Genomic DNA, 57671 nt, shown 5'->3' with positions numbered 1-57671 from the left:
GCTTAAATTTACTGGAAAATTATGCTATAACTAGACTTTTAATACAAAATAATATACAAAAATTAAAAAAAATTTCAAAAAATGAAAAAAATTTAAAAGTTCTCATTTTTCTTTAATGTTTATGTGGTACTATTAACTTGTCAGAAAGAATGGTACTTTAGCTCAACATTAGTGCCAAACTGTTACTCGAGTAAAAATGGGCATTTTACAAAAATTGCCTATGTGAAAAATGAAAAAATTATATTTAGAAGAAAGGAGAGATTTATTAGGTAATTGTATATTATTAAAATTATTGAAGAAAAAAGTCGAATTATAGATAACAATAAACATAATTATAAGGAAAGGGATGATAAGCTATGAAGAGGAAATTTTTAAAGATGACATTATTCGGAATGTTAATCATCAGTTCGTTAGTTTTTTCAGGTAATAAGGAAAGGAAAAAAATAACAGCAATTAAAGCAAAGCAAATAGCCTTAGCTAAAGTCCCTGGAGCAACATTTGCGAATGTTCTTGAGTTTGATTCAGAGAATGCTAATCTTTATAAAGGGCAAATTAGTTATAGAGGTGTTGCTTATAACTTTGAAATTGATGTTTATACTGGAAAAATAATTAATTGGAGTGAAGAAAATAAATAAAAATTTAAAGATGGGTTATGGAGAAAAAATTATGATAAATAAAATTAAAAAAAGAGGATTTAATAATACAATTACTTTAATAATATTTCTTCTTTCTGTCAATTTGATGGCAAAAGAAATTAACAATACCGTTAAACTAGTACCAATGGTAAGCATAAAAACTTCTGACGCACAAATAACGCCAAATAAAGCAAAGGAAATTGCACTGGCACACGCTGGTGTCGCAGAATCGGCTGCCAATTTTAAACAGATAAAGTTGGATAATAAAAATGGAAAATCTGTTTACGTGATAGAGTTTATTGCAAACAAACTTAGATATGAATTTGATATTGACGCAAGCAGCGGTTCAATTATAAAATTTGAAAAGAGATAAAAATAAAAAATTAAAGACTATATAAGAAATTGGCAATCTATATAGTCTTTTTTTGTAAATTCCATTTGATTAAAAAATTAAATCATTCCAAGATAAGCGGCTCCTAAAATTCCTGCATCATTTCCAAGAGTTGCTGTAACAATTTTTAGATTTTCCAAAATTGATGGGAATGCCACATCTTTTAATTTTTCTTTCACACGGTCAAATAGGAAATCTCCAGCAAGAGCAACTCCTCCACCTACAACAACAATTTCAGGATCTAGTATGCTAAGCAGATTTCCAATTCCTAATGCTAATTTTTCCGCTTCATAATCCACAATATCAAGTGAGAATTCATCACCTTTTTTAGCGGCGTCAAACACATCCTTTGCTTCTAAATCTCTACCGTTTGTCATTTCGTAAAGCAAGTTTTGCTTATTTACTGCAAGACGGCTGTTTGCTTCACGAATTATTCCAGTAGCAGAAGCATAGGCTTCCCAGCACCCTTTCTGTCCGCATCCGCATAATTTACCGTTTGGTTCAATTTTAATATGTCCAACTTCTCCGCCTGCACCATGTTCTCCGCTTACAAGTTTTCCATCAACAATGATTCCGCCACCGATTCCAGTTCCTATTGCAAGTCCTAATACATTTTTATATCCCTGTGCGGCACCTTTCCACATTTCTCCAAGTGTAATTACATTTACATCATTATCAACCTTTACTGGTTTTCCTAAATTTTTCTCAAATTCCAATGCCAAATCCACTCCATTTTTCCAAGGAAAATTCGCCCAAAACTTAACAACTCTTGAATTTAACACAGGCCCTGGCACTCCAACACCAACTGATACAACATTATCAAAATTAACATTACTTCCTTCAATTTGAGTAATCAGAATTTTTGATAATCTTTGAATTGTTTCAGAAAAACCTTCCATTGAATCAGTTTTTACAATAGTTGTAAAAATAATATTCCCTTTTTCATCCACAAGTCCAATCTTTGTATTAGTTCCTCCCAAATCAATTCCTACATAATATTTCATATTTCCTCCTAATTATAATTTTTTATTTTATTTCCATAACACATAGTAAAACATCTTTAAAATTAATTTTTATATCAATATTAGTTTACCTTATTTCTTCTACTTTTTCAATATTTTACAAAATTTTTTTTTAATGATATAATGAAAATATATTTTTTAAAGAAAAAGAATCTGTTTAATAATCTAATTTTAAAATCTATCCTTAAGTATTCAATTTAATAATTTTTATTTTGGATTATTTTGATTAATAATTATTTTTTTCTAAATTTATATATTTTTTCTTTTTTATAGAGCAAGGGGAATCAATCGCCATTCCCCTTTATTTCGCAATAACAGTTATTTTAAAATATTTAAATAATGCCATACTCAAGATAATAGCGAAAGTATTACGCACTATCCCCAGTTTGTCTAAGCATTTTTTGAAAACAAAAATTAAACTCGCTACATAAAACTTCGCTCAGACAGTAATTTTTATTTCCCAAAAATCACGACATTTTCGATTTAACTATAATATTCTATTATGATAAAAAAATTTTCAAGCAAAATTTTGTTAGGAGAAATTAAAAATATAAATGAAAAAACAAATATTAACCAAAATATCCTAAAATAAAAATAAAAAAATATTAATTTAAATACTTGTGGATAGGTAGTGGTATTTTAAAAAATTATAGAATAAAAATTAAGTTATTGGACAAATTTAATAATAAAATTATGGAGGTTTTTATGAGAAGTTTATCAGGAATACAGCCCAGCGGAATTTTACATATTGGGAATTATTTTGGGGCTATTAAGCAGTTTGTGGAATTGCAGGATGAATATGAAGGTTTTTATTTTTTGGCAAATTATCATGCTTTGACGTCTTCGCCGAAAGGGGAGGATTTGAAGGCTAATACGATTAATGTGATTTTGGATTATTTGGCTTTGGGATTGGATCCTGAGAAGTCAACGTTGTTTTTGCAGTCGGATGTACCTGAGCATGCCGAATTGTCTTGGATTTTATCAAATATTTCTCCAATGGGGCTACTGGAAAGGGCTCATTCATACAAGGACAAAATTGCAAAAGGGATTAAGCCAAATGTGGGGCTGTTTACTTATCCGATACTTATGGCGGCTGATATTTTGATGTACTCGCCAGATATTGTGCCTGTTGGGAAGGATCAGAAGCAACATGTGGAAATGACTCGTGATATTGCGATTAAATTTAACGAAACTTACGGTAAGGAAGTATTCAAGCTTCCAAAAGAAAAAATTGTTGAAAATGTAGCAACTGTGCCAGGAACAGATGGAGACAAAATGAGCAAGTCTTATGGAAATGTAATAAATATGTTTGGTTCAAAAAAAGCACTGAAAAAACAGATAATGAGCATTGTAACAGATTCAACGCCTTTAGAGGAGCCAAAAAATCCTGACAACAACATCACAAAATTATATGCTCTTTTTGCAACAGAAGCAGAAGTAGAAGCATTAAAGGAAAAATTCAGAGCTGGAAACTTTGGATATGGACATGCCAAAAATGAATTGTTTGACAAATTCATGGATTATTTTTCTCCATTCCAGAAAAAACGTGAAGAACTGGAAAACAATATGGATTATGTATATGGAATTTTGCGTAAAGGTGCAAACAAGGCTAGAAGCATTGCAACTGAGAAGATGGATGAAGTTAGGGATGTAGTGGGGCTTTTGAAGAAAAATTATTAAAAAATTAGTGATTTTTATTTGAATAGTTTTATTTTAATTGTAAAGAAAAGGCACATTTAAGTGTCTTTTTTGGCTTTAAAAATTTTACTATGATATTTATAAAAATAAGAGGTAGGATCAAATGAAGAGAATAACAAATTTAGAGGATAACACAAAAAAAGATATTTTTCTAATTTTATTTATAATTTATATATTTCACCTTCTATTTATGATTCCTTTACACAACGATACAGTATTTACCGAGAATAAAATATTTAAATATGTGTATATGTTTAGAATACATAGATGGATACTTAGTTTTCCAATAATTTATTATTTTGTAAAAACTTATAAAAAATATGAATATTTTAAAACGAATGAAAAATTAAAGGCGAAAGACTTTAGTATTTATTTTGCATTAGCCTTTTGGGTAGGTAATTTTTTTAGTTTTTTAATTGTATTAATGAGCAGTCATAAGGGACGAACACCTGTGGTAGCGATATACGAACCTCTGTATACAGATGTAATAATGATAGTTTGTGTGGCACCAATACTAGAAGAAATAGTATTTCGGGGAGTTATAATGAATAATTTAAAAAAATATGGAATAAAAACAGCAATAGTTATTAATTCAGTCTTTTTTGCATTATCTCATTATAATATAGATATGATTATCCCGGCATTCTTTACAGGAATTATTTTTTCCTATGTTGCATATAAGTATTCAACAAAATATTCTATTTTAATACATTTTTTTATAAATGCAATAACGAAAACATCTCAGGTTTTAATTCTTTTAAGAATTGAGATACTTCTAATTCTAGTTGGTTTGTTTTCTGCCTTTTTGATTATCTTTTTATTAGTATTTTTTATAATTGGATTGTTGGAAGGGAAGTACAAAGAAGTACTTTCGATTTTTGAATTAAATGTTGAAGATAGGGAAAATATGATTGCGTTTTTAAAAAATAATGTTTTATATTTGCTGGTAATATTTGCAATCGTAGTTTCTAATTTAGTGTTTAACTATAGGATAGTTTGACGAAATGGGGAGTTTCTTTTCAGGGAAACTCCTTTTAAAATTTAAATTATATTATTTAATAAAGTCATTTTTATTTTTTATTTACTTTTTAAATACTTCTTATAAACCTTCTTAAATTCCAAATCTTCATCAATATTTTCCAGCTTTTTCTCAAATAAGTCCATTCTATTTTTCATAGTTTTTTCAATTGAATGAAACTGCCTGTATTCATCAATTTTAGCGTGATTTCCACTTCGCAGGACTTCTGGAACGGTGTAGCCGTCAATTTCTACGGGCCTTGTGTATTGTGGAAAGCCTAAAAGTCCGTTATAAAAAGAGTCGGTTTCAAAGGATTCCTTTTTTATTACGCCTTCCTTTATACGAATTACAGAGTCCATAATTACAAGGGAAGGCAAGTCGCCACTGCTTAGGACGTAATCACCAATGGAAATTTCTTCATCTACAAATTTATCAATTACTCTTTGATCCAGCCCTTCGTAACGTCCTGAAATAAGTACGATTTCATCTTTTTCTGAAAGTTCTGTAACTTTGTTGTGGGTTAGCTGTTTTCCTTGTGGGGATAAAAAAATTACGTAAGGTTTTTTTGAATTTTCGTTATTTTCGTTATTGTAAAATTCGTAGTTTTCATAAAAGAAGTTCCAGTAGGCTTCTGGCTTTAAAACCATTCCAGCACCGCCTCCAAAAGGGATGTCGTCCATCTGGCTGTGCTTATTTCTGGCGTAATCTCTTATGTTTACGATGTTAAAGTCGATAATATCCTTGTCGCTTGCTCTTTTTAGGATAGTTTGTGATAAATACTGCTCAAATAATTCTGGGAATAGTGTGAGTACGTTAAATTTCATTGATTTTACCTCTTGCATTTATTTTTAAATTCTATTTATTTATTCTCGCATTCCATCAATCAGGATTACTTCGATTCTGTTGTTTGGAAAATCGATTTTTGCTACAAATTCATCAATTAATGGAACCATTATTTCTTTTTTTGTATCGATATCTTCAATAATTAGGATATTGTGGGCTGCGGTTTCCATTACATCTACAACTTCTCCAATTTTCTCATTTTCAGAAAACACTTCTATTCCAAATAAATCTTTTACGTAAAAATCATCTTCGTCTCTTTTAGGCAGTAAATCACGGCGGATTTTGACTTTATAGCCATTCAGCTCCTTTGCAGCGTCAATATTGTCAATTTTTTCAAAGTTCAAAATTGCTTTTTTGTCATTCAGCCTTTTTATATTTTTTACAACAAGTAATTTCTTTTTGTCGTTTTTTTCAAGAAGAACACGTTCATTTTTGATAAGTTCAATATTTTCAAAAATTGAGTTGATTTTGACACTTCCACGTAAATGGTGTGTTCCAACGATTGTTCCTATATTTACTAAGTTTTCCATTATTTATTATTATTTCTCTCTTTCTTAAATCTTTTTCTAAATTTCTTTTTTTAATTTTGTAAATTTTCTGCTATCTTCGGCAATCATTTTTAAGTCATCCAAGTCGATTCCATCAAAGTTGGCTGCAACTGCTGAAATTACCCCTTCCACTAATGGAGCGTCCGCAATTTTTGCCTCAACTTGTCCTTCCAATTCCTTTATTGCCTTAGCTGCATTAAAGACAGAACTTCCCATATCTACGAAAACAAGCACCCCAGCACCGTTATCTGCACGGATTATCGCTTTTTTCACATTTTCGGCATTTGTTCCATAAACTTCCCTACTTGCATTTCCCCCATTTTCCAATGCAAATTCTTCCTGCTTGAACACTTTCACAAAATTAATAATTTCCTGTGCAAGTGTATTACTGTGGCTAACTACCACGATTCCTACTAATTTATGATTATTTTCCTTCATTTTTTTATTTTTGTCCTTTCATATTATGTTTGTGTTTTTATTTTTTGTTATTTTGATTTTTAATTTTCTCCCAATAATCTGTCTAAAATTATTGAAACGGCACTTCTGACACATAAATGATTGTATTTAGTCTTTCCCCGGATTGGTTCCAAAATTTTATAGGATAAATCCATAATTTCATTTGTAAGCCCCCAGCCTGTTCCAAACAAAATTAGATATGGCGAATCATCTTCAACCATTTCCTTGCCTAAATCAGCATATCCGACAGTATTTGGAAAAATTTTTGCCGAAGTCGTTATAATTTTTGGTTTTTTCCCTTCAATTTTTTCAATTGTTTCTATCGCACTTTGGACAGAATCTTCAAGTTCTGTATTTTCAAAGGCTTCATTTCGGTTTTTGTTAAATTCTATTCCGTTTCCCTCAGTCCAGTAGCCAATAATTCTGCCAGTCAGCTCTTTCTGGGCATCAACTGGAGTTATGATGAAATATTTTTTTATATCATAAGTCCTGCAAGTTCTGGAAATATCGTGTATGTCAAAGTTTGTGACAGAAGTTGCCACAATAGCGTTATTTCTATTGTATACAGGATAGTGGACAAGCCCCACATATATGTTATCTCTCATTTTTTGTATTCCTCTCAGATTTTTTTAATTTATTTATTTCGTTTCTGTCTGTAGCCACGTATCTGTTCGTTTTGCTCCCTGTAAGCTAAAGCCATAATAAACAGCAGTACAGTTTGTACCCAGAAAATTGCAAAATCAGTAAAATTATGAATTACAATTCCAGCAATCAGAGCAATTTTTAACACATTATTTCTGTCATTTCTCAAAATATCGTATAGGTAGCGTAAAAATACGGTAAGTAAAGCTATTGTTCCGATTAGTCCGTAACTTAAAAGCAGTTCTACAAGCGCATTATGCGAATGCGGATATACGTAATTTGTAAATTTGTAGTAAAAAAAGTTTCCGTGTCCGTACAGAATGTTTGTTTTCTTGAAAATTCTGAATGCCATATCAATAATTTCCACCCTTAGCCAGAAATATTCTATTAATGTGCTTTCCCGCAAGAATGGGAAAATTCCTGACACTACCCCTAGAATATATGACAGAAGTGCTAAAATGCACCCAGCAAAATATCTTCTTCGTAAAAAGTAGAAAAATAATACAAATATTCCAAGAACTGCAGCAATTAGTGAGGATCTTGAGCCAGTCAGCAGTATTGTCAGAATATTCATTAAAAATATGGCAAAATTAATTTTTGATTTTTTTTCAAAAGTAAAATATAAATTTATAATTGCTGACATCATCATAATGCTTCCCAAATAATTTGGATTAAGATACCCAAAATAGCCAATTCTACTGTGTGTGAATAAAAATTCTCCAATTCCGACAAAAAGCGATATTCCAGAAAATTTTGCCATCCATTCCAAATTATTTTTTTTAAAATTCACATCCACAATTAACGTATAGTAACGCCCAACTACAATGCACAAAAATATTGGAATTGCGATTAACCCTAAAATATTTTTATAAAAGGCGGAAGTTATAAGTGAAAATCCTAAAACAATTCCCACCGTAATAAGCGACTTGTCCTTAAATATTTTTTTGTATTCTCCAGTTGTAAAAATATTTACCAATATTAAAATGCTAAATAAAATAACTAAAACATAATGTATAAAAATTGATGCACCCAAAAGTAAATACAATTTTTCCAAATATTTCTGATTTTTTGTTTCCAAGTTTCCTCCTTATAGTTATAATAAGATAGTAAAACATCTTTAAAATTATAGCCAATCCATTTAAAAATTGGAGTAAAAATATGTAAAAAACAATGGACTATAGATATAGCCAACTTTCTGCTCTCGTTTTAAACTAGAATTGCTATATATTCAAAATTTTTTATAAAACTCCCTGCTCAAAGGCATAAGGAGTGTATTTTCCACTTTTTGTATCAATACTTTTAATAATCTTTTTCACTTCATCTGCCTTTTCAAACGTAAAGTCCAGTCTTAATTCATCCAAATTCAGCTCATAAATATCATCCAGCCTTGGTATCAGATTCATCGGCTTATCCAAATAAAGTTCAATATTATCAAGTTCATTTCTTACAATCTTGTACTTATCATAAAATTCTCCTTCCAGCTCCTTGTATTCCTTATCAAAAATTTTATGCTCGATGTACATTCCTTTTAGATGGCCATAAATTACAAGCCCTTTTTTCAACTTGTCAGATTTTATGTTTTTTAGTTGCCGATAACTTAATTCTGGCGATAAAAATACAGTTTCAAGATTTTTAAAGCTGGAAAACATCTCAATTGCATGATTGTTGAAAACATTTAAGTTCCAGTCCAGCGTTTGCCCTTTTACTCCAGTTTTTTCTCCCATAATTGCCTGATAAAGATTGGAGGCTAAATTTGTACCTATTTTTATTTTATTTGTTTTAGACAAATTCTTTTCCTTTGCAACGTCAAACTGTTTTCTGTAAACTTTTGTTATCCCCATTTCACGACAGACATTTTCCTGTTCGTCATTTGTAACAAGTGCAGAAATGATAGGCTTTTTGCTATTTTTATCTTTCCCACTTTCCATATTTTCAGAATTTTTATTTGTTTCAAAATCGTATTTTTTTCGCTCAATAGCCGTTCTTTTGTAAGATTCAAGCAATTTTTCCAAAAGTTCCGAAACACATTCCCTTTTCAGAGTTTTCAGCTCACTAAACGGAATAAATGAAGTCCCATCATAATCAATCTGAATTTTCCCAAGCTCAAATGTCGTATCTCCAAGTTCCCCAATTTTTTCAGCAATTTGCTCTTTTGTAATCAATTTTTTTGCATCTTGCTCAATAATATTTCTTTTTTTTGTAACAGAAATTATTTCATTTTTCAAATTTTCAATTTCCAGCGTAAGCTCGAATTTCTGCCCTTTTTTTGCAAGTAATGTCGCATTAACAGCCGCATATCTTTTGGAAACTTTTATATTATGGATAATTCTGTCATTAATTTCTTTGGAATAATTTTTGTAAATATATCTTGTCCCTTTTGGTAATTTTCCAATGAAAACAATATCGAATCTGTCAGCTTTTGAGATTTTTTCCTTATTATTACGTTTTTCATTCTGTTTTTTATTTTTCTTTTCAGAATTTCCATTTTCTACAGCTTCAATAATCCGAATTTTATTTACATATTCTCCGCCAATTTGCTCAAAATTTTCATCCACAAATTGAACTCCATCTCCTAAAATAAGTTCATCATCAATTTTAAAATTATTCGATTCACCAATTCTCGCTCCAAGAAAATATCCAAAATTTGAGGAATATTTAAAGTTCATAAGTTTGTTATCCAAATAAAAATATCCTTTTGAATATCCACGGTTAAATAACTTATAACTTTCTGTCGGACGTGGAGTACCTTTTAAAATATTGTCATAATAGCTTACAGTTTCATAAACATACTCGCTCGATTTTTTTCGTCCCTCAACTTTTATCGCATCAATTCCAATATTCTTCAACATATTGATTTCCTTTTCCTGCAATAACTGATCGTTTGGGCTTAAAAAATAAGCACTTTCCCCATTTTCATCTGTAAACTTCTTACGGCAGGAATAGGCACAAAGTCCACGGTTTCCACTTCTTCCGCCAATAAAGCTGCTTATATAGCAGTTTCCAGAATAGGAAATACAAAGTGAGCCTGAAACAAATATTTCCAGTTCAATGTCAGTTTTTTCACGAATGCTTTTTATTTCTTCAAAGGAAAGTTCTCTTGCAAGGCAGACACGGGTAAGTCCTAATTCCTTTAGTTTATTGGCTTCTACGTGATTTGCCACAGTCATCTGGGTACTTCCATGAATCTTTAAATCTGGAAAATTTTCCTTCAAAAACTTCACAAATCCCAAATCCTGTACAATAACAGCATCAATCCCGTGTTCATAAACTCTTTTGACATTATTATACATGCTGTTAATCTCGCTGTCCTTCAAAATTGTATTCAAAGTTATAAGCGTCTTTACCCCACGTGAATGAGCATAGTCAATCCCGTTAAACACTTCCTGCATAGCCAAATTTTCGTTATTCCTTCTCGCTCCAAACCCTTTCAGCCCGAAAAATACCTCATTAGCCCCAGCTTTCACAGCTGCAACCAGCTTTTCATAATTACCGGCTGGTGCCAAAATATTCATTTTTCTTTTTTTATCAAAATCTATTGCTTCTTCCAATTTAAATTTCTCTCCATTTTATCCAAATTTTTCATCTTTGTATATTATATCAAATTTGTTATTTTTTTCCAATTTATTTTTTAAAATAAAATTCTATAACAATTAATTTGATAGCCTTATAAAAAAAATAAAATCTAATTTTTAAGTATCCATATAAGGGATTCTTATTCAGAATTTGAAAAACTGCTTATTAGTAATAAATGTTTTTCATATATTCTATGTTTTTTCTTTTTATACAAGCAAGGGAAATCAGTCGCCATTTCCCTTGCATCCCTGGCTCGTCTAAGCATTTTTTGAAATAAAAACGAAACTCGCTGACGCTCAGACAGTCGTTTTCATTCCAAAAAAATTGAATAAAAAATAGAAAAAACTATTATTAATCATAACTTATTAAATAAAATTATAAAAGTCCTTAAGATGGATACTTAATGATTAAATTTAATTAAAGTATATTTCGAAATTTAAATTATTTTTTTATAAAAACCTTTATTTTATGAGAAAAAGATGATATTATTATGATAAATAAATTATGGAGAAAGGAGAGAATGTTAAAAATATGGAATTTTATAATTTTATTTATTTAGAGAATAAAAAGCTTGTAATTGATAAGTTTTTTCTTGTTATAATTATTTTTGTGATTGCATTTGTATTATTTACATTCTGGAAATGGTTTAAAGGGAGCATTTCTTTGAGAGATAAACAGCTTAGTATGCTTGGTTTGATGATGATTTTTTTATTTAGCTTGTATCATTTTGAAAATTATAGAGCTAAAAATAATCAGGAAAAAGTTTATAAAAATTCGGCAAGCGTTATTAAAAAATTGGCTGAAAAATTTAAAGTTGGAGAAAATGAGATTTTTATAAATACTCCTGAAATAACAGAACATACAGTTTATAAAATAAGGGATAAGTTTTATCAGATTCATTGGGTTGACAATAATATTCTGGTTGAACAAATGACGGTTCCTTATGTAGATGAAATTAAAACGTTTAAAGAATAGTGAAACTTTTTATTTTTAAAAGCGAAAGATAATAAAGAAAGCGAGATGATGTAATTTGGATTTTATAATTCCTGTGGCGATAAAACTTACGATCGGATTTATTGCCTTGGTAGTATTTATGAATTTAAACGGACGAAGCCAGCTGGCACCAACTTCAACAGAAGATCAGATAGGTAACTATGTTCTTGGGGGAATCATTGGTGGTGTAATTTACAATCCGAGTATAACAATAGTCCAATTCCTAATAGTTCTTTTAATATGGGGACTGTTAATGACAACGATAGATTTTCTAAAAAATTCAAACAAGAATGTAAAAAAAATGATAGACGGACAAATCGTATACTTAATAAAAGGTGGAAAAATGATAACAGAAAATTTTGCTCAGGCAACTCTTTCTATTCCTGATTTTTACACAAAATTAAGGACAAAAGGAATTTTTAAAATATCAGATATTGAAGATGCATTTATGGAATCAAATGGACAGTTAATTGTTATACAAAAAAATGATGAAAATTATTCAAACCTGTTAATTTCAGAAGGAAAAATCTTGGAAGAAAACTTGGAACATATTGGAAAAGATGACAAGTGGCTGCGGGAAGAGCTGGAAAAATATAATATTTCTGATATTGATGACGTTTTTCTAGTTGAATACAGTAATGATGATAAACTTTTCATTGTGAAGAAGTAGAAAAAGTTTAATTAAAAAGAATGCTCGAATAGTAGTGCAAATTATTGTTTGAGTATTTTTTATTGTAAATATGTTTTTTTGTGTTTGAGAAAAAAGTTAATGAAATTTAATAATGAATATGCTATAATTAAGACAATTATTAAATATATTCTTAGTTTTAAACTATTGGAAATATTAATATATAAATAAATTTTACCGTAATCTTTAAATATTATTGAATTTTCACCTCGATAAAGTAAAGTTTAGAAAATATTTGAACTGCTGAGAAAGGATGAAAAATTGTGGAAAAGGAAGAGATGGAAGAAAAAGGGAAAGCTGACTTGGAAGTTAAGAATAGTGACGATAAAATTGATGAAATATTAGAAAATGTTGGAAGTATTAGTGATAAACTGAACGGAATGAATGAATTATTTCTGAAAAAAATCCAGAGTACAAGTTTTGAAAAGGAAATCGCAGATAAACTTCACGAGGAGATTCAGAAATATAGGAATGATTTGCATTTTCAGCTTGTAAAACCGCTTATATTGGATCTGATAAATATGAGGGAAAGCATGAAAAAAGGTGTGGGAAATTTTTGTAAAAAGACAGATGAGGAAAAGTTGAAACTGCTTCAAAGCTATATTGAGGAAATTGAGATTATTCTTGAAAATAATGATATAGAAATTTATGAAACAGGGAATAGAGAAAATATCGATTTTGATGCAAAAAGGCAAAAAATAATAAAAAAAATTGAAACTTCAGATGAAGAGCTGCATGGGAAAATTTATAATATTTCAAGCAGTGGGTATATGCACAAAGGAAGGGTGATTTTGCCTGAAAAAGTGGAAGTTTATATTCATAATAAAGATGAAGAAAAGGATAAGATGAAGGGAGAATAAAAATGTCAAAATATGTTTTTGGAATTGATTTGGGAACAACGTATTCATGTATAGCACGTGTAGATGATACGGCGAGGGCTGAAGTAATAAAAAATAATGACGGGGACAATATAACTCCATCTGTAGTTGCATTTGAAGGGGATAATGTTATCGTCGGCGCTGATGCAAAGGCTGAGGCGGTATTAAATCCCGAAACCACAGTTATGCTCGTAAAGACGCTGATGGGGAAAACTGATTTTGCGATTAATTATGAGGGGGAAGATAAAACTCCTGAGGAAATATCTGCATTCATCTTGAGAAAATTGACTCAGGACGCTTCTGAGCAGCTCGGAGTGGAAGTCAGGGATGTTGTAATAACTTGTCCAGCCTATTTTGGAACAGCAGAACGTACGGCCACAAAAAATGCAGGTAAAATAGCAGGACTGAATGTACTGGAAATTATAAGTGAACCGACAGCTGCGGCACTGTATTACGGATGTGCAAAGGAACAGGATGAGAAGATAATTTTAGTATATGATCTTGGTGGTGGAACATTCGATGTGACGATTATGCGGATAAGTGCTGATAAAATTGAGGTTATCTGTTCTGATGGAGATCATGATTTAGGCGGGAAAAACTGGGATGAGGTACTTATAGGGTATCTGGCTGACCAGTTTGTTGAAAAAATAGGTTATGATATTGAATTTGACGAATATGCAAAACAGGATCTGCGATTGAAGGCGGAAAAGATAAAAAAACAATTAACTTCAAGAAGTCAGGCTGGAGATATGCTGGAAGTCATGGGAAACAGGGAAAAAGTGACTGTAACTAGAGATGAGTTTGATAAAATAACGTCTGCCTTGTTAAATGAAACTTTGAAAAAGACAAAGGAAGCCATTGAAGTTGCGAAAAATAAAGGTTATGATGTGATTGATGAGATTCTTTTAGTTGGTGGTTCTACGAGAATGCCTCAAGTTAAGAAGGCACTTGCCAAAAATTTTGGAGAAATTGAAATCAAGATTCTTGAGCCGGATGAGGCTGTGGCAAAAGGGGCGGCAATTCACGCCGTGAATGTTTATGTGAATAATCAGAAAAGCCTTACAGCAAAGGACTTTGAGTCAAACGAGGAAGTAAAAGTTACAGTCAATGGCAATGAAAAGGAACTGAAGGCACAGGATTACAAGGAAAATTTAACATTTTCTCCTGAAATGATGAGCATTGGTGGAAATACAAGAGAGATTGTAATAGCAACTACAAAAAGTTTTGCGGTAAAGGTGGAAAACAGGGAAGGCATCAAAAGCTGTTTTAATATGATTATAAAAAATGAGGCGATGCCTAGCGGGTTTTTGGAAGTGTCAGGGAATTTCAGCACTCTTTATGACAATCAGGCGACAGTTGATATTGAAATATACGAAAATGACTATATGGATAAATATTTTGAAGTGGATGAGGATTTGAAAATAGGGAATGCGATATTGGAATTACCAAAAAATACGCCTGCCGGCTCACCAGTTGAAATCACGCTTAAATTAAACAAGGAAGGAATTTTGGAAGTTAAGGGGCTGGATAAGACTGGGAATAAGCAAGTTAATGTAACATTTGAAACAAAAGGCGTGATGACGAAGGAAGAACTGGAAAGATTGACACAAAAATCACAGGGAATAGCCGTGCTGTAATAAAATTTATACAAAAGTAATACTCAAATTTTCTAGAATTAAATTAGCAGAAAATTAAATAAATTTAAAGTCTGGATAACATAATTCTAATTTTATAATTTTGATTTTAAAATATTTTTACTATGAAAGGAGGCGTATCTTAAAAAATGGCAGAAGAGAGTAAAGAATTGGCAAAAATACAAAATAACTGGTATGAAATACTTGAATTGGAATATTATCCAGTTCCCGAAGAAAATGAAAAAAGGATAGAAGCCAGAATTGAAGAAAAAAAGCGGCATTGGCTGGCAAAAGAGAGCGATCCTTTTGATGGGAAAAAATATAAAAAATATAATAATTTGGCAAAAAGTGGAATTATACGGGAAGAAATGCTAAATGAAGCTAGAAGGAAAGAACTTATAAAAGATGCTCAGCAAAGACTGTTTAAACCGATAGACGATTTTCTGAAATATCTTAACGGGGTTGCAATTACTGAAGAAATAGTGACGGAAATTGCAAAAAAAACTCGACGTAAAGAGAATCTTGTACGGGAACGGATAGAAAAAATAGAGCGAAAAATAGAGCCAAAAGAATATGATGAAAAAATATATCAGAAATTTTTGAAATATGTTCATATAAAATTTAATGAATTTTACGAATTTTCAGCGTTTGGAAAATACCTAGAAATACTGAGCAAAGATAATTTGTATGATTTTCTGATTTCTGAGGGGCTGGATATAAAAACTTTGACACAAAAGGAAATAGACGATAATCGGAAAAAACTGATTAAATTTGATAATGAAACTTCTGCCAAAAAGAAGCTGTTCAGCGCCTGTGAATTAATATTAAAGCATAAAGATAAAATAAAGAAATATGATGATTATCTGGAACATTTAAAATATTTGAAAGTGCATAAGGAATTAGAAAAAATAGAGCAAGTTTATAATTTGACGAAAAATAAGGTTCCTGTTGATAAATTTACTGGAGAAATCGAAAAAATAGTAAAAAATAAGAATGAAGCGCAAAGCCTTGTAATTGGATTCTGTAAAGAAAATAAGATACCATATATGGCTGAGAATAATCTTATCCTGCCAGACAAAAATGATAATCCTGAAAGAGCGGCAAAGCAAAACAGATATGCTGAAAAATCGGAAGATTTATGTATTGAGGCTTTGAGGGCTATAAAAAAATCAAAATTTGCAGAAGCGCAGAAATATCTGAATGATGCGAAGCTGTACTGGGCTGAAAATTCTTCAATTACTGTATTGCAGGAAAAACTGGACGAAGTGAGGCGGGAAAGGCGACAGGAAAATAAAGATAATAATACAGTAAAACAAGCAAAGAAAAATTCAAGAAATGCCAAAAGAAATGAGGCGGGGACATATGTGCAAAATAATAGTAAAAATAGTATAAATGCTATTTTTTTAATAATTTCAGGAATATTAATTTGCATTTTAGTTTATTTGGCGGCAACATCGCTATCTTCTTCTGAAACTCAGCAAAATCAGGAAAATGCAGTATCAAATAACGGAAATGTAGTTTCAACTGAGGGAGAAGAAAAAACAATATCTTTAAATCCGTCCGCTAATTTTTCTGTCACGACAAATAATCTCTATTATAGCGGAAAGACAGACACATATTTGGGACAGACGGCAGTAACAGGAAACAGCAGTATAGGAAATTATACTTCATTAGTCATACAGAAATTTCCTAGAAAAAGATACGATATGTTGCTGGAAAATGGAGTGAAGGACAGAGTTTTTAAATTTAAGTGCGGAGTAAAGTTAAAAGCTAAAGGCACGACATTATTTGTTCAGAATGCTGAAGATGTTGTAAGCTTTAAAAATAAAAACAGTGCGGACGAAGATGTGCATATTAAAGAAAATAAAGGATGCTTTACTGATTTTACAAAAATTAATGAAAATAAGTAAAACGAAAGATCATTAAATTTATATATGAATAAAAAAGGATTATCTTATAGTATTCCATATTTTTTTATGGTATAATATTTACAGAAGCAGTATGGTAATGCCACTTTAAAACTGAATGCAAAAGTTATAATTATTTTACTGGAACCGTAAGTTTAATTAATTTTAGCAGTTTGATTTTGAAAAGGTTCGAGTATGATCAGAAAAAGGAAGTGAAAAAATGAAGCTAGGGGATAATGTAGATATAATAGCACCATTAAATGTAAAAACAGCTGATTCAAAAACTGGCTATCTTTTATTAAATCCAACGCTTGTAAATAATGGAAAGATAGAAAGTTTTGAAAATGCGGAAGTTCCAGAAAGATACCGGAATGGAAAAAATAAAATAAATGAAAAATATTTTGTAAGAAAGAACGATGTGCTGTTTCAGGCAAAGGGGAGCAAAATAGAAGTCGTATATGTGGACAGGGATTATGAAAATGTCCTGCCAGCCACGCTTTACTTCATTTTAAGGGCAAATGAAAAGATAAATCCAAAATATTTGCAATGGCTTTTGAAAACAGAGCTGCTGCTGCTTTACTTTGAAAAAAAATATAAGACGATGAGCGCTGTAAGGGCAGTTAATAAGACAGATATAGTGGAACTTGACATAGACTTGCCTGAAAGGGAAGTGCAAGATGAAATGGTGGAAATAATAAACAATTTTGAAATGGAAGAAGAAAGCACAATAGAATATTTACAGCTAAAAAAGAAATATATCGAGGAAAAAATTCTGGCAGAAAATAAGGTGATAATAAATGAAGAATAAATTTTTTAAACTTGTAATAGAAGAGCTGGAAAATAATAAACATCATCAAAAATTAGAAATTTTTAAAATGTCGCTTCTTTTATATACGATTTCTGTAAGTAAGGTTGTGAGCGAAGAATTGGAAAATTTACGTGATGACAACTATTTATTTTTGGAATATTTAAATAATTTGGGATTTGAATACGCTGCCAAAAGTACATATTTAGAAAATATAGAAAAATTATCAGCTAAAATAGACATGTTTGCTGGAATATATGACTTTATAGTTAATTTTCCTGATATGGAAGAATTTATTGAAACTTTGAAGCAGTCGGAAATGGACTTAAAACTGGATATTTTAAGGGGAAGATACGTAAAAATAGTCAAAAATTACACAGATGGCGTAATCAATATGTCCATTATGCACGACGAAAGTATTAACCAGTTATCTGCAGAGTTTTTAAATATTCAGAAAAATGAAATTTTATATAACAATGATTTTTTTGATAATAATAACTTTTATGGTGAAAAGATAAATAAAAACGAAAAAAATGCAATTATTGAAATTTTAAACGCAATGGCAAATCTGGAAAATTCAAAAGACGTAGTAAAAATTTTGACAAAGGAAGAAAATACTGAAAAAATAGTGTATGACTTTTTGATAAATAACAAAAAGGGAATGATTGAAAAAGATGCTTTTTATTTAATGAAAATCAAAAAAATAGAAGAAATTATAAAAATGGATAAAATAAAATGCGTTGTTTCTATGCCTTTTAACAAGACATTAAAAAATCAGGTAATAATTTTTAATGATGATAAGTCAAATAGAAATAACATATTGTTTATTCAGGCACAAAATTTCTTTGAAAAGGGCAGTGAAAAAATAAAACCTGAAAATTATAGGCAGTTAGTGGAAATCTTTAGAAATAAACAGGAAATAAATGGTATTTCAAGATTAATCTCAAATGAAACTGTATTAAAAAAAGATTGCAATTTGGATATATTAAGTTATGTTTTTAAGACAAAGGAATATGTCGATCTGGAAGAATTGAAATCTGAAAAGGACAATGTCTATAACTTGATGATTGAGAATAGAGAAAAATGTGATAATCTTATAAAAAAATATTTAGAACAAAAATAAAATTTATAAACTTAAAATAAATATATAAGGAGTGCAGTTATGAAATTATTAACAATTAATGTCCACGGATGGCTGGAAGAAAATCAAATGGAAAAAATTGATATTTTGGCAAGAGATATTGCGGAAAAGCAGTATGATGTGATAGCAATGCAGGAAGTGAACCAGCTTATGAATAATCCTGTAATCTTTGACGATATAAGACAGGGGAATTATGGATGGGTACTTTTGGAAACATTACAGAAATATACAGACACAGACTATTATTATCACTGGAGCAACTCACACATAGGATTTGGAAAATATAATGAAGGTGTGGCAATAATAACAAGGCATAAAATTAAGGCTGAAGACGAGTTTTACTGTACTTTTGCACAATCGGTGCGAACAATATCGGCAAGAAGGATTGTAAGCATTACAATTGACTACAAAGGGCAGGATATTGAATTTTACAGTTGCCATATGAATTTGCCAACTTGTGAAACAGAAGATATGGGAGAAAATTTACAAAGTATTTTAAAAAGATCTAGAACTGATAATTTAAAAATATTAATGGGGGATTTTAACACAGATGCCAATGGAAATCCAGAAGACTATCAGAATATTGTGAATCAAGGGTTATATGACACATATGTCATGGCTGAGAAAAAAGACAGCGGAATAACTGTTGATAAGGGAATTGACGGATGGGATCAAGATAAATCCAAAAAGAGAATAGACTATATGTTTAGTAATAAGCAAATAAAAGTAAAAGAAAGTGAAGTTATTTTTAATGGTAAAAATAAAGGCGTAGTATCAGATCATTTTGGAATAAAAGTGGAAATAGAAATTTAATTTTTAGTTAAAGAATAATAATTTTAAAATGAAACCATAATTTTTAAATAACTAAAAACCTAGTAATAATCGCTGTTTTTTAATATAGCGATTATTTTTTTGAAAAAATTTTTGAAAAAAGATATACGTAAATGTCTTGACAATTTGAAAAAGTGTGGTATCCTTAAAATAAGGAAAAAATAAATCAAATATATAAAATTTTTTAGGAGGTATTCAACTATGATGAAAAAGGTTCAACGATTTGGTGGAGCGATGATGGCACCGGTTCTGTTATTTGCGTTCACAGGGATAGTCGTAGGATTGGCTTCTGTATTTACTAATACACAAGTTGTAGGAAAAATTGCTGAAGAAGGTACAGTGTGGTATAATTTCTGGTATGTGATATCAGAAGGAGGTTGGACTGTATTTAGACAAATGCCGTTATTGTTTGCAATAGGATTACCAATAAGTTTGGCAACAAAGACAAATGCAAGGGCATGTTTGGAAACATTTGCTTTGTACACAACATTTAATTATTTTGTAGCCGCAATATTAAAAGTATTCTATGGTCTAGATACAGAAAAATTAGTAGAACAAGGGGTAACAGGATATGCCAGAATAGGTGGAGTTTCAACATTAGATACAAGTTTATTTGGTGGTATTCTAATTGCAGCGTTAGTAGTGTATTTACATAACAAATACTTTGATAAAAAATTACCTGATTTCTTGGGAGTGTTCCAAGGTTCGGTATTTGTATATATAGTAGGGTTTGTAGTTATGCTTCCTTGTGCATTTTTAACAGTATTAATTTGGCCTAAAGTTCAAATGGGAATCGGTGCAATGCAAGGATTTATGAAAGCTTCAGGAGTATTCGGAGTATGGATTTACACATTCCTGGAAAGAATATTGATTCCAACAGGATTACATCACTTTGTTTATACACCGTTTGTGTTCGGTCCAGCAGCAGTTCCTGATGGAATTCAAGTTTACTGGGTTCAACATATAAAAGAATTTGCTCAAAGTACTCAGCCACTAAAATCTTTATTCCCGCAAGGTGGATTTGCATTACACGGAAATTCAAAAATATTTGGTGCACCAGGGATAGCGCTTGCTATGTATGCTACTGCAAAATCTGATAAGAAGAAAGCTGTAGCTGCATTATTAATACCAATAGTATTTACAGCGGTAGTTTCAGGTATAACTGAACCGTTAGAATTTACTTTCTTATTTATAGCTCCTGCATTATTTGCAGTTCATGCTTTCCTGGCAGCAACAATGGCAGCAACAATGTATACTTTCGGAGTAGTTGGAAATATGGGTGGAGGATTATTAGACTTCCTATTCCTGAACTGGATACCAATGTTTAAAAATCACTCTGGAACAGTAATTGCTCAGATAGTGATAGGGTTGATATTTACAGCAATATATTTCTTTGTATTTAGATTCTTAATTCAAAAAATGGATTTAAAGACTCCAGGTAGAGAAGATGAAGATGAAGAAATGAAACTTTACACAAAAGCTGATTATAGAGCTAAACATGGTGAAGGTGGAGCAGCTTCTGGTTCTTCAAATGACCAATATATGGATCAGGCAATAATAATTCTTGAAGCATTAGGTGGAAAAGAAAATATTGAAGAATTAAATAACTGTGCAACTAGACTTAGAGTAAGTGTAAAAGATGAAACAAAATTAGCAAAAGATGCTGCATTTAAAGCAGGCGGAGCTCATGGTGTAGTTAGAAAAGGTACAGCTATTCAAGTAATCATAGGTTTAACAGTACCACAAGTAAGAGAAAGAATTGAAAACTTAATCAAATAGAACATAAAAATAAGAAAGAATTTTCAAGAGTCAAAAATTTTAAAGTTTTAAAATACAGGACTTGAGAAAGTTCTTTCTTTTTATATAAAATTTAATACTATTTTCCATTTGGATAGTAGGTTAGTTATGAATTTTTTTAGCAAGGGTTCAAGGCCCCTTGTTAGCAAATAAAATATAATATAATTTCTGTTTTTTAAATAGGGTTTAGTATAAATTATCTTTTAGCAATAGCCGTGAAAGTAAATTTTTCGGGATGATGAATAATGGTTTCATATTGGAAAAGAGTGCCGTTGGAGAGGTAGGCGTGAGTTTCAATAACAACAACCATATTAATATCCTTCAATTTAAAATATTCCTGTTCTTCAGGGGTGATTTTTCTAAACTTTATATCTCTTCGTGAATAGGATATTTTTAGTTTAAGTTCTTTTTCCAGATATTCATATATTGATTTCTTGGCTATCTCTTCGTTTAGAAAAGGCACGATTCTTCTATCAAAAAAACTGGTAGAATAATTTAAGACTTCCCCGTTTAACGAATTAGTACGGACAACTTTGTAAAAATCGGCACTTTCAGAAACTTGAAATTCTTTCATCAATTTTTTATCTCCTTGAACAATATATAAGCTGATTAAGTCAGTTTCAAGATTAATATTTTGAAGTTTATTGAGTTCCTGCACAGTTTGAATGGAAGTCAGAGAAATATTTTCCAGATTTTTTTTCTCAAGTATAATGGATTTTTTCCCTTTTATTTTTTGAATATAGCCTTCTGCTTCTAGCATGGAAAGAGCTTTTCTCACAGTAAGTTTTGAAAAATTATAATCTAGTGCCAAATCATCTTCTTTTTTTAAGAAATCTCCAGGCTTCAGCTTACCATTTTTAATTTTCTCTTTTATATCGTGGTATATTTTTTCATATTTGTTCATTCGTTTATATAAACCTTTCGTATAATTTTTAAGTTTAATTTTAAGTATTATAACTTAATTATACACTAAACAGAAGAAAATAGCAATAAAGATAAAAGGTTTATATAATACATTTAAATTTTAAAAAAAGATTTATATAAAAGTATTGACTTTTTAAAAAAACTGTGTTATTATAGCAATGTAAATAGGAAATAAAAATTAATAAAATATAGAAATGGAGATGATCATTTATGAAGAAATTTTCAATTGCAGTAGCTGGTGGAGGGAGTACATTTACTCCAGGAATTGTGTTGATGTTACTTGAAAATTTAGATAAATTTCCGATTAGACAGATAAAATTTTACGATAATGATGCCCAAAGACAGGAAGTTATAGCAAAGGCTTGTGATATTATTATAAAGGAAAAAGCGCCTGATATTAACTTTGTTTATACAACAGATCCTGAAACTGCATTTACTGACATAGACTTTGTTATGGCGCATATAAGAGTTGGTAAGTATGCAATGCGTGAAAAAGATGAAAAAATACCTTTAAGACACGGAGTATTAGGACAAGAAACTTGTGGACCTGGAGGAATTGCTTATGGAATGCGTTCAATTGGTGGAGTTATCGAGTTAGTTGATTATATGGAAAAATATTCGCCAAATGCTTGGATGTTAAATTATTCAAATCCTGCGGCAATTGTGGCAGAAGCAACTAGAAGATTACGTCCAAACTCTAAGATATTAAATATTTGTGATATGCCAATCGGAATTGAAATAAGAATGGCTGAAATGCTTGGACTTAAATCAAGAAAAGATATGGTAATCAGATACTTTGGATTAAATCACTTTGGATGGTGGACAGACATTAGAGATAAAAAAGGAAATGACTTAATGCCTGCATTGAGAGAAAAAGTTGCAAAAGTTGGATATAATGTGGAAATTGAAGGAGAAAATACAGAAGCAAGCTGGAGTGATACATTTACAAAAGCAAGAGATGTATTTGCAATTGATCCTACAACAATGCCAAATACTTACCTGAAATATTATTTCTTCCCTGATTACGTAGTGAAACATTCAGATCCTAATCACACAAGAGCAAATGAAGTAATGGAAGGAAGAGAAAAATTTGTATTTGGAGAATGTAGAGCAATTGCTGAAAAAGGAACTGCAAAAGACAGTAAACTTCACGTGGATGATCATGCTTCATACATAGTTGACTTGGCAAGAGCAATCGCTTATAACACAAAAGAAAGAATGCTGTTAATCGTAGAAAATGACGGAGCAATCTCAAACTTTGATCCAACTGCAATGGTTGAAGTACCTTGTATAGTAGGTTCAAATGGACCTGAAAAAATTGTTCAAGGTAAAATCCCTCAATTCCAAAAAGGATTGATGGAACAACAAGTATCAGTTGAAAAATTGACAGTAGAAGCATGGATAGAAGGTTCATACCAAAAACTTTGGCAAGCAATCACATTGTCAAGAACTGTACCGAGTGCATCTGTTGCAAAAGCAATATTAGATGATTTAATTGAAGCTAATAAAGATTTCTGGCCAGTATTGAAATAGATTACATTTGAATAATTTTAAAATGGAAATAAATTTTTAGTGCTTGAAATATTATTTGATTTATGATATAATTATTTAGTAAAATAACCATTCAGCGTGGTACGGTAAAATAAATTGCAAAAATAAAGGCACTGCTATTGAAGTAGTGTCTTTTTTTGTGATATAATATTATATTGTCAAGAATGCAAACTTGACAATGAATCCACGCTGAATGGAGGTGGTAAAAATGAATTGGGATTTTACTATTTTGATAGCTATAGTCATTTTGTTTTTGATTATTAGTAAAAAATAGTTAAAATTCATCATCGGCATCACCTTAATGCCTGTCAATCTGCATATTTAGATTGGCAGGTTTAAAAAAATGACTTTGTTGAATATGAAGGAGAAAAATATGGATACAAAAAAGTTAGATAAAAAATGGTGGAAAAAAGAAGTTGGGTATCAAATTTATCCAAGAAGTTTTTATGATAGTAATAACGATGGAATTGGGGATTTGAATGGGATTACAGAAAAATTGGATTATTTGAAAGAATTGGGGATAACACTTATTTGGATTTGTCCGATATTTAAGTCGCCAATGGATGATAATGGATATGATATTTCAGATTATTACGATGTGAATCCTGAATTTGGGACAAAGGAAGATTTGGAAAAATTGATTACAGAGGCTGAAAAAAGAGGAATAAAAATAATTCTAGATTTGGTAATTAATCATACTTCTGATGAGCACGAGTGGTTTTTGGATGCATTGAAAAATCCTGAAAGTAAATATAGAGATTACTATATTTTCAAAAGAGGAGAAAACGGATTGCCACCGACAAACTGGAGAAGCCATTTTGGAGGTTCTGCCTGGGAAAAAGTTGAAGGTGAAGCTGATGAAAATGGGAATGAAATGTATTATTTGCATTTATTCTCAAAAAAACAGCCTGACTTAAACTGGGAAAATCCTGAAGTTAGGGAAGAGCTTTACAAAATGGTAAATTATTGGCTGGAAAAAGGGATAGCTGGATTTAGAGTGGATGCCATAAATTCAATAAAAAAAGATAAGGATTACTTAGATTTACCTGTTGATGGAGCAGATGGACTTGCAGATAATATAAAGTACACATTGAATCAGCCAGGAATTGAAGAATTTTTGGAAGAATTGGCAAAAGAAACTTTTAAAAAATATAACTGCATGACTGTAGCTGAAACTCCGAAGCTTGAGTATGAAAGATATAATGATTTCATTGGAGAAGATGGATTTTTCACAATGATTTTTGATTTTAGCTATGCAGATTTAAATATGGCAAAAGATGGATTTTATTATTCATTGCGAGATATCCCGACTGTAGAATTGAGAGATAAAATTTTTAAAAGTCAATTGACGCAACAAAAATATGGATGGGGAGCACCATTTTTGGAAAATCATGATTCACCAAGAAGTTTGAATAAATTTTTTGGAAAAAAAGCAAATATTTTGAATGCTAAACTACTAGCAAATTTATTTTTCTTTTTGCGTGGAACTCCATTTATCTATCAGGGACAGGAAATAGGAATGGATAATTTTGTGAGAAATGATATTTCTGAATTTGACGACATTGCAAGTAAAGATCAATATCAACGGGCTTTAGGAGAAGGTTTTTCATCTGAAGAAGCTTTGCATTTTGTAAATAAACGAAGTCGTGATAATTCAAGAACGCCTATGCAATGGGACAACAGTAAAAATGCTGGATTTTCAAAAGATAAAGATTCAAAATCGTGGATAAAATTAACAGGAAGCCAAGCTGCAACAAATGTAGCAGACCAAATAAATGACAAAAATTCAATTTTTTCACACTACAAAAAAATGATAGATTTGCGACAAAATGGGAAATATTCAGATTGCTTGACTTTTGGTGATTTTATTTCTGTTCCGTTGGAGAATGAAAAAATTATTGCTTATGTGAGAAAATATGGAAATCAGAAAGTTCTTTGTATTAATAATTTTTCTGAATTGAAACAAGAAGTTAAATTGAGTGAAATTGCAAGAAGCATTAATGAAGTTGAAATTAAGTTGGGAGATGTTCTGATTAATAATTATGAGAATGTTGAAAATGATGGCAAAGTGTTAGTTCTGGAAGGGTATCAAAGTTTATTGGTTCAAATTTAACAGTAAAGGTTACTTGTAGTAAGGAAAAGGACTTTTTGTCAGAAATTTGAGGAAAATAAAAAAATGAAAATAATCAATATTTTTTGATTATTAGGAGGAAAAATGAAAATAAAGGGAGTATTATTTGATTTTAATGGGACGATGCTTTTTGACAGTGAATTACAGGAAAATGTATGGAGAAAATTTCTGAAAAATAAGATAAATAGGGAAATTTCAAATGAAGAAATTCATAAGTACATTCATGGTGGAAATAATAAAACTGTACTTTCATACTTTTTTAACAGAGATTTTTCAGATGGAGAAGCTGAAAAATTGGGAGAAGAAAAGGAAAGCATGTATCGAGATATGTGCCTGAAAAATAAAAAAATGTTCAAATTAGTAAAAGGATTGCCAGAATTTCTTGATAAGTTAAAAGAAGACGGTATTCCAGTTACGATAGCAACGGGTGCTCCTCTAAGCAATGTAAAATTTTATTTTGAGTATCTTGATTTGGGAAAATGGTTTGACATAAATAAAGTTGTTTATACTGACGGGAGCTTTAAAGGGAAGCCTGAGCCTGATATTTTTCTGAAAGCCGCAAAAAATATAAATGTGGATATTGAGAACTGTGCAGTATTTGAAGATGCGATACTTGGAATAGAGGCGGCAAAAAGGGCAAATGCTGCAAAAATTATAGCTGTTTCCTCGACTCTTGAGAACAATAAGTTATTATCAATTGACAGGCTTTCGTATGTTATAAAAGATTTTACGGAAATATCAATAGATAATTTGTAATTTGAGAAACAAATAAAAAAACTGTCTTTTATTGCTAAAATAGGAATATTGGACAGTTTTTCTGAATATGGTTTAATGACATTAAATTTCATTTTCCAGTTTCATTTTTTCAATAATGTTGCTTGGAAGATATATTTCAATAATGGACTTTTTATCAGAATAGTATTTTACAAAAATTCTGATATATTCGTTTGAAAATTCAAAAGAGTCGTTATTTTTAAAATAGCTGATGGAATCAATATTTCTTAATTTGAAGTTATGCATAAATTCTTCAATTTTTGGATAATGTCTTTTAATTTTGTTAAGTTTTCTTGTAAGAGTGTAAAATAGAACTATCGGAGATTTAACTGTTTTTAGTTCGTTTACATAAAGTTTTAGGCTGTTTGAGGCTAAGTTAAGCATAAGAGCTTTTTTTAAATTTTTTTCAAAATCTTCAGTAAAAGAATTTTTTGCATAATTTATATTGTCATAGACATATTTATATCCTCTCTTTGCCACATAAAGCATAAATAAATGGTAAATTTCCTCAGGATTGGAAATTTTTTCCCTGATAAGTTCCAGCATTTTATAAATTTTGTTGTCATAAGGCTTGTAAGATTGTCTTGATTTATTTATGGAAAAATTTATTGAGATAATTTTGTTTGTTGCTTTTTTGCACTCTTTTATCTTTTTGTATTCAACTGAGAAATCTGTAAAAGTGTTTATATCTAGTACAGCTTTTTTTAAAATATGCTTTTCAAAATCAAAGAACCTTTCGTATTTATCATTTGCATTGAGGTATGTCTTTACTAATGAAACAGGTAAAGAAACTTCTTTTTTATCTTTAAAATTTTTAATAATATTGTTATAAAAACTGAATGAGAAGGAATCTGTCATGAAAATAAATTTTTCAATCTCAAGAAGTGAGAAAAAGTTTTTTTTGAGAGAAAAGCAGTTTTTAAATTCTTCAGTGAAAAATATTTGGCAATAATCAGAATACAAAATAAAAGATGAAATAATTCCAAAGGAACCTGAAAGTTGGGTATCTGTAGAAAAAAGTATATGTTTTTCTGACAAAGTATTAAAAAATGGTGTAAAATCATTAATTGAGGAAAATTCAAGTGTGGAAAGCAGTTCTTCAAATCTGATTTCAGCTTTTTCTAAAAATAAGGAATCTGAAACAATTCTAAAGAATAGCAATTTGAGAAATATTTTTTCATTTTTTGTTATTTTTTTTGAAAATTCAAGTTTAATATTGCTCTGAAAATTTGTAAATTTTTCTGAAAAATAGATATTCATTTTTGTTCTCCTGACTAACGAAAAAAAAATTAGAAGTTTCGTTTAATTTTTATATTAAATTTTATTATTTATAAATTATGTTAAGAACCACGAAAAAATAATATAAATTTTCGTCTTTCTGTAATTATACTTTAAATAAAGGAAAAAATCAACTAAAATAAAAATAAATGATATAAAAAATATTAAATTAATAATTAAAAAATTTTTTTGACAAAATGAAAAATGTGGGGTATAACGATAGTGAAAAATAAAAATATTTAAAGATAGATTTAAAATTGGAGGAAGACAAAGATGGGAAAAAGGTTATTAAGTTGTTTTACTAGTGATTTTAATAAAATGACGGGACAGGATTTAAAGAATGCAATTAAAGCAAGTGAAGGAAGAACAGTATTGTCAGAAAATGTTGCAGGAAGAAGAAGTGTTACGGGGGACGTTACAAATAGTGAATTGGCAAAAGCGTTTGGGGCAGATCTTATACTGCTGAATGGGCTGGATGTTTATAATCCAGTTATAGCGGCTTTGCCTGAAAGCGATGAGCCGATAAAACTTTTGAAAAAACTTACAGGTAGACCAGTAGGGCTAAATCTTGAACCTGTGGACTTGAATGCAGATATGATGGAGGAAATAGAGATTATTCCTGAGGGAAGAATGTGTTCTGAGGCAACATTGAAAAAAATAGAAGAAATGGGATTTGACTTTGTATGTTTGACAGGCAATCCTGGGACAGGAGTTACAAATAGTCGAATTTCAGAAGGGATAAAACAGGCTAAAAAATATTTTAGTGGAATGGTAATAGCGGGGAAAATGCACTCGGCAGGAGTAGATGAGCCTGTTGCAGATTTGAAAGCTGTAAAAGAGTTTATAGAAAGCGGGGCAGATGTAATTATGCTTCCAGCTGTGGGAACAGTGCCTGGATTTACTCAGGGTGAAATGATAAAGGCTGTGAAATTTATTAAGGAAAACGGAGCATTGTCAATGTCAGCGATAGGAACGAGTCAGGAAAGTTCTACAAGGGAAACTATAAGGGAAATAGCGATAATGAATAAAATTGCAGGAGTTGATATTCAGCATATTGGAGATGCGGGATATTCAGGAGTTGCAAATTATGAGAATATAATGGAACTGTCAATAGCCATAAGAGGTGTAAGACACACGATTAGAATGATTGCCGCTTCAAATGACAGATAAAAATAAAAAAATATAATAAAATATACATAATTTAGAGGAGGATTTTATGAAAAGAATATACTTATTTTGCAGTGCTGGGATGTCTACAAGCTTAGTTGCCAAAAAAATGCAGGAAGTGGCAGATAAGCATAGCCTTCCAGTTGAAGTTAAGGCTTTTCCTGACAATAAGATTGATGTTATTGTTGAGGAAGTTCATCCTGATGTAATTCTATTGGGACCACAGGTAAAATTTAAACTTGAACAGACAGCTTCAAAATACGAACCAAAGGGGATTCCAGTAGCAGTAATTGATCTTGAAGATTATGGGAGAGTCGATGGGGAACGTATTTTAAAGAGAGCAATAAAAATATTGAAGGAAAAGGCAGGGAAGTAGAATGTTTGATAAGTTGGAAAAAGTGTTAGGGCCTTTGGCATCTAAATTGAGCAGCAATAAAGTTTTGACGGCAATCCGTGATGGATTTTTAGTAGGTACACCATTAATTATAGTGGCTTCAATATTTCTAGTTATCGGAAATTTTCCAATTCCTGGATATTCAGAATTTGTAGCTAATTTTTTTGGAAAAGGATGGGAAGAATATCTTGATGCGGTTATTAATTCCACGTTTGGTATAATAGCTCTTCTTGGAGTCATCGGTATTGGGTATTATTATGGAAAAGCGAAGGGAATAGAAGGAATAGCGGGAGCAGCAGTTTCATTAGTTGCATTCCTGATTATAAGCCCTCAGACACACCCGCTTTTTGTGGATAAGGAAGGTAAGGCTTTTAGCGGATTTGCATCAGGAAATTTAGGAACAAAAGGATTATTTTTGGCAATGATTACAGCATTAATCTCTGTAACAATATTTACTGCAATTAAAAATAAGGGATGGACGATAAAATTACCGGATGGAGTGCCGCCTGCAGTAATGAATTCATTTGCGGCATTGATTCCAAGTATGTTTGTTATGTTTACCTTTTTTATAATAAGACTTGGATTCCTGTTTTTAACTAAGGAAGGATATGCACATGATTTTATTTATAAAATATTACAGGCACCTTTAATGGGATTTGGACAAAGCCTCATATTTGAGCCTATTTATCAGTTCCTGTCGACATTATTCTGGTTTTTTGGTATAAATGGTCCAGCAGTTACAAATACTATTTTCAACCCTATACACTTGGCATTAACTGCTGAAAATCTGACTGCATTTAATACGCATCAGCCTCTGCCTAATATATTTACAGGGTCATTTGGCGATTTCTTCTGTAACTTCGGTGGAGGAGGAAGTACGTTATCTCTAGTGTTACTGATGATATTTAAAGGCAAGTCGGAACGTATGAAAAAATTAGGAAAATTATCTATAGTGCCTGGAATTTTTGGTATAAATGAAATGGTTATTTTCGGACTTCCAGTTGTATTAAATCCGATTATTGCAATACCATTCCTGTTAGTACCTCTTGTTAATACAATTTTGGCAACAGCTGCTACTTTATTACATATTATACCCCGTACAACAGGAGTATTACTGCCTTGGACAACACCTATGTTCTTTTCAGGATGGCTGGCTACAGGAAGTATAATTGCAGGTATTTTCCAAATAATACTGGTGATAATTGGATGCCTTATTTACTATCCATTTTTCAAAGTATTGGACAATCAATATCTGGAAGAAGAAACAAAACCTATAGAAAAAAATGAAAAAGATGATTTAGAAGACATTTCACTTGATGATATATCTTTCTAAAAAATATAATTTGTATTGAATAAGGCTGTTTCAAAATTATTTATAAATTTTAATTTTGGGACAGTTTTGTTCATTATGGAGATTACTTCAATATGGAAATTTTATTTAATAAGAAAGTGTTTAAAAAATTATAAAAATAACAGAGCAGCTAATGACAGAACATTTAAGTAAAATTTTTAGCAGTAAAGGAGACAGACAATGAGAATAGTTTTATTTTTTGATCAGATTCAATCTGGAACAGGTGGAAAAGAAGGTGCTAATGTAGAACTTGCACTTGAAAAGGGTGGAATAGGTTCATACATGATGTTTTCAGAATATATAAAAAATATAGGTGGAACAGTGCTTGCAACAACATACTGCAGCGACAGCTATTTTAAGAAAAATCAGGAACTTGTCCTTGAAAAGATGACAGGTCTTCTAAATAAGGTAAAAGCGGATATTCTTTTGTGTGGACCATGTTTCAACTATTACAACTATGCAGAAATGTCCTCCATTTTAGCAGAACATGTAAAAAAGGAAACAAATTGTAAACCTGTAGTTGTATGTTCAGAAGAAAATAAAGAAATAATAGATAAATATAAAAATAATCTGGTAATGATAAAAATGCCAAAAAAAGGTGGAGTAGGATTACGTGAATCACTGCAGAATATGGCAAAAGTAATTAAGAAGGTTTATGATGGGGATAATTTATCCGAAGTAAGCGATTATATATATAAATAGCTAGGAAAAAATTATCATAAAAATTTAAATAAAATATATGAGAAGCATAAATTTTTACATTATTTTTGAATACTTTGAGAATAGTTTTGTCTATTAATTTATCTGTATTGTCAAATAAAAGAAATGGAGTAAATATGAGACTAAAAGAATTATGTCAGTTAAATGGAGTTTCAGGGGATGAAAAGGAAGTGCATGATTTTTTATATGATGAATACAAAAAAAGAAAACTTTCAATAATAAAAGATAGACTAGGGTCTGTTTTTGGTCTTAAAAAAGGAAATGATTCGTCATATAAAATAATGATAAGTTCAAACATGGATGAAAGTGGAGGAATGGTTTCAGACATCAGGGAAGACGGACTGATGGAATTTTTAACAATAGGAGTTTATGAAAAGAATCTGTTTGAGCAGAGAACAGTAAAAGTACTTAACAGAAGACATGAAGAATATACAGGGTTTATAGTAAAAAATGAAAATGAACTTTTACTTGATACAGGATATGGAAGTAAAGAGGAAGTTTTAAAGGCAGGAATTCAGATTGGAGATATTTTTTTACTTGATGTTCCAACTTTATGCCTTCCGGAAGGAGAAATACTTTCTAAAAATCTTTCTAACAGGGCAGGGCTTGAGGTTGGTCTTACAGTTCTGGATAAACTGGAAGAAGGGAACGAAAATCTTCCATTTGATGTAGCAGTAGGCGGAATATCTCATTCGGTAACAGGTCAGCGTGGTGCAATAACGGCAACGACTGCTGTAAAACCTGATATAGCAATTGTCATTGATACAGCATATGTAAAAGAACCCAAAGAAAATGCCATATATATTCGTAGTTTTGATAAGTCAATGCTTCCAAATCAAATGTTAAAACAGGAATTTTATGAAGTTGCACAGAAAAAAGGATATATTCCTAAAGGGCATGTTCAGCTGGAAGCAACAGACGGGTCATTTATCCATAAGTCATTGGAGGGAACTCCGACAGTTGTACTTGTACTGCCTTTAAAACATAGACAGGCTCTTTTAAATTCGTTAAAAGTAAAGCACATAAATAATCTTAGTGATGTAATCATAGAGTTTATTAAGGGACTGACTGCTGAAAAAATAGAAAAATTCGGATTTAAAGGGTGAGAAAAATGAATTTTGATATAAAATGGGAAGTTTTGAAGGAGCTGACAGAAACTTATGCAATTTCAGGATTTGAAGAGAATATTGTCGATATATTGAAAAAGCATATAAATCTTCCATTTTCTCAGGATGGTCTTGGATCCTGCCTTTTTACAAAAGAAGGCAATGGTATTTCTATAATGATAGCCACTCATATGGACGAAGTAGGATTTGTAGTAAAGGAAATAGATGAGCAGGGGTACCTGTATTTTCAGAATGTAGGAAATATGTGGTCGCATGTTCTGCTTAACCAGAAGGTGACAGTTATAAATGAAAAAAAGAATATATATTATGGTGTTATTGGTGGACCTGCAGTCCATTCAATAAAGGAAAAGGAAAGAGAAAAGGTATTGCCAATTGATAAACTATATATTGATATGGGAGTCAGCAGTAAAAAACGGATTGAAGAACTGGGAATAAAAGTAGGAGATATGATATGTCCGTATGGAGAAATGATAGATCTGAATGAAGAAGGATACCTTGCAGGAAAAGCTTTTGACAATCGTGTAAGTGTAGCAGCAGGAATATGGCTTATGAATATGCTGAAAAATGAAAATACAGGTAACAAAGTCACACTAGCAGCAACAGTTCAGGAGGAGGTTGGGCTAAGAGGTGCAAGAACAACAGCACATAAAGTATTTCCTGACCTGGCAATAGCTGTAGATACTACTTTGGCAGGGGATACTCCCTTGAATAAAAACAATATAAAGCTTGGAAAAGGGGTAGCTATTAATGTTATTGATTCAATGACCATAATGAACAGAGGACTGCTTATTTATATTGAAAATCTATGCAGAAAGAATGAAATTCCTTATCAGCTGAGCTGTTTTACAGATGGGGGGACTGATGCAGGGAATATTCATAAGTCAGGAACTGGAATACCTGCAACAACTTTATCTATACCTATGAGATACATGCATACTCATCTTGGAGTTGTACATAAGGATGATATTATTGCGACATTGAAACTGCTGAAACTGATAGTAGAAGATCTGACTCCTGAAAAGTATGACAGAATATTGAAGGAAAACTATAATTACAGTGAATAAGATGAAAAAACTTGAGGAGGTAAGAAGATGTGGGGAATAATTGCAACATGGTGCATGGCACATGATGGTGTCAAAGAAGCTGCAAAAATACTGAAAAATGATGGAAAAGCGGGAGAAGCAATAGAAACAGCAATAAAAAATGTTGAAGATTTTCCTTTTTATAAATCTGTAGGTTACGGTGGACTTCCAAATGAAGAAATGGAAGTGGAACTGGATGCGGCATACATGGATGGAAGCAGCTTTGATTTTGGTGCAGTATGTGCCATTAAGGATTTTGCCAATCCTATATCTGTTGCCAGAGATTTGAGTCATTTAAATGAAAATAGCATGTTAGTAAGTGAAGGCGCAGAAAAATATGCGCATAAAAAAGGTTTTGAAAGAAAAAATATGCTTACAGAAAGGGCAAAAATACATTACAGAAACAGATTGAAGGATATGGCACATATAAAAGAAATAGAAATAAAGCCCTATTCAGGACATGATACGGTTGGTATGGTGTGCCTTGATAAAGAAGAAAATATAGTTGCAGGAACTTCTACAAGTGGACTTTTCATGAAAAAGAAAGGAAGAGTGGGAGATTCGCCTGTAATTGGTTCAGGACTCTATGCTGACAGTGAGATTGGAGGAGCAAGTGCAACAGGGCTTGGAGAAGATATAATGAAGGGAATAATTTCATATGAGATAGTAAAACTTATGGAAAGTGGTCTTTCTCCTCAGAAAGCATGTGAAAAGGCTGTCTTCACTTTTGAAAAGAAATTGATAAGAAAAAGAGGAAAAGCAGGAGATATTTCTGTAGTTGCCATGAATAATAAAGGAGAATGGGGAGTAGCTACAAATATTGAGAATTTTTCCTTTGTTGCAGGAAATGAAAAGACTCCTGTAAAAGTATACAGGACAAAAAGAAAAGACGGTGAAATGGTACATGAAGAAGCGACTGAAGAGTGGCTACAGGAGTATATCAATGAAAGAACTAAACCTCTTATAGAAAAATAAGGCAGGTAGAAAAAGGATAATAATATGGATGATAATAAAAAATATGATAAAAACAGGAATATTTCCGATGAGGAAATAATATTGAAAATAAAAGAAGAAGTGAAAAAAATACAGCCTGAATTAATAGGGAAAATACGTGAATTAGTTTCAATTTACAGCATTCAGACGGAAGCTGAAGAAAATGCCCCATTTGGGAAAGGGCCTGCTGAGGCACTGGATAAAGCTCTGGAAATATCAGAAAAACTGGGATTTAATACAGCGAATATAGATAATAAAATAGGTTATGCAGAATATGTACCGGAAGAAATAAGGGATTATGAGGAATATATAGGGATTTTTGGACATGTAGATGTTGTTCCTCTTGGTGAAGGGTGGAAATACCCTCCATTAGGTGGGAAAATAGAAAATAATCGCATATATGGAAGGGGTGTTCTGGATAATAAAGGTCCCATTCTGTCAAATCTTTTTGCACTCCATATTCTGAAAAAATTAGGAATAAAATTTGATGTTCCTGTAAGAATAGTTTTCGGAACAAATGAAGAAACAGGATTTGCATGTGTAAAACATTATCTGACAAAGGAAAAAGTTCCTATTTTTGGTTGGACTCCTGACTGTAAATGGCCAGTTGTGTACGGAGAAAGGGGAAGGCTTAAGGTAAGAATATATTCTGAAATGAAAGATTTAGAGAAATTATATGAATTTGTAAATGGATATATTTTATCAGCACCTAGTAACGGTGTAAAATTAAAAATAAACTTTGCGGATGATGATTTCGGAGAAATGATATTAAGAGGGTACAGATTTGGAATTGCTGGAAACAGACATTTTTTTGAATTTGTAATGAGTTATCCTGCAATATGTAAAAAAGAGCAGCTTATGGATTTAATCAGAAGTAATTTGACAGAGGGAACGGAGCTGGAAGAAATTTCCAACTGGAATCCAGTTCTATATGATAAAAGTTCTGAATATGTGCAGACTTTACAGAAAGTATATAATTATGTTACAGGGTTTAATGCAGAACCTGTCACAACTACAGGAGGAACTTATGCAAAGATAATTCCTAATATTATTGCATATGGACCAAGTTTTCCAGGTCAGAAGGATATAGCACATTTACCTGATGAGTGGCTTGATCTGTCAGATTTAGAGAAAATAACAGAGATTTATGCACTTTCATTATATGAAATAAGTAAATTGAAAAATAGAAAATAATAAAGTAAAAAAACTGCCTTTTATTCTTAAAAATAGAGTATCAGACAGTTTTTATCATTTTCAATTCTCAATTAACCTAATAAATTTAGAAATAATTCTAAATATAAATTTTATCCCTTTTATCTATTTGAACAATTAAAATGACTAATTCATCCTTTTCAATTTTTGCAATAATCCTATAATTTTCAACTCTATATCTCCAAAATCCTTTCAGATTGTATCTTAATGCTTTACCAAATTTTTTTGGATTATTTGTATTATTAAGATTTTGTTTAATATAACGCATAATTTTTAGTTTTACAGAATTATCTAGTTTATTTAATTGTTTTTCAGCCTTTTGTCTGATGATGACTTTATATTTCATTTTCCAATCCCATTTTTTTTACTAAATCTTCAAATGAAATTGCCTTTTCTTTGTTTGCCTTATACTCTTCATAAGCTTCAACAGCCAATTTGTAGTCCTCTTCATCTTCGATTTTTTCAAGAATTAAATCTAACATTACTTGGTTTAAATTGATATTGTTTTCCTTAACATAGTTATTGATTTTATTTTCTATGTCAGGGTTAGCATTTATAGAAACGGTTATCATAAAGTTCACACCCTTTCTTGTTAATTTTGTTAATAAAATTTTAACATAAAAAATAATAAAAAGCAATGAAAATATTTTATTAAGCTACTTTATTTCAATGCCTTCCAGTTCTAATAAAAACTCCTTTATATGAAGTCCGCCACCATATCCAACTAATTTTCCATTCGCACCAATTACACGATGGCAAGGAATAAAAATTGAGATTTTATTTCGATTATTTGCCATTCCAACCGCACGGACTGCTTTTTCGTTTTTGATTGCAACTGCTATGTCCTTGTAGGAACGGGTTTCGCCGTAAGGGATTGTTTCAAGAGCGTTCCAGACAGAAATTTGAAAAGGAGTTCCTTCTTTTAGAAGTGGCAAGTCAAAATTTTTTCGTTTTTTGGAAAAATACTCAAATAACTGATTTCTTGCCTTTTTTATTAACTTGGTTTCTTTAATTTGAAAATTATCATCATTTTTAAATTTTTCAATTTCATAATTCCAGATTACATCAGTAATATGAGAATCATTTTCTGTTGTAGCAAGTCCAATTTTTCCAATTGGAGTATTGGTTTCATAAAAATAGATATTTTTTTTCATTGTTATTAGCCTTTCAATTTTTGAATATTTTATATTTAAGGTTTATTGATAAAATTAGTTTTGATTATAATAAACTATTAAATTTTTTTATTATAGAAATATTATAGTATGATTGCATATAAAAGTAAATATAGCATAATAAATTTTATTATAATTTTTTAATTGCTTCTAGTTTTTTTGAATAATATGTGGTATAATAATAACGTAAAAAGAATTAATTTTATTTTTTACAGATTTTATAAAACTGTTATTTTATAGCTACATTAAATATAACAAAGAAAAAATACAGTTAATAAAAAATGTTAAAGGAGTTGAAACTTATGAGAAAGTGTAGAAAGTTAATGTTAAAGGCTATATTTTTGGCATTTTGCAGTTTAGGATTTTCTAAAACCTATTTTGAAGCATATTTAAATGATGCAACATTAGCTAATCTTAGGGAAAAACCCTCAAGCAGTTCAAAAATATTAGCTGGATTGGATATGTTTGAGGGAGGCGAATTAATTAGAAGGGAAGGTAACTGGTATTACATAAAATATAGAACAGAATCGGGAAAAATTCTATACGGGTATATCCATAAAAGTCAAGGCTACCTGATGGAGACTTATGTCGTTTCTTCAAAGGACGGATATGCAAATATAAGATGGGAACCTTCTTCAAGTGCAAAAATAGCTGGAAAAGAAAAAAATGGAAAAGTATTAGAAGTTTATGAAGAAAAAGGAGATTGGCTGTATATTACATACGGAGATTCTCCACATATACCAGTGGCATACGTGCATAGAAGTCAAGTTAAGAAAGAGAAATAGTATATTATAAAATTTAAGATAGGATGATTTGAAATGAGAATATTGAAAAAATTATTAACAATAATAGGAGCATTAATTTTAGTTGCAGTCGTAACAGTAGCGGCAGAGAATAATATGATGAAAAAGACTACAAAAAAGATAGTGGCAGAAGATACTATGAAAAAAGAGTCGTTGGAAAAAATGGAAGAAAAATTCAACAATTACGCAAGATATGAAAAATATGAAGAACTTTTTGACTATTTTTTTGAAACATTTTATCCTGAAATGAAAAAACAAAATTATTCTAAATTACAACATTTTATAGAAGTAACTTTTTTTATAAACGATCAGTTGAAGGATGATAATGAAAAACTGTATAGTAAAAATGTAAAGAGATTTAAAAAAGCAGGACTAGATTATGAATATTCTTCAAAATATAAAGAAATGAAGGACTAAGGAGTGTTGAATTTAAGATTTAACTAGAAAAATTTTTAATTTGAGCATTGAACAGAAATTTTTAAACATAATTTTGAAGCAATAAATTATAAAAATAAAGAGAGGAAGATTAAAATGAAAATATCAAAAAGATTATTAATGGTAACGGTAATATCAATTTTTACTGGAATTGCAGGAAATGCTATGGCAAATGGAAGAATATGTTCCGGAATTCTTTCAAATGGAGATTATTCAGGAAGATTCAGAGTGACTGCAAATGGGGATTTAAGTTATTATACTGAATATTTGGAAATAGAGAATGGAGAAATAAGAATTTACCCAACTTTCAACTTTCAGACAAGGGAACTGTCTTTTAATATAAGGGATGATAACGTAAGAGTTTCCTGTGAGTAGTAAAAACAGCACTAAAGAAGAAAATTTGAAATGAGAACTTTGATATTTTCAGAGTTCTTTTTTTGTGATATAATGAAAAATAAATTAGTCGAGGTTTTGTTATGCTTGATAAATTGTTGTGGGGAAATAAAATATTTAAGGATAGTTTTCTTTTAAAAAAATTTATGAGTAAAAAATTGAAATTGTGGTTGTATAATCAGTATAAAAAAGAAGAAACAAATAGTGAAGAAGAAGAAGAGGTAATAATTAAGGAAAATTTAAGTTATGAATTACTTTGTGACATTTTAAACAATACAGAAAAATATGTAAAAGTCAAAAATGGGAATTTTGAAAATAAATTTTTGATTTATAATGAAGAAGCAAAGGATGGAGAGCCATTTATTATTGCAATATTTAGAGATATGTATGCTTTTTGCGTGTTTTTTTATATAAATAAAAAAGAAGGAAAGTATATTGTTAAGAATAAATGGTTTGATGAAATTGAAATAGGGAATACTGAGGAGTTTTTAAATAATTTGCAGGAATACAACGTAAATCTTGATGTTCCTGAATTTGTAAATTTAAAAAAATATTATTGGGATGAATTGACGTTAATTGAAAAAATCTTAAAGAGATATTTTGATACAGGGAAAATTGAAGTCAAACTAGATGAAAATATTAAAATTAACTGTAAATACAGTGGAATAAAATTAGGAGATCACATTAAAAAAGTAATTTCTGCATCAGAGAAAAGAAATCTAAAAAAATATTATCAGTATTTGCTGTATGAAGACAAAGAACAGAAATATTCATTATTTGCAAATCCAAAAACTGGAAAAATTGTAAAGATTGATATAAAAGATGGGAAATATTTTCCAGCAGAAGATTTGAAAATTGGTGATTACTTAACCGAAGAGAAAATGGAGAAATATGAAATTTATTACGATGAAGCTGATGAAGATGTGTGGCTTAGTGAAGTAGTAAAAGAATTGGCAATAGTAACAGAACTTGTTGGAGAGTATCCTAATCAGAAAGAAAAAATACTGTGGTATGTCTGGTTTGATTATAAAGAGTACAGTTTTTAAGTGAAATAAATCATACTTAAAATTATAAACGTTGATTTGCAAAAATTCAAAAAAATTTAAAATATAGTGGAGGTTTTCATGGAAAATTTTGAAAAGAAAATGGAAAGAGATTTTTTTGATGTTTTTTTAGGAATATTAAAAATAACAGGAATATTTATTTCTACATGGATTGTGTTATTAGTACAAAGAGCAATCTTTAATTATTATTACTATATCAATGTATTAAAGTTGAATTATGGCAATGAAAATGCTGGGATGATTCCAACGTTAGTAGAGGCGGTATTTAGTTTTACTGTTTTGGTTATACTAACTGTTATTTTTATACAAATGATGAAAGTAAGATTTGGTGCAAATAATTTGATAAAAATAATGCTGTGGACTTTTGCTATGATGGTTATAATAATTTTCTTGCTTGGAGGAGGATTTGCTTTTTCTGTGTCAAAGAATTCTGAAATAATAGATTTGAATTATATGATTTTAATATTTTTTAAAAAAGGAATTTTAAATGGAATAATGGGAACAGAATTAGTTGGAATCTTGCTGACAGTATCCTTATTTTCTATCAAAGTATATGAAAAAAATAATGGAAAAAGTATATTTTCAATTATTTATACAGCTATAAATTCAATAATCTTAATTATAATGTATTATTTTATCTCTATTTTTATGGATATATATATGTATCAAACTATAGCAGGTACAGAGAATGATTATATTTGGAAATTTATAATAGAAATAATAAAGAGTACAGATCTATCTAAAGCGATCTTTAATTATTTTTTTTATGTGGTAGTTTTGATTATTGTAATTTTTACAACAATATTAGTTTTAAATGTTTTTTCAGATACTAAAAAGAAACTTTATGGAGAAGAATAGTTTTTAAAACTGTTGAAAATATTGATGTTTAGTGATTAAAGTTTTGAAAAAAATGATATTTATATTTGTAATTTACTTTATTTAAAAAAAATTAAAATACTTGTTGACGAATCAATGTTTTAGTGATATACTTAATCTAAGATAAATTGATCGTTTTGATCATCGGTCTTGTCGTATTTAAATAAGTTATGACAAGACTTTTTTGTTTTAAGGTGAAAGGGAATGGAAGAGGAAAATTATTTATTAGAACAACAGATAGAAACATTAAAAGAAAAAAAGAATAATTACTTATTTAGAAGTTAATTTATATTTGTATTTTTAATATTTGGAAAATTAAACAAAATTATAAAAAAGGAAATATAAAAAAATGAATTTATTTGATGAAGTATATGAAGATAAGAAGCCGCTGGCATTTAGATACCGTCCAAAAAGTCTTGATGATTTTTATGGGCAGAAGAGATTGGTTGGGGAAAATGGGATTTTGAGGAAGATTATTGAGCGTGGAAACTTTATGAATGCAATTTTCTGGGGAGCACCGGGAACAGGGAAAACTACGCTTGCAGAAATAATTGCTGATAAAATGAATTACCATTATGAATATTTGAATGCTATAAAAGCCTCTGTAACTGATATAAAGAATATTTCTGATAAGGCACACAGCAGTTTTCATACGAATGGACAGCAGACACTTTTGTTTTTAGATGAGATTCATAGATTTAATAAGTTGCAGCAGGATTCGCTTTTGCAGGATTTGGAAAATGGGAATATTATTTTGATTGGAGCTACGACTGAAAATCCTTATTATAACTTGAATAATGCGTTGTTATCACGATGTATGGCATTTGAATTTAAAAAATTGAGTGAAAAAGATTTGCTTAAAATATTAAAAAATATTAATGAAAAAGAGAAAATTGGAATTTCAGATGAGATTTTGAAGTATATTTCGGAGATTATTGAAGGGGATGCGAGACAGGCTATAAATATTTTGGAATTAATTGCGAATGTTGGGGTGGATTTTACGCTTGATGAAGTGAAGGAAGTTCTGAATACGAAAAAATCTTATCACAAGACGGAAGATAAGTACAATACGGTTTCTGCGATGATAAAAAGTATTCGTGGAAGCGATCCTGATGCAGCTGTTTACTGGATGGCAAAAATGCTCTCTGGTGGCGAAGATATTTTATATATTGCAAGAAGACTTGTAATTTTGGCTTCTGAAGACATTGGGCTTGCAAATCCACAGGCTTTACCAGTTGCTGTGGCAGGACTTAATGCAATAAAGGAAATTGGAATGCCCGAAGCTAGAATCATTTTATCCGAAGTGGCAATCTATCTTGCAATTTCTCCCAAGAGCAATTCAGCCTATAATGCTATAAATTCAGCATTAAAACACATTGAAAACGAAAAAATTCAGGAAGTACCAGTTCATCTCACAAAAGTTGGAGCAAAAGACTATAAATATCCACACAATTATGAAAATCATTATGTAGACCAAATTTATATGAATGAAAAAATCAAGTTTTACGAGCATGGAGAAAATAAATTTGAAAAGGCGGCGGATGAGTGGTTGAGGAAAATTAAGAAGAATGGGAAATAGACTTTTGGATTTTGTAAAATAATTGGAATAAAAAATACTCAGACAGTAAATTGTATCATTGTTTGAGTATTTTTTTAATATTTAATAGCAAGCTGAAGGATCATAACCTTGTACAAAATTTCTTGCTGTGTCACGCTCACAGTCATACCTTACTGCTGAATCGTGTCCAGATAACTTATAATCTATTAATACTTTATTTAAATTAAAACTATATATATCTGAACCAGGACGATGAAGAATTAAGCCATATTCCATTTCGACTCCGTTATTAACGCCAGTTGCAGCCCATGTGCTCCCAATTAATTTTCTTAAAGAAGAACTGCTTATATTTTTAAAACCTTTTAAATTAATATATCCTTTTTTATTTTTATTTTTTCCTTCCAAAACACGCACTAACACTTTATTTCCATCTCTAACTCCTTTAATTTCCACAAGAGTATCATTCATGTCAGAAGCTGTAAATCTTCTTTCGTACGGATCAACTTCCTTAGTTTCAGTCTTAGTTTCGTTGGTTTTGGTTTCACTTTTTTTGTTATTTTCTTTAGCCTGAGTTTGTACTGAAGCCATCATTTGATTTTCCAACTGTTTTTTTTCTTGTTCCTTTTGAACTTTCTCCATCTCATTTATTTTATTTTTCATACTTACAAACTGGTAAATACCACCACCTATGATGATAAATCCTATAACCAGAACAAGAGCAATTATTATTCCAATTAGAATTTTTACTAAATTTTTATTTTCAATATTATTATTTTCCATTTATATTTCTCCTAAAATTTTTAATGTATTAATATCTATTTAATTCCACATATTTTATACAAGTCAACATCAATATAAGGACTTTCGTTTATCCACGAATTATTTACAAATATTTCTTCTATATCGCAATTCAATTTAGGTATAAGTGTCTTTCCTCCTGATAAGTCAACAACTTTATCTCTTATTATTCCATTTTTCATTATTTCGTTTCCTATTATTCCTCTTCTTAATATATCGCTGTCATTAGGAAGAGGCACATCATCGTGTATAGTAACATACTTAGATATATAACCTAGTTTATCTGTTCTACTTTGAGCATCTGTATTATTTCCAAGCCAAAATGGCTTTACAAATACATAATAATCTATATTGTATAATATATGCATTAATAGTTCTGCATTAATTTCATCTACTCCTGCAAGTTTAATATATCCTATTTTACCAGTAGATATAATTTTAGAGCCTTTATTTTTAACTACTTCTATTTTAAGTACACCATAATCATCAGCTTCCAAGACTTTAGCAGTAAATCCTTTATTATTATAATTGTACAAATTTTTCAATCCTTTAGTATTAACTTGACTAAATCCTAATGTTCCTATTAACATATAAATAAAAATTAACAACAATTTTCTCATAATTCTTCTCCAATCTTTTAAAATTTATTTTTACCAAGTAATATCATTTAATTTTTTTGCAATCTGTAAAGTTGATAATGTTTCTACATTTTCAATTTCCAAATCTACTTTTAAGTCAAAAAGTCTAGTGCCTAGTAAACCATATTTTGAAGTTTTTTTAAATTTTGTTGGACAAAAGTCATTGTCGTCAAATAAAAAGAAGATATGTCCCTTTGAAATATCGCCATAGCCGTAAATTTCTGGGAATTCTTTTATTGTGCTGATGATTCTGTTTTCTTCCTCAGCAGTAATTTCTCCCTCGCCTGAAATTTTTTCAGTAATTAATTTTCCTTCTTCTGTAAGTTCAGCCAAAAAAACTTTATTCACTTTTCCAATATACTTCACTTCTTTTGTAGTATATATTCCAGTAAATTTATGGTTTGAATATCCTCTGGATTCAGGTTGGAAGTATAAATGATATTTTTCGTTTAATTCAAAACTTTTATTGCATGGAACGATTCTGAATATGTTTTTTATTAGATCCATTGAAATGCAATAATAATAAAAATCTTTGGATAAACGGTATAGTTCTTCATTAAAAGGATATTCTTCCGTAATTTCTTGAAGGGAGGAAAGTAATTCGGAAAAAGTTATTGAAACAAAATTAAAATTATAAATTTTTGTTTTTTGATTTATAGATTTTATGGTAGTTTCATCAAAGATAGAATCACTTATGTGAATTAATATATTTGTTTCAGATAAATTTTCGTTTTTGCAGTAATTAATAAGTTTTTTTGTATTATCTAATCCTGTAATTTTGGTTTCAATAATGATTTTTGTTGCTTTTGTCTGAATATGTCCGTCTATAATTCCTCCTTTCTCTTGTGATTTTTGCTGTGTAAAAACAGGGATAACTTCATAATTGATGTGTTCTGGAAGAATACTGTTTATAAACAACTCATAAATTTTTGGATTTATTCTATACAAGTTTGATAGAAGTAATAGAATATTATTTGTAATAGTATCTTCTCCTTTAGAGTAAATTTGAAATGGATTAATAAATCCCATAAAAAACCTCCTTATCTGTTTTAAAGTTATATTTTCCTTTTAATTATACTATTTTTTTTTTTTTTGCTTATAAGGGAATTAAATTGTAGTTAATTTTATAGATTATTGTATAATAATTTTAAATTTACAATTTTAAAAAAGTTAATAATTACACAACCTTGATAAATACAAGGGTTTGTGATAAAATAAATTAACAAAATATATTGGAGGAATGATGCCGAATGAAAAAAAGAGCTTTGATTAGTGTTTTTGATAAGACTGGGATATTGGAATTTGCACAGTTTTTAAATCAAAAAGGTGTGGAAATTATTTCGACTGGAGGGACTTACAAGTTTTTGAAGGAAAACGGGCTTTCTGTAATAGATGTTTCAGAAGTTACAAAGTTTAAAGAAATGCTGGATGGTAGGGTAAAAACATTACATCCGAATATTCATGGTGGAATTTTGGCGATTAGGGACAATAAGGAGCATATGGATACGATTGCAAAAGAAGGAATACAAACAATTGATTATGTTGTTGTTAATCTTTATCCGTTTTTCAGGGAAGTTCAGACAGATAAGACTTTTGATGAAAAAATCGAATTTATCGATATAGGCGGGCCTACAATGCTTCGTTCGGCTGCAAAATCATTCAAGGACGTTACAGTTATCTGTGAAACAGAAGATTATGCGAAAGTTATGGAAGAAATTGAAAATAATGGGGAAGTTTCATTTGAAACGAAAAAAAGACTGGCTGGGAAAGTATTTAACTTGACATCGGCTTATGATGCGGCTATTTCTAATTTCTTGATGGAAGAGGAGTATCCGAAATACTTGAATGTTTCGTATGAAAAGAAATTTGACTTGAGATATGGGGAAAATCCTCACCAGTCGGCTGCATACTATGTTTCAACTACCGAAAATGGAAGCATGAAGGATTTTGTCCAGTTAAATGGAAAAGAATTGTCGTTTAATAATATCAGGGATATGGATATTGCTTGGAAAGTGGCAAATGAATTTGATGAAATTGCCTGCTGTGCTGTAAAACACTCGACTCCTTGCGGTGTGGCAGTTGCAGATGATGTTTTCACAGCCTACAAGAAAGCCCATGATTGTGATCCAGTGTCAATTTTTGGTGGAATCGTTGCGATTAATAGAGAAATTGACGCAAGAACTGCACAGGAACTGCACAAAATTTTCCTAGAAATCGTTATTGCTCCGGCATTTACTGATGAAGCTCTGGAAATATTAAAATCCAAGAAAAATTTGAGAGTAATAAAATGCGAAGTTGCAAAACCTCAGGATAAAGTGGAATATGTAAAAGTTGATGGTGGAATATTAGTTCAGCAGACAAACCGAAAAATGATTGACAATATGGAAGTTGTAACTAAAAAACAGCCAACAGAGCAAGAATTAAAAGACATGGAACTTGGAATGAAAGTCGTAAAACACGTAAAATCAAATGCAATCGTGGTAGTAAAAGATGGAGCGGCAACAGGAGTTGGAACAGGACAGACAAACAGAATCTGGGCAACTCAGCACGCACTTGAACACGCCAAAGGAGACTTAGATTCATTAGGAGGAGCAGTTTTGGCATCAGACGCATTTTTCCCGTTCAGAGACTGTGTAGATGAAGCTGCTAAATACGGTATCAAAGCTGTAGTACAGCCAGGTGGATCAATTAGGGATAAAGAATCAATTGAGGCTGCTGATGAGCATGGAATGACAATGGCATTTACTGGAATTAGACATTTTAAACATTAAACTTGAAGCAAAAATATTTTTTTGACACAAAGAAAAAAATATGATAACATATAGGAAAATGAATAATTTGGATGAAAGTATGAGGAGAGATTTTATCACAATTTATAAGTCTTTGTAAATGTGGAATAAAACACCGAAGAAGTGACTCTTTCAGGTAAAAGGACTCATAGTGGACGAACCTCTGGAGAGATTGTCTTAAATGATAACACCGAAGGAGCAAAGGAATTTTTATTCCCTAAACTCTCAGGTAAAAGAACAGAGAATAATACATATAGAATTGCAGATTTTATATTTCTTTTTTAATACGAAATTAAAGAGGTTGTCTTAACTTTATCTTAAGTAAAGGACAGCCTTTTTTATTTAATTTATATCAGATCTGTATTCAATTACTTTAAACTTTTATATCCATTCTAAAATTCAGAAAATAAAAAATGAAGGAGAAGAAATTAGATGTTAGAAATTATTAAGAATTTTAATGAATTTTTTTGGGGAGTTATTTTAACTGTACTGTTAGTTGGAACTGGGCTATTTTATACACTTAGGTTAAAATTTATTCAAGTGAGGGAATTTAAGAGCGGTTTGAAACAATTGACAAGCGGATTTGATTTGAGTGGGGAAAAGGCGGATAAAAATGGGATGTCGTCATTTCAGGCTTTGGCAACCGCCATTGCGGCACAAGTTGGAACTGGAAACCTTGCGGGAGCGGCAACAGCAATTGTGTCTGGTGGCCCTGGAGCAATATTCTGGATGTGGGTAAGTGCTTTTTTTGGAATGGCGACTATTTATTCAGAAGCGGTATTAAGTCAGATTTTTAAACAGAAAAAAGACGGGGAGATGACAGGAGGACCTGCTTACTATATAGAAACTTTGTTTAATGGAAGAAAGCCTGCTAAATTTCTGGCAGGATTTTTTGCGGTTTCGTGTGTTTTGGCTTTAGGATTTATGGGAAATGCAGTTCAGGCAAATTCAGTGGGAGATGCTTTTAACAACGCTTTTCATATACCGGCAGTTATAACAGGTATATTTTTAGCAATTTTGGCTGGATTTATATTTTTTGGGGGAGTAAAAAGAATTGCTTCATTTACCGAAAAAGTAGTGCCTGTTATGGCAGTTTTATATGTTGCAATATGTGTATTCATTATTGCATTGAATATTAAAGATACAGGTTTGGCATTTAAAGCAATTTTTATCAATGCTTTTTCAACGAAAGCCGTTCTAGGTGGATTTGCGGGAGTTGGAATACAGAAGGCAATAAGATTTGGAGTGGCAAGGGGGCTGTTCTCGAATGAGGCTGGAATGGGTTCAACACCGCATGCCCATGCTATTGCAAAGGTTAAAAATCCTGAAGATCAGGGACATGTGGCAATTGTTACAGTTTTTATCGACACATTTGTAATTTTGACATTGTCAGCATTGGTAATATTAATTGCAGATAAAAGGGCTGATGGACTAGGGATTTCATTGACACAACATGCGTTTTATGCAGTGTTAGGGCATTTCGGGGTAATATTTGTTGCGGTTGCGTTGTTCTTTTTTGCTTTTTCTACAATAATTGGATGGTATTTTTTTGGAGAAGCCAATGTGAAATATCTTTTCGGTAGGAAAGCGCTTAATCTTTATAGAATTTTAGTAATGGCCTGTATAATTGCAGGTTCGCTTCAAAAAGTAAAACTAGTGTGGGAACTGGCTGATATGTTTAACGGGCTTATGGTAATTCCGAATCTGATAGCGTTGATTGGGCTGCATAAGCTGGTAGTTGAGGTTACAAAGAAGGATCCGCTGCTGAAGGACTGACAATTAATAAAATATAAAAAAGACTAATTACAAAACTTTATGAGTTCTAAAATAGTCTTTTTTTATATATTGAAATTAAATCTTTTTACTTTTAAATTATTTGTTACAAATTCTTAAAAAATTATAATTAATGTGAACCTTTTTTATTATGGTCTTTTTGTTTTTCTTTATATTTTCTAACTTGTCTTTCTAATCTGTCAGATAATTCATCAATTGCTGCGTATAAGTCTTTGTCTTCAGCTTCTATTTTTATTTTTGTACCACTTGCAAAAACTAATCCGTCGGCTTTATGAACAGGTCCTTCAGATTTTGTGTCTTCGACTGTCAGAACAACATCGACTTCTGTGATAGCATCCGAATACTTAGAAATTTTTCTTATTTTTTCTTCAGTATAGTTTTTGATTGCGTCTGTAATTTTAAGTTGTTTTCCGCTAATAATGATTTTCATAAATCATCACATCCTTTCATCTATGTCAATAATATTGTACCTTGAAAAAGAAAAATGTCAAGAGAGAAAGTAAAATAATTAAAATTTTTGCATAATTAATTATTAAAAAAACATATGTTATTTATTAAAATTAATTTTTTATTAGACTTGTTAGACAACTTGATATTTTTTGTCTTTAACAGCCCTTTGCGAGTAATATTTATTTTGTTATATTTTCAAGTTTATATGGGTATTGAACAGGTATATTATACATTTGAAATTTTTCAAAAGAAATAATTTCCTTTTTCAGCGTGGAATTGAAAAAAGACGGAGTAAAAATTATTTGTTGAAATATTAGTGATAATGTTATAAAATTTTATTGGTTAGAAAAAAGATAATGAAAATACAAGGCGAAAGAATGGGGAAAAGTGGTAATATGCAAGAAATAGAAAGATTTTTTAAGCAAGATACAGTTACACTTGCCAAAGATTTACTGGGGAAATTAATAATTGTGAAAAAGAATGATGAGATATTAGGGGGATATATTGTGGAAACGGAGGCTTATTTAGGGGTAGTGGACAGGGCTTGTCACGGATTTGAAGGAAAACGGACTCCAAAAGTTGAGGCTCTGTTTGGAAAAGCGGGGACGGTTTATATTTATACGATGCATACGCATAAAATGCTGAATATTGTCAGCTGTGAAGAAGGAAATCCGCAGGCAGTGCTGATTAGAGGCATTGAACCTGTAATTAATATTGAAAGAATGATAGAAAACAGGGGAAAAGACGGGATTCTGGTTAGTAATGGGCCGGGGAAATTGACAAAGGCTATGGGGATTAGCGATGGGTTTAATAAGTGCAGGATTTGTGAAATCAGGAAAAATTTGAGTAAAATATCAAAAAAATTGACTTATAATAGTGAAAATATGGATGAAAATGTGCTGTATACTGATTTTGAAAATAGTAAAATTCCAAAAAATATTGAAGTTTCAGCAAGAATAGGAATTCCAAATAAGGGGATTTGGACAAAAAAGGAATTGCGGTATTTTGTAGCGGGAAATAAGTATGTTTCCGGAATGAAAAAGACAGAATTTAAGGATGATTGCTGGAAATAATAATTTTTTGGGTATTGAAAAAAAGGTAAAATTTTGCTATACTTTTACTAGGTGGAGAAATTTTACAAATACAAAATTTTTTAGCAGATTATTTTATTGATAATATGTAAAGTTAAATTTATTGTGGAGGAAAGATGAAAAAAAAATTTTTTGTCACGAGAGCAATGAGGATATTTTTCACAAGACAAATTGTAAAATTGTCTACTTTGTTATGGGTAAAATGTAAAAAAAATAAATATATAAATTTATGTCAAGAATCTAGGTGAATTTTGTTTACTTAGATTTTTTTTGTTTTTTTATATTGCTTTGATTAATAATGGTTATTTTATTTATTATTTATAACAATCTTTTTTTATGCAGAGGTATCATACGCCATACCTCTGCACTCCCGCTTACGCAAAACTTTCTTATAAAAGAAAAAGAAAACTCGCTTTTGAGTATAAATTATTTTAATATCAAAAAATAGATTTTTTTAAAAATATTTTACAAAAGCTCAAACAGTTCTTTTTCTTCTAACGAAATTTTGCTTGGTATTTATTTTAGTCAAATAAACTATTATGATTAAATGTCAAAAAATACTTAGACAAGTCTAATTTTTAAAGAAGATGGCAACCGTTTAGCTTTGTTTTATAAAAATAATTACTTAATAAAAAAAATACGGGTTTAAATTAGTTAATATAAATAAAAAAATATAGCAGAAAGAAGGAGAGAAAAAAATGAATTATAGAATCTTTGTGGAAAAAAAAGAAGATTTTAGAGTGGAAGCACAGAATTTGTTTCATGACTTGAAGGAGAATATCGGGATAGATGGACTTTTGGATGTAAGAGTCTTGAATATTTATGATGTGTTTAACTTGGGTGAAAACGATTTGGAAAAATTGGAAAAGACTGTGTTTTCGGAAATAAATGTTGACAATGTTTTTAGATCGTTTGATGAAGTGTTTGAAAAAAAAGATTCAGAAAATGTGTATTTCTCAGTGGAATTTTTGCCAGGGCAATATGATCAGAGAGCGGATTCTGCAATTCAATGTGTAAATTTATTGATTGATGAAGATAATGACATTAACGTAAAAAGTGGGAAATTGATAATTTTATACGGAAAAATTTCTCCTGATGAGCTTGCGAAAATAAAAAAATATTATATAAATGAAGTTGAGGCAAGGGAAAAAGATTTAAACGTTCTAATTGAAAATGTTGAAACCGAAAATACAGATGATGTTATTGTTTATGAAGGATTTATTGAAAAAACAAAAGAGGAAATTGAAAGTCTTAAAAATGAATTGGAATTAGCAATGACTGTAAACGACTTGTTGTTTATTCAGGAATATTTTAAAAATGAAGAAAAAAGAAATCCTACGGAAACTGAAATTCGAGTGCTGGACACTTACTGGAGCGATCATTGCCGACACACAACTTTTGAAACAATTATTGATGATATAAAAATTGAAAATGAAACCTACAAAAATATTATCGAAAAGGCTATTAATGAGTATTTGGAAAGCAGGGAATATGTTCATGCTGACAGAATTTCTAAAAAGCCAATGACTCTTATGGATCTTGCTACAATTTTTGGAAAAGAGCAGAGAAAAAATGGTAATTTGCCAGATTTGGAAGTTTCGGATGAAATAAATGCGTGTTCGATTTATATTGATGTGCCTATTGAAAGAATTGATGAGGATGGGAAAAAGAATACTGTTACTGAAAAATGGATTTTGCAGTTTAAAAATGAAACTCATAATCATCCGACAGAAATTGAGCCGTTTGGAGGGGCTTCTACTTGTATTGGTGGAGCAATCCGTGATCCGTTATCTGGAAGAACTTACGTTTATCAGGCTGTGAGAATTAGTGGTTCTGCTGATCCGACTGAAAAAATTGAGGATACAATGGCTGGGAAATTGCCACAAAAGGTTATTACACAAGTAGCTGCACACGGATTTTCTTCTTACGGAAATCAGATTGGGCTTGCAACAACTCATGTGAATGAAATTTACGATGAAGGATATAAGGCTAAAAGAATGGAACTGGGACTTGTCGTGGGAGCAGCACCTGCTGAAAATATTATTCGTGAAAAGCCTGAAAATGGAGATATTGTAATTTTACTTGGTGGAAGAACTGGAAGGGACGGAATTGGAGGGGCGACTGGCTCATCTAAGGAACATACAACTGAATCTTCTGAAAAATCAAGTGCCGAAGTGCAAAAAGGAAATGCAATAGTTGAAAGAAAAATTCAAAGACTTTTCAGAAACAGAAATGTTACAAAATTAATTAAAAAATGTAATGATTTTGGAGCTGGAGGAGTTTCAGTCGCAATCGGAGAACTGGCTGATGGGCTTGAAATTGACTTGAATAAGGTAAGAGTGAAATATATTGGATTAAATGGTACGGAACTTGCTATTTCAGAGTCGCAAGAAAGAATGGCTGTTGTTATTGAAAAACAAAACTTGGATAAATTTATAGAATTTGCAAACGAGGAAAACCTGGAAGCATATCAAGTAGCTGAAATTAATGATTCAAACAGGCTTGTTATGAAATACAATGGAAAAGCGATTGTTGATATTTCAAGAGATTTCCTAAATACAAATGGAGCTCCTTCAAATATCAATATTACAATTGAAAATACACCAAAATTGAATTTAAACAGAGAAATTGAAGGAAATGACTTTAGAAGTAAATTTATAAATAACCTGAAAGACTTGAATGTAGCTTCACAAAGAGGATTGGGTGAAACTTTTGATTCAACAATTGGAGCAACTACTGTATTAATGCCATTTGGTGGGAAATATCAGTTGACTCCTGCGGAAGTTTCGGTACAGAAAGTGTCAGTAATTAATGCGGAAACTGATGTTGCCTCAATGGTTGGATATGGATATAATCCTTATGTTGCAAAACAAAGCACATTCCATGGCGGTGCTTACGCTGTGATTGAGTCAATGGCAAAAGTTGTTGCTGGCGGAGGAAACTACAAAAATATCAGATTTACATTCCAGGAATATTTTGAAAGATTGGGGCAGGATTCCAAAAAATGGGGTAAACCATTATCAGCATTATTAGGAGCATTGCACATCCAAAAAGCCTTTGGATTGCCATCAATTGGTGGAAAAGACTCAATGAGCGGAACATTTAATGAAATTTCTGTGCCACCAACATTGGTATCATTTGCAGTAAGTGTTACAGATGCTGAAAATGTAATTTCTAGCGAATTTAAAAAGGCTGGAAACAATGTGTACTTGATTACAACGCCAAATGATGAAAATGATTTGCCAAAACTTGATGAATTAAAGGCAAACTTTGATTTTATAACTGAAAATATAAGAAATAAAAAAATTGTATCTGCTATGGCTGTGAAAAATGGTGGAATTGCAGAAAGCATTGCAAAAATGACATTTGGAAATAAGCTTGGTGTGGATGTTACGGCGCAAATTGGTGAAAATGACTGGTTTAAAGTGAATTATGGAGCATTTATTGTGGAAACTGCTGAAAATATTGATTATAAAAATGCAGTTTTACTTGGGAAAGTTGCAGATGAAGCGAAAATTACCATAAATGAAACAGCTTTTGATTTGGATGAGTTGATCGGAAATTGGGAAAGTAAGCTTGAAAAAATCTTCCCAACAAGAAAAGAAGTGGCAAAAGAGCATGAAATTGCACATTGTGAAGGCTTAAAATATGAAAAATTGAAAAAAATTGAGCATGAAAATATAATTAGCAACATTTCAAATACTTATGCAAAACCGAGAGTATTTATCCCAGTATTTCCAGGAACAAATTCAGAATACGACTTGGAAAGGGCATTTAACCGTGAGGGAGGATTTGCCAAAATTGGAGTGTTTAACAACTTGTCGCACAATAATATTTTAAATTCGATTGATAACTTTGTTAAAGAAATTAATAATTCACAGATTTTAATGCTACCAGGAGGATTTAGTGCAGGAGACGAGCCAGATGGTTCTGCTAAATTCATGGTTGCTGTTTTAAAAAATAAAAAAGTAAAAGAAGCAGTAGAAAACTTACTAAAACGTGACGGATTAATTTTAGGAATTTGTAACGGTTTCCAAGCATTGATAAAATCAGGATTACTTCCTTATGGGGAAATTCGTGAATTGAACGAAACTTCACCAACATTGACTTTTAACACAATTGACAAGCATATGTCAAAAATTGTACAGACAAAAATTATTACAAATAACTCGCCTTGGCTTTCTGATATGAAAGAGGGAGATATTCACTCTGTTGCGATTTCTCACGGTGAAGGAAGAATCATTATTACAGAAGAACAATATAAAAAATTATTTGAAAATAATCAAATTGCAACAAAGTACGTTGGTTTAGATGGAAACTCAACAATGGATTCCCAATTTAATCCAAACGGTTCATATTATGCAATTGAAGGAATGCTTGCCCACAATGGAAGAATTTTTGGGAAAATGGGACATTCTGAAAGAAAAGGCAAGAATGTTTATAAAAATATTTATGGGAATAAGGAACAAAATATCTTTAGAAATGGAATAAAATTTTTTAAATAGAAAAAAACTTAAAATAACTTAATCAAGTATTTAATATTTGCAAAGTTGTATTATAAAAAATAAGAGGAGGAATAATGAAAGTAGCAATATTTTTTGGAAGTCAGTCGGATACTGAAAAAATGAGAGGGGCTGCGAATTGCTTGAAGGAATTTGGGATTGGGTACGAGGCTTATGTACTGTCAGCTCACAGGGTTCCTGAAAAATTGGAGGAAGTTCTTGCGGATGTGGAAAAGAGAGGGGCTGAGGTGATTATCGCTGGAGCTGGGCTTGCGGCGCATTTACCAGGAGTTATTGCTTCAAAGACAATTCTTCCAGTTGTGGGGGTACCTTTAAATGGAGCGATTGGAGGACTGGACGCACTTTATTCAATTGTACAGATGCCAAAGTCTATTCCTGTGGCTACAGTTGGGATTGATAATTCGTATAATGCGGGGATGCTGGCTGTGCAGATTTTGGCGGTGAAATATCCTGAAATTAAGGAAGAACTGATTAATTTTAGAAAAGAGATGAAAGCTAAGTTTATTGCGGATAATGAGAAAAAAGTGGAATTATAATTTTTAATATTTGTTTTATGCACTTTAGTTCTTAATTATTTATATGATTTTTTGTCAAAAAAATTTAGCAAGGAGTTTTACCCTTGATAAGATAACATATGATTTAAGTTATGAAACAGATTTATTGTTTAAAAATAAAAAAAGAAAAAAACGGAGGAAATAAAAAATGGAAAAAAGAGAAAAAATTTATGAAGGAAAAGCAAAATCAGTTTTTGCAACAGATAAAGCGGATGAAATAATTATGTACTTTAAGGATGATGCGACAGCTTTTAATGGAGTTAAAAAGGATCAATTGGAAGATAAAGGGATTTTGAATAATAAAATTTCTACGCTGCTTTATGGATATTTGATAAAAAATGGTGTAAAAACTCACTGGATTGAAACTTTGAATGAAAGGGAGCAATTATGTAAAAAGGTGGAAATTGTGCCTTTGGAAGTGATTATTAGAAATAGGGCAACTGGAAGTTTTGTGAAAAGATATGGAGCGGAAGAAGGGAAAATTTTTAAAAGACCTACATTTGAATTATCGTATAAAAATGATGATCTAGGAGATCCGCTATTGAATGATGATCACGCTTTGGCATTGGAACTGGTAACTGAAAAGGAATTAGCTGAAATTAAAGAGCAAACTTTTTTGATAAATGATTTACTGTCAAAATTATTTGATAAAATGAACTTGATCTTGGTGGATTTTAAAATTGAGTTTGGAAGAGATAAAGATGGGAATATTCTGCTGGCAGATGAAATAAGTCCAGATTCAATGAGATTGTGGGATAAGGATACGCTTAAAAAATTGGATAAGGATAGATTTAGACAGGATTTAGGAGATGTGATGGGGGCATATCGTGAAGTGTTGCGACGTTTAGAAAAAGCATTGGCAGAATAATTTTAATGGAGGAGAAAAATCGTGTTTAAAAGTTTAAATGAAGAGTGTGGAGTTTTTGGCGTATTTGGACATCAGGAGGCGGCACGTCTAACTTATTATGGATTGCACAGCTTGCAGCACAGGGGGCAGGAAGCCGCAGGAATTGTGGTAAGTGATGGAAAGCGTGCAAATGGACATCGTGGGCCTGGATTAGTGTCAGAAGTATTCAACGATGATAGAATATTTAATCGTCTGAAAGGAAATAGTGCGATAGGACATGTCCGGTATGCAACTTCTGGAAACAGCAGCGGACGTAATATTCAGCCATTCTTGTTTCAATTTTTTGACGGAAGTATTGCTTTGGCGCACAATGGAAATTTAATTAATGCAAAAACATTAAAAAAAGATCTGGAAAAACAAGGTGCAATTTTTCATTCTTCATCTGATACAGAAGTGCTGGTTCATTTGATAAGAAGAAGCAGGGAAAAAGATTTTCTGAGCCAGCTAAAAGATGCATTACGCCAAGTAAAAGGTGGATTTTCTTTCTTAGTTCAAACTCAGACAGCACTGTATGGGGCAGTAGATCCGTTTGAATTCCGTCCTTTAATTTTAGGAAAAACAAAAAATGGAGCCTATATTTTGGCAAGCGAAACGTGTGCATTGGAAATCGTGGGAGCAGAATTTATTAGGAATATAAGATCTGGAGAAATAATTATTATTGATGAAAACGGATACAGGATAGAAAAATATACTGAAAATACTTCAACTGCCATTGCAGCAATGGAATATGTGTATTTTGCACGTCCAGACTCGGATATTTCTGGAGTAAATGTACATAAGTCACGTAAAAGATGTGGAAGAAGATTGGCACAGGAAGCTCCAGTTGAACACGCAGACATTATAATCGGAGTTCCCAACTCATCATTATCAGCGGCAAGCGGATATGCAGAAGAAATTGGAAAGCCTTATGAAATGGGATTAATCAAAAATCAATATGTAGCCCGTACTTTTATTCAGCCAACTCAAGAATTGCGCGAACAAGGTGTCAGAATGAAATTATCCGCTGTAAAAAGTGTTGTAAAAGACAAAGTTGTAGTTATGATAGATGACTCAATAGTCCGTGGAACAACTTCAAGCCGTATAGTTCAATTGTTAAAAGAAGCGGGAGCAAAGGAAGTACATGTCCGTATTGCATCTCCAGAATTTAAATTTCCTATTTTTTATGGAATAGATGTTTCAAAATCATCTGAATTAATTTCGGCAAATAAAACTGTTGAGGAAGTAAGAGAATATATAGGAGCAGATTCGCTTGCATTTCTTAGCATAGATGGGCTGATTGAGTCAATAGGGCTTGATTTTGACGCACCGTATACAGGGCTTTGCATGGAATGCTTTAATGGAGATTATCCAGCGGGATTGGGAGATTATGAAAAAGAATTTTATGATTCGTTGACGCCAATTCAAGAAGAGGCTTTGAAAAAATTAGAAAAATAAAAAATTAAAGAATTTGTATAAAAATAGGAGGAAAAAATGTCAATTTCTTATAAAGATTCGGGAGTAGATAAAGAAGAAGGATATAAAAGTGTAGAAAAAATAAAAAATGGTGCCAAAAGTACGTATAATGTCAATGTTATGAACGATTTGGGAAGTTTTGGAGCATTGTACAAACTTGGAGATTATAA

At 30.9% G+C, this 57671-nt stretch carries 54 protein-coding genes and 1 riboswitch (1 of these 55 running past the window's edge); of the genes, 38 read left to right on the top strand and 16 right to left on the bottom strand.

Annotated elements, in window-relative coordinates; all coding sequences use genetic code 11:
* The first annotated feature begins 356 nt into the window (after positions 1–356).
* Together HW275_RS11915 and HW275_RS11910 are read left to right on the top strand one after the other, a co-directional pair.
* Positions 357–635 (top strand): PepSY domain-containing protein, encoded by a 279-nt coding sequence (locus tag HW275_RS11915; protein ID WP_178936763.1) that lies wholly within the window; start codon positions 357–359, stop codon positions 633–635.
* A gap of 31 nt (positions 636–666) precedes the next feature.
* Entirely contained in the window at positions 667–1008 is a 342-nt protein-coding gene (locus tag HW275_RS11910; protein ID WP_178936762.1) for a PepSY domain-containing protein, read from the top strand.
* A 77-nt stretch (positions 1009–1085) separates the two neighbouring features.
* Here HW275_RS11910 and HW275_RS11905 read toward each other — a convergent pair whose 3' ends face one another.
* Positions 1086–2030, bottom strand: a complete 945-nt coding sequence (locus HW275_RS11905) for an ROK family protein (protein WP_178936761.1) — start codon at positions 2028–2030, stop codon at positions 1086–1088.
* A 723-nt stretch (positions 2031–2753) separates the two neighbouring features.
* Between HW275_RS11905 and trpS the strand changes: the two genes are divergently transcribed.
* Both trpS and HW275_RS11895 read left to right on the top strand, forming a co-directional pair.
* Positions 2754–3728 (top strand): tryptophan--tRNA ligase, encoded by a 975-nt coding sequence (trpS, locus tag HW275_RS11900; protein WP_178936760.1) that lies wholly within the window; start codon positions 2754–2756, stop codon positions 3726–3728.
* 121 nt (positions 3729–3849) lie between these two features.
* Positions 3850–4746, top strand: coding sequence for a CPBP family intramembrane glutamic endopeptidase (locus HW275_RS11895; protein WP_178936759.1), 897 nt, complete (start codon positions 3850–3852; stop codon positions 4744–4746).
* A gap of 77 nt (positions 4747–4823) precedes the next feature.
* Here HW275_RS11895 and trmD read toward each other — a convergent pair whose 3' ends face one another.
* From trmD to HW275_RS11865, 6 genes are all read right to left on the bottom strand, one after another.
* The gene (trmD, locus tag HW275_RS11890; protein WP_178936758.1) at positions 4824–5588 is read right to left on the bottom strand and encodes a tRNA (guanosine(37)-N1)-methyltransferase TrmD; all 765 of its coding nucleotides are present in this window, start codon (positions 5586–5588) and stop codon (positions 4824–4826) included.
* Positions 5589–5627: 39 nt separating this feature from the next.
* Positions 5628–6137 carry a ribosome maturation factor RimM gene (rimM, locus tag HW275_RS11885; protein ID WP_178936757.1) on the bottom strand — a complete coding sequence of 170 codons (510 nt, stop codon included), beginning with the start codon at positions 6135–6137 and terminating at the stop codon, positions 5628–5630.
* Between the two features lie 36 nt (positions 6138–6173).
* Entirely contained in the window at positions 6174–6593 is a 420-nt protein-coding gene (locus HW275_RS11880; protein ID WP_178936756.1) for a PTS-dependent dihydroxyacetone kinase phosphotransferase subunit DhaM, read from the bottom strand.
* Between the two features lie 59 nt (positions 6594–6652).
* The gene (locus tag HW275_RS11875; RefSeq protein WP_178936755.1) at positions 6653–7216 is read right to left on the bottom strand and encodes an RNA methyltransferase; all 564 of its coding nucleotides are present in this window, start codon (positions 7214–7216) and stop codon (positions 6653–6655) included.
* Between the two features lie 29 nt (positions 7217–7245).
* Entirely contained in the window at positions 7246–8331 is a 1086-nt protein-coding gene (locus HW275_RS11870) for an O-antigen ligase (protein ID WP_178936754.1), read from the bottom strand.
* Between the two features lie 160 nt (positions 8332–8491).
* A complete protein-coding gene (locus HW275_RS11865; RefSeq protein WP_370464360.1) occupies positions 8492–10765 on the bottom strand; it encodes a U32 family peptidase in 2274 nt (757 codons plus the stop codon).
* A gap of 592 nt (positions 10766–11357) precedes the next feature.
* Between HW275_RS11865 and HW275_RS11860 the strand changes: the two genes are divergently transcribed.
* The 9 genes from HW275_RS11860 (at position 11358) to HW275_RS11820 (ending at position 21482) form a co-directional block, all read left to right on the top strand.
* Positions 11358–11801 carry a DUF3290 family protein gene (locus HW275_RS11860; protein ID WP_178936752.1) on the top strand — a complete coding sequence of 148 codons (444 nt, stop codon included), beginning with the start codon at positions 11358–11360 and terminating at the stop codon, positions 11799–11801.
* Positions 11802–11856: 55 nt separating this feature from the next.
* Entirely contained in the window at positions 11857–12489 is a 633-nt protein-coding gene (locus tag HW275_RS11855; protein WP_178936751.1) for a DUF421 domain-containing protein, read from the top strand.
* Positions 12490–12770: 281 nt separating this feature from the next.
* Positions 12771–13367: a nucleotide exchange factor GrpE gene (gene grpE / locus HW275_RS11850; protein ID WP_370464356.1), complete on the top strand. Its 597-nt coding sequence runs from the start codon at positions 12771–12773 to the stop codon at positions 13365–13367.
* Between the two features lie 2 nt (positions 13368–13369).
* Positions 13370–15022: an Hsp70 family protein gene (locus HW275_RS11845; RefSeq protein WP_178936750.1), complete on the top strand. Its 1653-nt coding sequence runs from the start codon at positions 13370–13372 to the stop codon at positions 15020–15022.
* A 146-nt stretch (positions 15023–15168) separates the two neighbouring features.
* Complete coding sequence (locus tag HW275_RS11840; RefSeq protein ID WP_178936749.1) at positions 15169–16929, top strand: hypothetical protein; 1761 nt, start codon at positions 15169–15171, stop codon at positions 16927–16929.
* Positions 16930–17146: 217 nt separating this feature from the next.
* On the top strand, positions 17147–17734 hold the full coding sequence (locus HW275_RS11835) for a restriction endonuclease subunit S (RefSeq protein ID WP_178936748.1): 588 nt from the start codon (positions 17147–17149) through the stop codon (positions 17732–17734).
* Positions 17724–18854: an N-6 DNA methylase gene (locus HW275_RS11830; protein ID WP_178936747.1), complete on the top strand. Its 1131-nt coding sequence runs from the start codon at positions 17724–17726 to the stop codon at positions 18852–18854. The genes HW275_RS11835 and HW275_RS11830 overlap by 11 nt, the downstream gene beginning before the upstream one ends.
* Before the next feature lie 39 nt (positions 18855–18893).
* Entirely contained in the window at positions 18894–19685 is a 792-nt protein-coding gene (locus HW275_RS11825) for an endonuclease/exonuclease/phosphatase family protein (protein WP_178936746.1), read from the top strand.
* A 219-nt stretch (positions 19686–19904) separates the two neighbouring features.
* Positions 19905–21482, top strand: coding sequence for an alpha-glucoside-specific PTS transporter subunit IIBC (locus HW275_RS11820; protein ID WP_178936745.1), 1578 nt, complete (start codon positions 19905–19907; stop codon positions 21480–21482).
* Between the two features lie 214 nt (positions 21483–21696).
* Here HW275_RS11820 and HW275_RS11815 read toward each other — a convergent pair whose 3' ends face one another.
* Positions 21697–22404 carry a GntR family transcriptional regulator gene (locus tag HW275_RS11815; protein ID WP_178936744.1) on the bottom strand — a complete coding sequence of 236 codons (708 nt, stop codon included), beginning with the start codon at positions 22402–22404 and terminating at the stop codon, positions 21697–21699.
* Positions 22405–22634: 230 nt separating this feature from the next.
* Between HW275_RS11815 and HW275_RS11810 the strand changes: the two genes are divergently transcribed.
* The 3 genes from HW275_RS11810 to HW275_RS11800 all read left to right on the top strand — a co-directional run bounded on the left by HW275_RS11810 (position 22635) and on the right by HW275_RS11800 (position 26862).
* Positions 22635–23957 (top strand): 6-phospho-alpha-glucosidase, encoded by a 1323-nt coding sequence (locus tag HW275_RS11810; protein ID WP_178936743.1) that lies wholly within the window; start codon positions 22635–22637, stop codon positions 23955–23957.
* A 391-nt stretch (positions 23958–24348) separates the two neighbouring features.
* Positions 24349–26088, top strand: a complete 1740-nt coding sequence (locus HW275_RS11805) for an alpha-glucosidase (protein WP_178936742.1) — start codon at positions 24349–24351, stop codon at positions 26086–26088.
* Positions 26089–26190: 102 nt separating this feature from the next.
* On the top strand, positions 26191–26862 hold the full coding sequence (locus tag HW275_RS11800) for an HAD family phosphatase (RefSeq protein ID WP_178936741.1): 672 nt from the start codon (positions 26191–26193) through the stop codon (positions 26860–26862).
* Positions 26863–26943: 81 nt separating this feature from the next.
* Here HW275_RS11800 and HW275_RS11795 read toward each other — a convergent pair whose 3' ends face one another.
* On the bottom strand, positions 26944–28140 hold the full coding sequence (locus HW275_RS11795) for a replication initiation protein (RefSeq protein WP_178936740.1): 1197 nt from the start codon (positions 28138–28140) through the stop codon (positions 26944–26946).
* 291 nt (positions 28141–28431) lie between these two features.
* Between HW275_RS11795 and HW275_RS11790 the strand changes: the two genes are divergently transcribed.
* The 8 genes from HW275_RS11790 (at position 28432) to HW275_RS11755 (ending at position 36186) form a co-directional block, all read left to right on the top strand.
* A complete protein-coding gene (locus tag HW275_RS11790) occupies positions 28432–29328 on the top strand; it encodes a haloacid dehalogenase-like hydrolase (RefSeq protein ID WP_178936739.1) in 897 nt (298 codons plus the stop codon).
* Between the two features lie 46 nt (positions 29329–29374).
* Positions 29375–29701: a PTS sugar transporter subunit IIB gene (locus tag HW275_RS11785; RefSeq protein WP_178936738.1), complete on the top strand. Its 327-nt coding sequence runs from the start codon at positions 29375–29377 to the stop codon at positions 29699–29701.
* 1 nt (position 29702) lies between these two features.
* Positions 29703–31052 (top strand): PTS sugar transporter subunit IIC, encoded by a 1350-nt coding sequence (locus HW275_RS11780; RefSeq protein WP_178936737.1) that lies wholly within the window; start codon positions 29703–29705, stop codon positions 31050–31052.
* 198 nt (positions 31053–31250) lie between these two features.
* Entirely contained in the window at positions 31251–31772 is a 522-nt protein-coding gene (locus HW275_RS11775; RefSeq protein WP_178936736.1) for a GrdB-related putative oxidoreductase, read from the top strand.
* A gap of 134 nt (positions 31773–31906) precedes the next feature.
* Positions 31907–32896, top strand: coding sequence for a hypothetical protein (locus HW275_RS11770; RefSeq protein WP_178936735.1), 990 nt, complete (start codon positions 31907–31909; stop codon positions 32894–32896).
* Positions 32897–32901: 5 nt separating this feature from the next.
* Positions 32902–33981, top strand: a complete 1080-nt coding sequence (locus tag HW275_RS11765) for a M42 family metallopeptidase (protein ID WP_178936734.1) — start codon at positions 32902–32904, stop codon at positions 33979–33981.
* 27 nt (positions 33982–34008) lie between these two features.
* On the top strand, positions 34009–34974 hold the full coding sequence (locus tag HW275_RS11760; RefSeq protein ID WP_178936733.1) for a N(4)-(beta-N-acetylglucosaminyl)-L-asparaginase: 966 nt from the start codon (positions 34009–34011) through the stop codon (positions 34972–34974).
* A gap of 24 nt (positions 34975–34998) precedes the next feature.
* Positions 34999–36186, top strand: a complete 1188-nt coding sequence (locus HW275_RS11755; RefSeq protein WP_178936732.1) for a Sapep family Mn(2+)-dependent dipeptidase — start codon at positions 34999–35001, stop codon at positions 36184–36186.
* Positions 36187–36283: 97 nt separating this feature from the next.
* Here HW275_RS11755 and HW275_RS11750 read toward each other — a convergent pair whose 3' ends face one another.
* The 3 genes from HW275_RS11750 to HW275_RS11740 all read right to left on the bottom strand — a co-directional run bounded on the left by HW275_RS11750 (position 36284) and on the right by HW275_RS11740 (position 37358).
* Positions 36284–36550 carry a type II toxin-antitoxin system RelE/ParE family toxin gene (locus HW275_RS11750; protein ID WP_178936731.1) on the bottom strand — a complete coding sequence of 89 codons (267 nt, stop codon included), beginning with the start codon at positions 36548–36550 and terminating at the stop codon, positions 36284–36286.
* Complete coding sequence (gene relB / locus HW275_RS11745; protein ID WP_178936730.1) at positions 36540–36776, bottom strand: type II toxin-antitoxin system RelB family antitoxin; 237 nt, start codon at positions 36774–36776, stop codon at positions 36540–36542. The genes HW275_RS11750 and relB overlap by 11 nt, the downstream gene beginning before the upstream one ends.
* Positions 36777–36860: 84 nt before the next feature.
* The gene (locus HW275_RS11740; protein WP_178936729.1) at positions 36861–37358 is read right to left on the bottom strand and encodes a methylated-DNA--[protein]-cysteine S-methyltransferase; all 498 of its coding nucleotides are present in this window, start codon (positions 37356–37358) and stop codon (positions 36861–36863) included.
* 320 nt (positions 37359–37678) lie between these two features.
* Here HW275_RS11740 and HW275_RS11735 point away from each other — a divergent pair, with 320 nt between their 5' ends.
* The 6 genes from HW275_RS11735 to HW275_RS11710 all read left to right on the top strand — a co-directional run bounded on the left by HW275_RS11735 (position 37679) and on the right by HW275_RS11710 (position 42526).
* Positions 37679–38161 (top strand): SH3 domain-containing protein, encoded by a 483-nt coding sequence (locus HW275_RS11735; RefSeq protein ID WP_178936728.1) that lies wholly within the window; start codon positions 37679–37681, stop codon positions 38159–38161.
* Positions 38162–38194: 33 nt separating this feature from the next.
* Complete coding sequence (locus HW275_RS11730) at positions 38195–38596, top strand: hypothetical protein (RefSeq protein ID WP_178936727.1); 402 nt, start codon at positions 38195–38197, stop codon at positions 38594–38596.
* Positions 38597–38710: 114 nt separating this feature from the next.
* A complete protein-coding gene (locus tag HW275_RS11725) occupies positions 38711–38989 on the top strand; it encodes a hypothetical protein (protein ID WP_178936726.1) in 279 nt (92 codons plus the stop codon).
* Between the two features lie 101 nt (positions 38990–39090).
* Positions 39091–40053, top strand: coding sequence for a hypothetical protein (locus HW275_RS12500; RefSeq protein WP_255460111.1), 963 nt, complete (start codon positions 39091–39093; stop codon positions 40051–40053).
* Positions 40054–40131: 78 nt separating this feature from the next.
* Positions 40132–40929 carry a hypothetical protein gene (locus HW275_RS11715; protein WP_178936725.1) on the top strand — a complete coding sequence of 266 codons (798 nt, stop codon included), beginning with the start codon at positions 40132–40134 and terminating at the stop codon, positions 40927–40929.
* A gap of 367 nt (positions 40930–41296) precedes the next feature.
* On the top strand, positions 41297–42526 hold the full coding sequence (locus HW275_RS11710; RefSeq protein WP_178936724.1) for a replication-associated recombination protein A: 1230 nt from the start codon (positions 41297–41299) through the stop codon (positions 42524–42526).
* Between the two features lie 81 nt (positions 42527–42607).
* Here HW275_RS11710 and HW275_RS11705 read toward each other — a convergent pair whose 3' ends face one another.
* Genes HW275_RS11705 through HW275_RS11695 form a run of 3 tightly spaced genes read right to left on the bottom strand, consistent with a single transcriptional unit; the run spans position 42608 to position 44970 of the window.
* Positions 42608–43285 carry a hypothetical protein gene (locus tag HW275_RS11705; RefSeq protein WP_178936723.1) on the bottom strand — a complete coding sequence of 226 codons (678 nt, stop codon included), beginning with the start codon at positions 43283–43285 and terminating at the stop codon, positions 42608–42610.
* A 35-nt stretch (positions 43286–43320) separates the two neighbouring features.
* Positions 43321–43923 carry a hypothetical protein gene (locus HW275_RS11700; RefSeq protein ID WP_178936722.1) on the bottom strand — a complete coding sequence of 201 codons (603 nt, stop codon included), beginning with the start codon at positions 43921–43923 and terminating at the stop codon, positions 43321–43323.
* A 30-nt stretch (positions 43924–43953) separates the two neighbouring features.
* Positions 43954–44970: a hypothetical protein gene (locus HW275_RS11695; RefSeq protein ID WP_178936721.1), complete on the bottom strand. Its 1017-nt coding sequence runs from the start codon at positions 44968–44970 to the stop codon at positions 43954–43956.
* Between the two features lie 221 nt (positions 44971–45191).
* Here HW275_RS11695 and purH point away from each other — a divergent pair, with 221 nt between their 5' ends.
* Both purH and HW275_RS11685 read left to right on the top strand, forming a co-directional pair.
* Positions 45192–46712 carry a bifunctional phosphoribosylaminoimidazolecarboxamide formyltransferase/IMP cyclohydrolase gene (gene purH / locus HW275_RS11690; protein ID WP_178936720.1) on the top strand — a complete coding sequence of 507 codons (1521 nt, stop codon included), beginning with the start codon at positions 45192–45194 and terminating at the stop codon, positions 46710–46712.
* 171 nt (positions 46713–46883) lie between these two features.
* Positions 46884–46981: riboswitch (glycine riboswitch) on the top strand.
* A gap of 181 nt (positions 46982–47162) precedes the next feature.
* Complete coding sequence (locus HW275_RS11685) at positions 47163–48506, top strand: sodium:alanine symporter family protein (RefSeq protein ID WP_178936719.1); 1344 nt, start codon at positions 47163–47165, stop codon at positions 48504–48506.
* 127 nt (positions 48507–48633) lie between these two features.
* Here the strand turns inward: HW275_RS11685 and hpf are convergent, their stop codons facing one another.
* Entirely contained in the window at positions 48634–48954 is a 321-nt protein-coding gene (gene hpf, locus HW275_RS11680) for a ribosome hibernation-promoting factor, HPF/YfiA family (RefSeq protein ID WP_178936718.1), read from the bottom strand.
* A 397-nt stretch (positions 48955–49351) separates the two neighbouring features.
* Between hpf and HW275_RS11675 the strand changes: the two genes are divergently transcribed.
* The 6 genes from HW275_RS11675 to purM all read left to right on the top strand — a co-directional run.
* On the top strand, positions 49352–50047 hold the full coding sequence (locus HW275_RS11675; protein ID WP_255460110.1) for a DNA-3-methyladenine glycosylase: 696 nt from the start codon (positions 49352–49354) through the stop codon (positions 50045–50047).
* Positions 50048–50763: 716 nt separating this feature from the next.
* Positions 50764–54570: a phosphoribosylformylglycinamidine synthase gene (locus HW275_RS11670; RefSeq protein WP_178936717.1), complete on the top strand. Its 3807-nt coding sequence runs from the start codon at positions 50764–50766 to the stop codon at positions 54568–54570.
* 74 nt (positions 54571–54644) lie between these two features.
* A complete protein-coding gene (gene purE, locus HW275_RS11665) occupies positions 54645–55124 on the top strand; it encodes a 5-(carboxyamino)imidazole ribonucleotide mutase (protein ID WP_178936716.1) in 480 nt (159 codons plus the stop codon).
* 166 nt (positions 55125–55290) lie between these two features.
* Positions 55291–56010 (top strand): phosphoribosylaminoimidazolesuccinocarboxamide synthase, encoded by a 720-nt coding sequence (gene purC / locus HW275_RS11660; protein WP_178936715.1) that lies wholly within the window; start codon positions 55291–55293, stop codon positions 56008–56010.
* A gap of 21 nt (positions 56011–56031) precedes the next feature.
* Positions 56032–57483 (top strand): amidophosphoribosyltransferase, encoded by a 1452-nt coding sequence (purF, locus tag HW275_RS11655; RefSeq protein ID WP_178936714.1) that lies wholly within the window; start codon positions 56032–56034, stop codon positions 57481–57483.
* Between the two features lie 36 nt (positions 57484–57519).
* On the top strand, positions 57520–57671 hold the beginning of the coding sequence (gene purM / locus HW275_RS11650; protein WP_178936713.1) for a phosphoribosylformylglycinamidine cyclo-ligase. 847 nt of this gene lie beyond the right edge of the window; only the first 152 of its 999 coding nucleotides appear in the window; the start codon lies at positions 57520–57522; its stop codon lies off the right edge, out of view.

Source organism: Leptotrichia sp. oral taxon 223 (assembly GCF_013394795.1).
In the GTDB taxonomy this organism is placed as follows: domain Bacteria; phylum Fusobacteriota; class Fusobacteriia; order Fusobacteriales; family Leptotrichiaceae; genus Leptotrichia.
The sequence above is the reverse complement of the archived record's forward strand: the minus strand, read 5'-3'. Positions and strand labels throughout refer to the sequence as shown.

Excerpts from the sequence above, each read along its gene's own strand:
- HW275_RS11725 (WP_178936726.1), top strand. The coding sequence starts at position 38,711 with ATGAAAATATCAAAAAGATTATTAATGGTAACGGTAATATCAATTTTT.
- HW275_RS11740 (WP_178936729.1), bottom strand. The coding sequence starts at position 37,358 with ATGAAAAAAAATATCTATTTTTATGAAACCAATACTCCAATTGGAAAA.
- HW275_RS11715 (WP_178936725.1), top strand. The coding sequence starts at position 40,132 with ATGGAAAATTTTGAAAAGAAAATGGAAAGAGATTTTTTTGATGTTTTT.
- HW275_RS12500 (WP_255460111.1), top strand. The coding sequence starts at position 39,091 with ATGCTTGATAAATTGTTGTGGGGAAATAAAATATTTAAGGATAGTTTT.
- HW275_RS11915 (WP_178936763.1), top strand. The coding sequence starts at position 357 with ATGAAGAGGAAATTTTTAAAGATGACATTATTCGGAATGTTAATCATC.
- relB (WP_178936730.1), bottom strand. The coding sequence starts at position 36,776 with ATGATAACCGTTTCTATAAATGCTAACCCTGACATAGAAAATAAAATC.
- HW275_RS11825 (WP_178936746.1), top strand. The coding sequence starts at position 18,894 with ATGAAATTATTAACAATTAATGTCCACGGATGGCTGGAAGAAAATCAA.
- HW275_RS11765 (WP_178936734.1), top strand. The coding sequence starts at position 32,902 with ATGAATTTTGATATAAAATGGGAAGTTTTGAAGGAGCTGACAGAAACT.
- HW275_RS11895 (WP_178936759.1), top strand. The coding sequence starts at position 3,850 with ATGAAGAGAATAACAAATTTAGAGGATAACACAAAAAAAGATATTTTT.
- HW275_RS11780 (WP_178936737.1), top strand. The coding sequence starts at position 29,703 with ATGTTTGATAAGTTGGAAAAAGTGTTAGGGCCTTTGGCATCTAAATTG.
- HW275_RS11810 (WP_178936743.1), top strand. The coding sequence starts at position 22,635 with ATGAAGAAATTTTCAATTGCAGTAGCTGGTGGAGGGAGTACATTTACT.
- HW275_RS11830 (WP_178936747.1), top strand. The coding sequence starts at position 17,724 with ATGAAGAATAAATTTTTTAAACTTGTAATAGAAGAGCTGGAAAATAAT.
- HW275_RS11735 (WP_178936728.1), top strand. The coding sequence starts at position 37,679 with ATGAGAAAGTGTAGAAAGTTAATGTTAAAGGCTATATTTTTGGCATTT.
- HW275_RS11730 (WP_178936727.1), top strand. The coding sequence starts at position 38,195 with ATGAGAATATTGAAAAAATTATTAACAATAATAGGAGCATTAATTTTA.
- purC (WP_178936715.1), top strand. The coding sequence starts at position 55,291 with ATGGAAAAAAGAGAAAAAATTTATGAAGGAAAAGCAAAATCAGTTTTT.
- HW275_RS11750 (WP_178936731.1), bottom strand. The coding sequence starts at position 36,550 with ATGAAATATAAAGTCATCATCAGACAAAAGGCTGAAAAACAATTAAAT.
- HW275_RS11910 (WP_178936762.1), top strand. The coding sequence starts at position 667 with ATGATAAATAAAATTAAAAAAAGAGGATTTAATAATACAATTACTTTA.
- HW275_RS11880 (WP_178936756.1), bottom strand. The coding sequence starts at position 6,593 with ATGAAGGAAAATAATCATAAATTAGTAGGAATCGTGGTAGTTAGCCAC.
- HW275_RS11795 (WP_178936740.1), bottom strand. The coding sequence starts at position 28,140 with ATGAATATCTATTTTTCAGAAAAATTTACAAATTTTCAGAGCAATATT.
- HW275_RS11835 (WP_178936748.1), top strand. The coding sequence starts at position 17,147 with ATGAAGCTAGGGGATAATGTAGATATAATAGCACCATTAAATGTAAAA.
- trmD (WP_178936758.1), bottom strand. The coding sequence starts at position 5,588 with ATGAAATTTAACGTACTCACACTATTCCCAGAATTATTTGAGCAGTAT.
- HW275_RS11815 (WP_178936744.1), bottom strand. The coding sequence starts at position 22,404 with ATGAACAAATATGAAAAAATATACCACGATATAAAAGAGAAAATTAAA.
- HW275_RS11805 (WP_178936742.1), top strand. The coding sequence starts at position 24,349 with ATGGATACAAAAAAGTTAGATAAAAAATGGTGGAAAAAAGAAGTTGGG.
- HW275_RS11905 (WP_178936761.1), bottom strand. The coding sequence starts at position 2,030 with ATGAAATATTATGTAGGAATTGATTTGGGAGGAACTAATACAAAGATT.
- HW275_RS11770 (WP_178936735.1), top strand. The coding sequence starts at position 31,907 with ATGAGACTAAAAGAATTATGTCAGTTAAATGGAGTTTCAGGGGATGAA.
- HW275_RS11820 (WP_178936745.1), top strand. The coding sequence starts at position 19,905 with ATGATGAAAAAGGTTCAACGATTTGGTGGAGCGATGATGGCACCGGTT.
- HW275_RS11760 (WP_178936733.1), top strand. The coding sequence starts at position 34,009 with ATGTGGGGAATAATTGCAACATGGTGCATGGCACATGATGGTGTCAAA.
- HW275_RS11700 (WP_178936722.1), bottom strand. The coding sequence starts at position 43,923 with ATGAGAAAATTGTTGTTAATTTTTATTTATATGTTAATAGGAACATTA.
- HW275_RS11685 (WP_178936719.1), top strand. The coding sequence starts at position 47,163 with ATGTTAGAAATTATTAAGAATTTTAATGAATTTTTTTGGGGAGTTATT.
- trpS (WP_178936760.1), top strand. The coding sequence starts at position 2,754 with ATGAGAAGTTTATCAGGAATACAGCCCAGCGGAATTTTACATATTGGG.
- HW275_RS11875 (WP_178936755.1), bottom strand. The coding sequence starts at position 7,216 with ATGAGAGATAACATATATGTGGGGCTTGTCCACTATCCTGTATACAAT.
- HW275_RS11670 (WP_178936717.1), top strand. The coding sequence starts at position 50,764 with ATGAATTATAGAATCTTTGTGGAAAAAAAAGAAGATTTTAGAGTGGAA.
- HW275_RS11705 (WP_178936723.1), bottom strand. The coding sequence starts at position 43,285 with ATGGAAAATAATAATATTGAAAATAAAAATTTAGTAAAAATTCTAATT.
- HW275_RS11790 (WP_178936739.1), top strand. The coding sequence starts at position 28,432 with ATGGGAAAAAGGTTATTAAGTTGTTTTACTAGTGATTTTAATAAAATG.
- HW275_RS11845 (WP_178936750.1), top strand. The coding sequence starts at position 13,370 with ATGTCAAAATATGTTTTTGGAATTGATTTGGGAACAACGTATTCATGT.
- hpf (WP_178936718.1), bottom strand. The coding sequence starts at position 48,954 with ATGAAAATCATTATTAGCGGAAAACAACTTAAAATTACAGACGCAATC.
- purE (WP_178936716.1), top strand. The coding sequence starts at position 54,645 with ATGAAAGTAGCAATATTTTTTGGAAGTCAGTCGGATACTGAAAAAATG.
- HW275_RS11865 (WP_370464360.1), bottom strand. The coding sequence starts at position 10,765 with ATGAATATTTTGGCACCAGCCGGTAATTATGAAAAGCTGGTTGCAGCT.
- HW275_RS11675 (WP_255460110.1), top strand. The coding sequence starts at position 49,352 with ATGGGGAAAAGTGGTAATATGCAAGAAATAGAAAGATTTTTTAAGCAA.
- HW275_RS11775 (WP_178936736.1), top strand. The coding sequence starts at position 31,251 with ATGAGAATAGTTTTATTTTTTGATCAGATTCAATCTGGAACAGGTGGA.
- HW275_RS11755 (WP_178936732.1), top strand. The coding sequence starts at position 34,999 with ATGGATGATAATAAAAAATATGATAAAAACAGGAATATTTCCGATGAG.
- HW275_RS11710 (WP_178936724.1), top strand. The coding sequence starts at position 41,297 with ATGAATTTATTTGATGAAGTATATGAAGATAAGAAGCCGCTGGCATTT.
- HW275_RS11860 (WP_178936752.1), top strand. The coding sequence starts at position 11,358 with ATGGAATTTTATAATTTTATTTATTTAGAGAATAAAAAGCTTGTAATT.
- HW275_RS11785 (WP_178936738.1), top strand. The coding sequence starts at position 29,375 with ATGAAAAGAATATACTTATTTTGCAGTGCTGGGATGTCTACAAGCTTA.
- HW275_RS11800 (WP_178936741.1), top strand. The coding sequence starts at position 26,191 with ATGAAAATAAAGGGAGTATTATTTGATTTTAATGGGACGATGCTTTTT.
- HW275_RS11695 (WP_178936721.1), bottom strand. The coding sequence starts at position 44,970 with ATGGGATTTATTAATCCATTTCAAATTTACTCTAAAGGAGAAGATACT.
- purH (WP_178936720.1), top strand. The coding sequence starts at position 45,192 with ATGAAAAAAAGAGCTTTGATTAGTGTTTTTGATAAGACTGGGATATTG.
- HW275_RS11840 (WP_178936749.1), top strand. The coding sequence starts at position 15,169 with ATGGCAGAAGAGAGTAAAGAATTGGCAAAAATACAAAATAACTGGTAT.
- rimM (WP_178936757.1), bottom strand. The coding sequence starts at position 6,137 with ATGGAAAACTTAGTAAATATAGGAACAATCGTTGGAACACACCATTTA.